The organism is Streptomyces sp. SID8352, assembly GCF_009862265.1.
In the GTDB taxonomy this organism is placed as follows: domain Bacteria; phylum Actinomycetota; class Actinomycetes; order Streptomycetales; family Streptomycetaceae; genus Streptomyces.
The window spans coordinates 57,672-108,994 of the sequence record NZ_WWGX01000055.1; the positions used below are offsets into that span (position 1 = coordinate 57,672).

Annotated in this window: 48 protein-coding genes and 1 riboswitch (2 of these 49 cut by a window edge); of the genes, 40 read left to right on the plus strand and 8 right to left on the minus strand. The window is 72.9% G+C overall.

Features of this window, described 5'->3' with window-relative positions; genetic code table 11:
* A protein-coding gene (locus GTY84_RS18490; protein WP_202551337.1) for a helix-turn-helix transcriptional regulator crosses the window boundary here: on the plus strand, positions 1-52 show its final stretch. 908 nt of this gene lie to the left of the window's left edge; the window shows 52 of its 960 coding nt (coding positions 909-960); its start codon lies off the left edge, out of view; it ends in the stop codon at positions 50-52.
* Positions 1-113, plus strand: partial view of a DUF397 domain-containing protein gene (locus GTY84_RS33970; RefSeq protein WP_345943480.1) — the 3' portion only. The gene continues 1 nt to the left of window position 1, outside the view; the window shows 113 of its 114 coding nt (coding positions 2-114); its start codon straddles the left edge of the window (only 2 of its three bases are visible, at positions 1-2); its stop codon occupies positions 111-113. Before GTY84_RS18490 ends, GTY84_RS33970 begins: the two co-directional genes overlap by 53 nt.
* Positions 114-118: 5 nt before the next feature.
* Positions 119-313, plus strand: a complete 195-nt coding sequence (locus tag GTY84_RS18500) for a DUF397 domain-containing protein (RefSeq protein ID WP_161227399.1) — start codon at positions 119-121, stop codon at positions 311-313.
* Between the two features lie 189 nt (positions 314-502).
* Positions 503-1,927 (plus strand): AAA family ATPase, encoded by a 1,425-nt coding sequence (locus GTY84_RS18505; RefSeq protein ID WP_161227400.1) that lies wholly within the window; start codon positions 503-505, stop codon positions 1,925-1,927.
* Positions 1,924-2,559, plus strand: coding sequence for a DUF4276 family protein (locus GTY84_RS18510; RefSeq protein ID WP_161227401.1), 636 nt, complete (start codon positions 1,924-1,926; stop codon positions 2,557-2,559). Before GTY84_RS18505 ends, GTY84_RS18510 begins: the two co-directional genes overlap by 4 nt.
* Before the next feature lie 80 nt (positions 2,560-2,639).
* On the opposite strand, the gene GTY84_RS18515 is transcribed toward GTY84_RS18510, so the two are convergent.
* Positions 2,640-2,954 carry a PLD nuclease N-terminal domain-containing protein gene (locus GTY84_RS18515; protein ID WP_161227402.1) on the minus strand — a complete coding sequence of 105 codons (315 nt, stop codon included), beginning with the start codon at positions 2,952-2,954 and terminating at the stop codon, positions 2,640-2,642.
* Between the two features lie 88 nt (positions 2,955-3,042).
* Between GTY84_RS18515 and GTY84_RS18520 the strand changes: the two genes are divergently transcribed.
* The 9 genes from GTY84_RS18520 (at position 3,043) to GTY84_RS18555 (ending at position 11,112) form a co-directional block, all read left to right on the plus strand.
* Positions 3,043-4,494 (plus strand): menaquinone biosynthesis decarboxylase, encoded by a 1,452-nt coding sequence (locus tag GTY84_RS18520; RefSeq protein WP_161227403.1) that lies wholly within the window; start codon positions 3,043-3,045, stop codon positions 4,492-4,494.
* A complete protein-coding gene (gene mqnP / locus GTY84_RS18525; protein ID WP_161227404.1) occupies positions 4,491-5,396 on the plus strand; it encodes a menaquinone biosynthesis prenyltransferase MqnP in 906 nt (301 codons plus the stop codon). The genes GTY84_RS18520 and mqnP overlap by 4 nt, the downstream gene beginning before the upstream one ends.
* Before the next feature lie 142 nt (positions 5,397-5,538).
* Positions 5,539-6,228 (plus strand): UbiX family flavin prenyltransferase, encoded by a 690-nt coding sequence (locus GTY84_RS18530; protein WP_161227405.1) that lies wholly within the window; start codon positions 5,539-5,541, stop codon positions 6,226-6,228.
* Between the two features lie 256 nt (positions 6,229-6,484).
* Positions 6,485-6,940: an Lrp/AsnC family transcriptional regulator gene (locus GTY84_RS18535; protein WP_161227443.1), complete on the plus strand. Its 456-nt coding sequence runs from the start codon at positions 6,485-6,487 to the stop codon at positions 6,938-6,940.
* 99 nt (positions 6,941-7,039) lie between these two features.
* On the plus strand, positions 7,040-8,203 hold the full coding sequence (gene mqnE, locus GTY84_RS18540; RefSeq protein ID WP_161227406.1) for an aminofutalosine synthase MqnE: 1,164 nt from the start codon (positions 7,040-7,042) through the stop codon (positions 8,201-8,203).
* A gap of 342 nt (positions 8,204-8,545) precedes the next feature.
* On the plus strand, positions 8,546-9,088 hold the full coding sequence (locus tag GTY84_RS18545; RefSeq protein WP_161227407.1) for a GNAT family N-acetyltransferase: 543 nt from the start codon (positions 8,546-8,548) through the stop codon (positions 9,086-9,088).
* A gap of 72 nt (positions 9,089-9,160) precedes the next feature.
* Entirely contained in the window at positions 9,161-9,460 is a 300-nt protein-coding gene (locus tag GTY84_RS18550) for a DUF4229 domain-containing protein (protein WP_161227408.1), read from the plus strand.
* Between the two features lie 177 nt (positions 9,461-9,637).
* Positions 9,638-9,739, plus strand: coding sequence for a putative leader peptide (locus tag GTY84_RS34985; RefSeq protein WP_321162681.1), 102 nt, complete (start codon positions 9,638-9,640; stop codon positions 9,737-9,739).
* Positions 9,740-9,804: 65 nt separating this feature from the next.
* Positions 9,805-11,112, plus strand: coding sequence for a dicarboxylate/amino acid:cation symporter (locus GTY84_RS18555; RefSeq protein WP_161227409.1), 1,308 nt, complete (start codon positions 9,805-9,807; stop codon positions 11,110-11,112).
* A gap of 210 nt (positions 11,113-11,322) precedes the next feature.
* On the opposite strand, the gene GTY84_RS18560 is transcribed toward GTY84_RS18555, so the two are convergent.
* Both GTY84_RS18560 and GTY84_RS18565 read right to left on the minus strand, forming a co-directional pair.
* A complete protein-coding gene (locus GTY84_RS18560; RefSeq protein ID WP_161227410.1) occupies positions 11,323-11,991 on the minus strand; it encodes a class I SAM-dependent methyltransferase in 669 nt (222 codons plus the stop codon).
* An 82-nt stretch (positions 11,992-12,073) separates the two neighbouring features.
* Entirely contained in the window at positions 12,074-12,277 is a 204-nt protein-coding gene (locus GTY84_RS18565) for a cold-shock protein (RefSeq protein WP_004984723.1), read from the minus strand.
* 288 nt (positions 12,278-12,565) lie between these two features.
* Between GTY84_RS18565 and GTY84_RS18570 the strand changes: the two genes are divergently transcribed.
* From GTY84_RS18570 to GTY84_RS18590, 5 genes are all read left to right on the plus strand, one after another.
* Positions 12,566-13,414, plus strand: a complete 849-nt coding sequence (locus GTY84_RS18570) for a menaquinone biosynthesis protein (protein WP_161227411.1) — start codon at positions 12,566-12,568, stop codon at positions 13,412-13,414.
* Between the two features lie 150 nt (positions 13,415-13,564).
* Complete coding sequence (locus tag GTY84_RS18575) at positions 13,565-14,308, plus strand: A24 family peptidase (RefSeq protein ID WP_161227412.1); 744 nt, start codon at positions 13,565-13,567, stop codon at positions 14,306-14,308.
* 197 nt (positions 14,309-14,505) lie between these two features.
* On the plus strand, positions 14,506-15,705 hold the full coding sequence (gene mqnC, locus GTY84_RS18580) for a cyclic dehypoxanthinyl futalosine synthase (RefSeq protein ID WP_161227413.1): 1,200 nt from the start codon (positions 14,506-14,508) through the stop codon (positions 15,703-15,705).
* A 7-nt stretch (positions 15,706-15,712) separates the two neighbouring features.
* Positions 15,713-16,318: a hypothetical protein gene (locus tag GTY84_RS18585; protein WP_161227414.1), complete on the plus strand. Its 606-nt coding sequence runs from the start codon at positions 15,713-15,715 to the stop codon at positions 16,316-16,318.
* A 116-nt stretch (positions 16,319-16,434) separates the two neighbouring features.
* Positions 16,435-17,130 (plus strand): demethylmenaquinone methyltransferase, encoded by a 696-nt coding sequence (locus GTY84_RS18590; RefSeq protein ID WP_161227415.1) that lies wholly within the window; start codon positions 16,435-16,437, stop codon positions 17,128-17,130.
* Between the two features lie 46 nt (positions 17,131-17,176).
* Here GTY84_RS18590 and GTY84_RS18595 read toward each other — a convergent pair whose 3' ends face one another.
* Positions 17,177-17,683: a GNAT family N-acetyltransferase gene (locus GTY84_RS18595; RefSeq protein ID WP_161227416.1), complete on the minus strand. Its 507-nt coding sequence runs from the start codon at positions 17,681-17,683 to the stop codon at positions 17,177-17,179.
* Between the two features lie 97 nt (positions 17,684-17,780).
* On the opposite strand from GTY84_RS18595, the gene GTY84_RS18600 reads away from it, so the two are divergent.
* Entirely contained in the window at positions 17,781-19,073 is a 1,293-nt protein-coding gene (locus GTY84_RS18600) for a geranylgeranyl reductase family protein (protein ID WP_161227417.1), read from the plus strand.
* Between the two features lie 246 nt (positions 19,074-19,319).
* Here the strand turns inward: GTY84_RS18600 and GTY84_RS18605 are convergent, their stop codons facing one another.
* A complete protein-coding gene (locus GTY84_RS18605) occupies positions 19,320-20,204 on the minus strand; it encodes a C40 family peptidase (RefSeq protein ID WP_161227418.1) in 885 nt (294 codons plus the stop codon).
* A gap of 805 nt (positions 20,205-21,009) precedes the next feature.
* On the opposite strand from GTY84_RS18605, the gene GTY84_RS18610 reads away from it, so the two are divergent.
* From GTY84_RS18610 to recQ, 15 genes are all read left to right on the plus strand, one after another.
* On the plus strand, positions 21,010-21,369 hold the full coding sequence (locus tag GTY84_RS18610; RefSeq protein ID WP_161227419.1) for an NADH-quinone oxidoreductase subunit A: 360 nt from the start codon (positions 21,010-21,012) through the stop codon (positions 21,367-21,369).
* Between the two features lie 13 nt (positions 21,370-21,382).
* Positions 21,383-21,937 carry an NADH-quinone oxidoreductase subunit B gene (locus GTY84_RS18615; RefSeq protein WP_161227420.1) on the plus strand — a complete coding sequence of 185 codons (555 nt, stop codon included), beginning with the start codon at positions 21,383-21,385 and terminating at the stop codon, positions 21,935-21,937.
* Positions 21,934-22,674: an NADH-quinone oxidoreductase subunit C gene (locus GTY84_RS18620; RefSeq protein ID WP_161227421.1), complete on the plus strand. Its 741-nt coding sequence runs from the start codon at positions 21,934-21,936 to the stop codon at positions 22,672-22,674. Before GTY84_RS18615 ends, GTY84_RS18620 begins: the two co-directional genes overlap by 4 nt.
* Positions 22,671-24,005 (plus strand): NADH-quinone oxidoreductase subunit D, encoded by a 1,335-nt coding sequence (locus GTY84_RS18625; RefSeq protein WP_161227422.1) that lies wholly within the window; start codon positions 22,671-22,673, stop codon positions 24,003-24,005. Before GTY84_RS18620 ends, GTY84_RS18625 begins: the two co-directional genes overlap by 4 nt.
* A complete protein-coding gene (nuoE, locus tag GTY84_RS18630; RefSeq protein ID WP_161227423.1) occupies positions 24,002-24,886 on the plus strand; it encodes an NADH-quinone oxidoreductase subunit NuoE in 885 nt (294 codons plus the stop codon). The genes GTY84_RS18625 and nuoE overlap by 4 nt, the downstream gene beginning before the upstream one ends.
* Entirely contained in the window at positions 24,883-26,232 is a 1,350-nt protein-coding gene (gene nuoF / locus GTY84_RS18635; RefSeq protein WP_265295054.1) for an NADH-quinone oxidoreductase subunit NuoF, read from the plus strand. The genes nuoE and nuoF overlap by 4 nt, the downstream gene beginning before the upstream one ends.
* Positions 26,229-28,742, plus strand: a complete 2,514-nt coding sequence (locus GTY84_RS18640) for an NADH-quinone oxidoreductase subunit G (protein WP_161227425.1) — start codon at positions 26,229-26,231, stop codon at positions 28,740-28,742. The genes nuoF and GTY84_RS18640 overlap by 4 nt, the downstream gene beginning before the upstream one ends.
* Positions 28,739-30,115: an NADH-quinone oxidoreductase subunit NuoH gene (gene nuoH / locus GTY84_RS18645; RefSeq protein ID WP_161227426.1), complete on the plus strand. Its 1,377-nt coding sequence runs from the start codon at positions 28,739-28,741 to the stop codon at positions 30,113-30,115. The genes GTY84_RS18640 and nuoH overlap by 4 nt, the downstream gene beginning before the upstream one ends.
* A complete protein-coding gene (gene nuoI, locus GTY84_RS18650; RefSeq protein WP_161227427.1) occupies positions 30,108-30,755 on the plus strand; it encodes an NADH-quinone oxidoreductase subunit NuoI in 648 nt (215 codons plus the stop codon). Before nuoH ends, nuoI begins: the two co-directional genes overlap by 8 nt.
* Positions 30,752-31,594, plus strand: a complete 843-nt coding sequence (locus GTY84_RS18655; RefSeq protein ID WP_161227428.1) for an NADH-quinone oxidoreductase subunit J — start codon at positions 30,752-30,754, stop codon at positions 31,592-31,594. Before nuoI ends, GTY84_RS18655 begins: the two co-directional genes overlap by 4 nt.
* Positions 31,591-31,890 (plus strand): NADH-quinone oxidoreductase subunit NuoK, encoded by a 300-nt coding sequence (nuoK, locus tag GTY84_RS18660; RefSeq protein ID WP_161227429.1) that lies wholly within the window; start codon positions 31,591-31,593, stop codon positions 31,888-31,890. The genes GTY84_RS18655 and nuoK overlap by 4 nt, the downstream gene beginning before the upstream one ends.
* Positions 31,891-31,905: 15 nt before the next feature.
* Complete coding sequence (gene nuoL, locus GTY84_RS18665) at positions 31,906-33,918, plus strand: NADH-quinone oxidoreductase subunit L (RefSeq protein ID WP_161227430.1); 2,013 nt, start codon at positions 31,906-31,908, stop codon at positions 33,916-33,918.
* Between the two features lie 5 nt (positions 33,919-33,923).
* The gene (locus GTY84_RS18670) at positions 33,924-35,522 is read left to right on the plus strand and encodes an NADH-quinone oxidoreductase subunit M (RefSeq protein ID WP_161227431.1); all 1,599 of its coding nucleotides are present in this window, start codon (positions 33,924-33,926) and stop codon (positions 35,520-35,522) included.
* Positions 35,519-37,168, plus strand: a complete 1,650-nt coding sequence (gene nuoN / locus GTY84_RS18675; protein ID WP_161227432.1) for an NADH-quinone oxidoreductase subunit NuoN — start codon at positions 35,519-35,521, stop codon at positions 37,166-37,168. Before GTY84_RS18670 ends, nuoN begins: the two co-directional genes overlap by 4 nt.
* Positions 37,169-37,390: 222 nt before the next feature.
* Positions 37,391-39,502 (plus strand): DNA helicase RecQ, encoded by a 2,112-nt coding sequence (recQ, locus tag GTY84_RS18680; RefSeq protein WP_161227433.1) that lies wholly within the window; start codon positions 37,391-37,393, stop codon positions 39,500-39,502.
* Positions 39,503-39,857: 355 nt separating this feature from the next.
* Here recQ and GTY84_RS18685 read toward each other — a convergent pair whose 3' ends face one another.
* Together GTY84_RS18685 and fahA are read right to left on the minus strand one after the other, a co-directional pair.
* Positions 39,858-40,796 carry a M56 family metallopeptidase gene (locus tag GTY84_RS18685; protein ID WP_161227434.1) on the minus strand — a complete coding sequence of 313 codons (939 nt, stop codon included), beginning with the start codon at positions 40,794-40,796 and terminating at the stop codon, positions 39,858-39,860.
* A 738-nt stretch (positions 40,797-41,534) separates the two neighbouring features.
* Complete coding sequence (gene fahA, locus GTY84_RS18690) at positions 41,535-42,752, minus strand: fumarylacetoacetase (protein ID WP_161227435.1); 1,218 nt, start codon at positions 42,750-42,752, stop codon at positions 41,535-41,537.
* 247 nt (positions 42,753-42,999) lie between these two features.
* Here fahA and GTY84_RS18695 point away from each other — a divergent pair, with 247 nt between their 5' ends.
* Positions 43,000-43,851 carry a Cof-type HAD-IIB family hydrolase gene (locus GTY84_RS18695; protein WP_161227436.1) on the plus strand — a complete coding sequence of 284 codons (852 nt, stop codon included), beginning with the start codon at positions 43,000-43,002 and terminating at the stop codon, positions 43,849-43,851.
* Here GTY84_RS18695 and GTY84_RS18700 read toward each other — a convergent pair.
* The gene (locus GTY84_RS18700) at positions 43,838-44,338 is read right to left on the minus strand and encodes a transglycosylase SLT domain-containing protein (protein WP_161227437.1); all 501 of its coding nucleotides are present in this window, start codon (positions 44,336-44,338) and stop codon (positions 43,838-43,840) included. The two genes, GTY84_RS18695 and GTY84_RS18700, sit on opposite strands and share 14 nt — an antisense overlap.
* A 3-nt stretch (positions 44,339-44,341) precedes the next feature.
* Positions 44,342-44,508: riboswitch (cyclic di-AMP (ydaO/yuaA leader) on the minus strand.
* 637 nt (positions 44,509-45,145) lie between these two features.
* On the opposite strand from GTY84_RS18700, the gene GTY84_RS18705 reads away from it, so the two are divergent.
* The 4 genes from GTY84_RS18705 to GTY84_RS18720 all read left to right on the plus strand — a co-directional run bounded on the left by GTY84_RS18705 (position 45,146) and on the right by GTY84_RS18720 (position 50,199).
* Positions 45,146-46,156, plus strand: a complete 1,011-nt coding sequence (locus tag GTY84_RS18705) for a polyprenyl synthetase family protein (RefSeq protein WP_161227438.1) — start codon at positions 45,146-45,148, stop codon at positions 46,154-46,156.
* A 477-nt stretch (positions 46,157-46,633) separates the two neighbouring features.
* The gene (locus tag GTY84_RS18710; RefSeq protein WP_161227439.1) at positions 46,634-47,920 is read left to right on the plus strand and encodes a DUF2092 domain-containing protein; all 1,287 of its coding nucleotides are present in this window, start codon (positions 46,634-46,636) and stop codon (positions 47,918-47,920) included.
* A gap of 310 nt (positions 47,921-48,230) precedes the next feature.
* Complete coding sequence (locus GTY84_RS33980) at positions 48,231-49,322, plus strand: ABC transporter ATP-binding protein (protein WP_345943481.1); 1,092 nt, start codon at positions 48,231-48,233, stop codon at positions 49,320-49,322.
* A complete protein-coding gene (locus tag GTY84_RS18720; protein ID WP_161227440.1) occupies positions 49,309-50,199 on the plus strand; it encodes an ABC transporter permease in 891 nt (296 codons plus the stop codon). The genes GTY84_RS33980 and GTY84_RS18720 overlap by 14 nt, the downstream gene beginning before the upstream one ends.
* Positions 50,200-51,323: the final 1,124 nt, after the last annotated feature.

The following is a 51,323-nucleotide window of genomic DNA, read 5'->3' on the forward strand; positions in this document are numbered from 1 at the left end:
TGGCCCCCGGATTCCCATGCGTCGTTCCGGTCCGCGACAGCAAGAACCCTGACGGTCCGGTGCTGGTCGTCGGTGCGGTGGCGTGGTCCGCGTTCACGTCGGCGCTGGACTGACCCCGGTGAACGGCCGGGAGCCCGACCGGACCCGCTGGATCAGGAGCAGCCGCAGCGGAGACAACGGCGGCAACTGCGTGGAGGCCATTCTCGGATTCCCGGGCGTCGTCCCGGTCCGCGACAGCAAGAACCCCGACGGCCCGGTGCTGGTCATCGGCCGGACCGCCTGGGCCGCGTTCACCGCGCCCCTCTCCCGCTGACGCCGGGGTCGGCCCCGCCCGAAGCCCGCTCGCCCCGCGCCCCGGCGGGACCGCGCCCCGGCGGGACCGCGCCCCGGCGGGACCGCGCCCCGGCGGACCGGAACGCGGGGTCTTCCGGTGTCAGGGGCCTATCCTGCCCCTGAGAGTTGGTCGCACCGGGGGCCAGCACGCCGGGAGCCAGGAGGACAGGTGCTGACACGGCTCGAAGTGGACGGGTTCAAGAACCTGCTGGGCCTGGACGTGGAACTGGGGCCCTTCACCTGTATCGCCGGGGAGAACGGAACGGGCAAGTCGAACGTCTTCGACGCGATCCAACTGCTCAGTCTGCTGGCCGACAGGCCCCTGATGGAAGCCGCCCAGGAGGTCCGGGGAACGAGCGGCGAACGCCATGGCGACGCCCGCGACCTGTTCTGGAACGGGTACGAGCCGGGCGAGCACCGCATGCGGTTCGCCGCGGAGATGCTCGTGGCCCCGGAATCCGTCGAGGACGACTTCGGCAGGATCTCCCCACCGCCGACATCCTCCTTCCTCCGCTATGAGCTGGAGCTGGGGTACCAGCCCCCCGCCGGAGCGGAGAAGATCGGCAGGCTGACCCTTCTCCACGAGAGCCTGGGGTACATCCGCAAGGGAGACGCCCTGGCCAGGCTGCGCTTCCCGCACAGCAAGCAGCGCTTCCGGGACACGATGATCACCAGCAAGCGCTACGGCACCTCCTTCGTCTCGACCTCCATGGAGGAGGGGGGCCCGGTCATCCGCGTCCACCAGGACGGCGGCAGCCGGGGCCAGCCGCGCCCCGCCGCCGCCGCGCGTGCCCGCGCGACGGTGGTCTCCACGGTGACGTCGAGTGACGATCCCACGATCCTCGCGGCTCGCCGGGAGATGCAGTCCTGGCGCCGTCTCGCCCTGGAGCCCTCCGCGCTCCGCAGCTCCGACGAGTACGTGGATCCCCGTTCCATGGGGCCCAACGGCCGCCACATGCCGGGAGCCCTCTTCCGGATCGCCCTCCAGGACGCCGAGCCCGACGACGATCCGTCCCGTGTCTACGCGCGGGTGGCCGGCCGCCTCTCGGACCTCTCGGGTCTCCAGGTGCGCACCCTCGACATCCAGGAGGACGACGTTCGTCAACTGCTGACCATCCGCCTGCACGAGATCAGCGGGATGGTCCTGCCCGCGCGGAGCCTCTCGGAGGGGACCCTCCGGTTCCTGGCCCTCTGCGTGCTGCTGGAGGATCCCGAAGTGCGCGGGCTGATCTGCATGGAGGAGCCGGAGAACGGAATCCACCCCGCCAACCTCTCAGCCATGGTCGGCCTGGTCAGGGACCTGGCGGTGGATCCGTTCGAGGTACCGGGTGACGAGAACCCGTTCCGGCAGGTGCTCATCAACACCCATTCCCCGGGGATCGTCCACCTGGTCGACGCGGGCGATCTGCTGTTCGCCGACACCGAGGCGTACCGGATGGCGTCGGGTGAAGTGACGCGCCGCCTGCGGCTGCGCCCGGTCGGCGGCACCTGGCGGGCGACCGGTGCGCGCAGCCATGTCACCAAGGCGGACATCCTCCCGTACCTTGAAGTCCCTCCGGAGGCACGGCTCACCTTCGCCGAGGGCGTCGCGTGACGCTCCGGATCCTCTTTCTCAGCGAGGGAAGCAGCGACGCGGGACTGGTGCCGCACATCGAACAGATCGCCGTACGGCTCGACGTGCCCGTGGTCGTCAGCGCCCCGGACCTGTCCTGGCTCCGCAGACCAGTCGGGCGGGAGGTCTCCGACAAACTGAGGGTCGTGCGGGAGGAGCTGAGCGACGACTTCGACCTCGCCCTCCTCCACCGCGACGCGGACCGTTCCCCGGCCGGGTCCAGGCGGGACGAGATCCACAGGTCGGTGGAGTCCGTCTGGCCCGGCCTGCGCTGGGTGCCGGTGATCCCGGTGCGGATGCTGGAGGCATGGCTGCTCCTGGACGAGGCCGCCATCCGGCAGGTGGCCGGCAATCCCAAGGGACGGGTCGGACTCGCGCTGCCCCACGCCTCGGCCGTCGAGAAGGTACCGGACCCGAAGAAGACCCTGAAGGAGGCGATCGCCAAGGCCAGCGAGCTGAAGGGACGCCGACTGGAGGCCCTGAACAAGCGGTTCCCCCACAACCGGCACCGGCTTCTCGAACTGCTCGGCCAGGAGGGCCCGGTGAGCGACGTGCCCTCATGGAGGGCCTTCGTGTCGGAGCTGAGCGCCGCGCTGGAATCCCTCCGGGGCTGAAGGCGACGGTCCGTGCCCGGAGGCGGCGCCAGGTGGCCGCCGCTCCTCCGCGCCCCCGGGGAGAGTCCCCCCCGGGAGGCTCAGTCCCCCTTCGGGTCCTCGTCGCGGTCCTTCTTGCGCTCCTCGTCCAGGGACTTCAGGAACTCCGGGTTGTCGTCCGGGGCCACCCACCGCCGGCGGGAGCCGCCGGGCTGCCAGGGCGAGCCGGCGCCCGGGTGCCGCTTCTTGCCGGCGATCAGCCACGACAGGGAGCCGACGAGCGGGAAGAGCAGCACGAGGATCGCCCAGAGCGGCTTGGGCATGTGGCGGATGTCCTCGTCCTTCGTGCTGATGCAGTCGATGAACGCGTACACGCTCATCGCCAGGGGCACGAGGAACATCAGCACCCGGAGCATGGTGCCCTCCAAGGGACGGGGTGGGGCGATACGGGCCGATACGGGGTCGGTACCAGGCCAGGGTAGCCGCTCGGGGATACTGGACCGCATGGCTTACGACGATCTCCGCTCCCTGCTCAGGGCCCTGGAACGCGAGGGCGACCTCAAGCGCGTCAAGGCGGAGGTGGACCCGCACCTGGAGGTCGGGGAGATCGTCGACCGGGTGAACAAGGCCGGCGGCCCCGCCCTGCTCTTCGAGAACGTCAAGGGCTCCGACATGCCCCTGGCGATGAACGTCTTCGGCACGGACCGCCGACTGCTCAAGTCCCTCGGCCTGAAGTCCTACGACGAGATCTCGGAGCGGATCGGCGGGCTGCTCCGCCCCGAGCTGCCGCAGGGCTTCGGCGGGATGCGCGAGGCGTTCGGCAAGCTCGGCACGATGACGCACGTCCCGCCGAAGAAGGTCAAGGACGCGCCCGTCCAGGAGGTCGTCCTCACGGGTGACGACGTGGACCTCGACCGGCTCCCCGCCCTCTTCACCTGGCCGCAGGACGGCGGCTCCTTCTTCAACCTCGGCCTCACCCACACCAAGGACCCGGAGACGGGCATCCGCAACCTGGGCCTCTACCGGCTCCAGCGCCACGACAGGCGCACCATCGGCATGCACTGGCAGATCCACAAGGACAGCCGCAACCACTACCAGGTGGCCGCCCGGCGCGGCGAGCGGCTGCCCGTCGCCATCGCCTTCGGCTGCCCGCCCGCCGTGACCTACGCCTCCACCGCCCCGCTGCCCGGCGACATCGACGAGTACCTGTTCGCCGGGTTCGTGCAGGGCAAGCGGATCGAGATGGTGGACTGCAAGACCGTCCCGCTCCAGGTGCCGGCCAACGCCGAGGTGGTGCTGGAGGGCTGGCTGGAGCCCGGCGAGATGCTGCCCGAGGGCCCGTTCGGCGACCACACCGGCTTCTACACGCCCCAGGAGCCCTTCCCGGCGCTCACCATCGACTGCGTGACCATGCGCAAGCGCCCGCTGCTCCAGTCCATCGTGGTCGGCCGTCCGCCGACCGAGGACGGGCCGCTGGGCCGCGCCACGGAGCGGTTCTTCCTGCCGCTGCTCAAGATCATCATCCCGGACATCGTGGACTACCACCTGCCCGAGGCGGGCGGCTTCCACAACTGCGCGATCGTCTCGATCGACAAGAAGTACCCGAAGCACGCCCAGAAGGTGATGCACGCAGTCTGGGGCGCCCACATGATGTCCCTGACCAAGCTGATCGTGGTGGTCGACGCCGACTGCGACGTCCACGACCTGCACGAGGTCGCCTGGCGGGCCCTCGGCAACACCGACTACGCCCGCGACCTGACCGTCGTCGAGGGCCCCGTGGACCATCTGGACCACGCCTCCTACCAGCAGTTCTGGGGGGGCAAGGCCGGCATCGACGCCACCCGCAAGCTGCCCGGGGAGGGGTACACCCGGGACGGGGGCTGGCCGGACATGGTGCTGTCCGACCCGGAGACGGCGGCGAAGGTCGACCGCCGCTGGAAGGAGTACGGACTGTGACGTCGGCCTCCGCCGCCCTGCCGCGGCAACCGGGGCGCACCAGGGCGTTCCTGCGCCTGGTGATGATCGAGCACTCGGTGTTCGCGCTGCCCTTCGCCTACATCGCCGCGCTGACCGCGATGTACGAGTGGGACCGGAACATCCACTGGGCCCGGCTGCTCCTGGTCACCGTCGCCATGGTGGGCCTGCGGACCTTCGCGATGGCCGTCAACCGGATCATCGACCGCGAGATCGACGCCCGCAATCCGCGCACCGCCCACCGGGAGCTGGTCACCGGCGCGATGTCGGTCCGGCACGCCTGGACGGGCGCGGCGGTCGCCCTCGTCGTCTTCCTCGGCGCGGCGGCCCTGCTGAACCCGCTCTGCCTGCTCCTCGCGCCGGTCGCGGTGGTCCCGATGGTGGTCTATCCGTACGGCAAGCGGTTCACCGACTTCCCGCAGGCCATCCTGGGGCTCGCGCAGGCGATGGGCCCGGTGGGCGGCTGGCTGGCGGTGACCGGGAGCTGGTCGTGGGACGCGGTGGTCCTCGGTCTGGCGGTCGGCGTCTGGATCGGCGGCTTCGACCTGATCTACGCCTGCCAGGACGTGGAGACCGACCGCGAGGTCGGCGTCCGCTCGGTCCCGGCCAGGTTCGGCGTCCCGGCGGCCATCTGGGGCGCCCGCGGCTGCCACGCCGTCACCACGGCCCTGTTCGCCTGGTACGCGGTGGCCACGGACGCGGGCGCGTTCTTCTGGCTGGGCCTGCTGATCGTCGCCGGGGCCTTCGTCTACGAGCACCGCATCGTGCGTCCGGGCGACCTGTCCCGGCTGAACCGGGCGTTCTTCTCCGTCAACGGCTTCATCGGCATCGCGCTGTTCGTCTGCGCGCTGCTGGACCTGCTGGTGCGCGGCCTGACGGTCTGACGCCGCGGGCCGGCCGCCGGGCCCGGCGAGGGGTCCGCGGGACCCGCGGAGCGGGGGCGGCGCCCGGACCGCGGGCGGCCGGGACCGGTCCACGCGCCGGACCGGTCCTCTGTACTGGCGCGTCGAACGGTAGGCTCAAGATGTGAACCCAGGAGAAACGCAGCCCGCGCCTTGGATCGTGGGGGTGTCCGGTGCCTCCGGCACTCCGTACGCCGCCGCCGTGCTGCGCGCGCTGCTCGCCGCCGGTGAGCGGGTCGACCTGGTGGTCAGCCGGGCCTCGCGGCTCACCCTGCTCGACGAGACCGGCATCTCCTTCCGGGACGCCCACTGGCAGCACGACCTGCGGGAGTGGCTGTCCCGGGGGGCCGACGGCAAGCCCGGCACCTTCGACGTGGACGTGACCGGCGTGCGGCACTGGAGCGCGGGCGACCTCGCGGCCGGGCCGTCGTCCGGGTCGTACCCGGCCCGGGGCATGCTGATCGTGCCCGCGTCGACGGCGTGCGTGGCCGGTGTCGCGCTGGGGCTGTCGAAGGACCTGCTCCAGCGGGCGGCCGGGGTGACCCTGAAGGAGGGGCGCAAGCTGGTGGTGGCCGTCCGGGAGACCCCGCTGGACGGCCGGACCCTGCGCCATCTGGTGGCGCTCGACGACGCGGGCGCGACCGTCCTGCCCGCCTCGCCGGCCTTCTACGCGGGGGCGACGCACATCCAGGACCTGGTCGACTTCGTGGCCGGACGGGTCCTCGACGCCGCCGGTGTCGGGCACGGCCTGTACCGGCGCTGGCGCGGCGAGCTGGGCGGAGGGTCGGACAGGGCGCCGCACACCCCCGGCTGAGCCCCCCTCGGGCCGGGCACCCGATCCGAGTACCGGAGCACGGGCCCGGACCGCCCCGGCGGGACGCGTCCCGCCCGCCGCAACCCGTCCCCGCACCCCGGCGGACCGCACGGCCCCGGCCGGCGCGGCGCCCGCGCCACGGAGCACGACCACCGACCCGCCGAGCACGGAACGACCCGGACACCCCGCCCCCCACCCGTTTCGGTCACCGCAATCGTCAGACTGTTCAGTCTCTTCAGTGGAAGGCTTCGATCGCATGGACGCCGTGGACAGGCAGCTCATCCAGGCCCTCAGGGAGAACGGCCGGGCCTCCTACGCGGAGCTGGGGCGCCTCGTCGGCCTCTCCGGCCCCAGTGTCACCGACCGCATCAACCGGCTGGAGGCGGCCGGCGTCATCACCGGCTACCGGGCCACCGTGGACTCCGCCTCCCTCGGGCTCGGGGTCACCGCGCTCATCGGCATCTCGCTCTCCGACGCCGCCGACCACGAGGACGTGGCGCAGCGGCTCAAGGACCTGGGGGAGATCGAGGACTGCTGGTTCATCGCCGGTGACGACTCCTTCATGCTGAAGGTCCGCGCGAGCGACGTGGACGGGCTGGAGAGCATCATCCGGCGGCTGTCCGGGACCAAGGGCGTCTCCCGGACCCGCACCACCATCGTGCTCTCCACCAAGTGGGAGAACCGGGTGGGCGAGCTGCCCGAGGCCGTCTGAGCCGCCCCGCGGAGCGCCCGGGTCCGGGCCGGTCCCCGGGGGCGGTCCGGACCGCGCGGCGTACGGTGGTCGGAGTCTGAATTCGGAAAGAGGTATCGCATGGACGCCGGGCTCAAGCGCGAGCTGGAGGAGAAGGTGCGGGCGGGCGTCCGCCTGACCCGCGAGGACGGCATCGCGCTGTACGAGTCGGACGACCTGGCGTGGCTGGGGGGCCTCGCGCACGAGGTGCGGACGCGCCGGAACGGCGACGTCGTGCACTTCAACGTCAACCGGCACCTCAACATGACCAACGTGTGCACCGCGTCCTGCGCGTACTGCTCCTTCCAGCGCAAGCCGGGGGAGAAGGACGCGTACACGATGCGCATCGAGGAGGCCGTGCGGCTCGCCAAGGAGATGGAGGGCGAGAACCTCACCGAGCTGCACATCGTCAACGGGCTGCACCCGAACCTGCCGTGGCGCTACTACCCGCGCTCGCTGCGGGAGCTGAAGGCGGCCCTGCCGGGCGTCTCGCTGAAGGCGTTCACCGCCACCGAGATCCACCACTTCGAGACCATCTCCGGGATGTCCGCCTCCGAGATCCTCGACGAGCTGATCGACGCCGGTCTGGAGTCGCTGACCGGCGGCGGCGCGGAGATCTTCGACTGGGAGGTGCGGCAGCACATCGTGGACCACCGCACCCACTGGGAGGACTGGTCCCGCATCCACCGGCTGGCGCACGAGAAGGGGCTGAAGACCCCGTGCACCATGCTCTACGGTCACATCGAGGAGCCCCGCCACCGGGTGGACCACGTGCTGCGGCTGCGCGAGCTGCAGGACGAGACCGGCGGCTTCCAGGTCTTCATCCCGTTGCGCTACCAGCACGACTTCGTGGACATGAAGGACGGCAAGGTCCGCAACCGGCTCCAGGAGCGGACGCGGATGGCGACCGGCGCCGAGGCCCTGAAGACCTTCGCCGTCTCCCGGCTGCTGTTCGACAACGTGCCGCACGTCAAGGTCTTCTGGGTCATGCACGGGGTGCGCACCGCCCAACTGGCCCTCCAGCACGGCGCGGACGACATGGACGGCTCGGTCGTCGAGTACAAGATCACGCACGACGCCGACGACTACGGCACGCCGGACAAGCTGACCCGCGACGACCTGCTGGACCTGATCCGCGACGCGGGCTTCCGCCCGGTGGAGCGGAACACGCGCTACGAGATCATCCGGGAGTTCGACGGCCCCGACGCGTCCCGCCGGGACGCGCCGCAGCCGATGCGGGTGTGACGCCCGGCGGTCGCCGGGGCGCGGGGGCACGGGGGTGTCGTGCCCGGATGCTCCGGCGACCGCTGCCCCCGCCCCGGCGACCGCTGCCCCGTGCCCCGGCGACCGCTGCCCGGGTGTCCGTCCGCCTGGGTGTCCGCCCGCCCGGGTGCCCGCGCGGCCGGGGGAGCGGGTGTTCGGTGCCGGGCGGTCGCGACCGCGTCCCGACGGCGGAAGCGGCCGAGCGGCCGGAGCGGCCGGAGCGCTGCCGGGCCGGAACGACCGGGAGGCCAGGGGCGTGTTCGGGCCGTCCGGCGGCACCGCGCGACCCGGGGAGGCGCATCAGGTAAGGGCTAGACTTCCTTCGTGCCTCTTACCTTCACCCTCGATCCCCCCGTCGACCGCGCCCTGCGGGACGGCGTCCTCGACCTGTGGGCCGACGTCACGAACGTCGGCGGTTCCGTCGGGTTCGTGCCGCCGGTGACGCGCGAGGACGTGCGGCCCGACCTCGTCGGGCACCTGGCCGGCATGGCCGAGGGGCGGACCCGGCTGCTCGTCGGGCACGACGAGGAGGGCGCGGTGGCCGCCACCGCGTTCCTCGCCCTGAACGGCCACCGGCTGATGCGCCACTGGCTGTGGCTGTACACGGTGATGGTCCACCCCCGCCACCAGGGCCGCGGATACGGCCGGGACCTGATGGCCGCCGCCGCGGGCGCCGCCCGGGGCATCGACGGCATCGAGGCGGTCCGGCTCACCTGCCGGGGCGGCCTCGGCCTGGAGCGGTTCTACGCCTCCTGCGGCTACCGGGAGGTCGGGCGGGTGCCCGGCGCGATCCGGGTGGCGCCCGGCGACGACCGCGACGACGTCGTCATGCTGCTGCCGCTCGACCGGGTGCCGCACCCCGCCTGACGCGACCGCCGCCCGGCGTGCTTCACTGGGGAGTGCCCTTTGGCCCTGTTCGGAACGGAAGAGTGGGTTCGGATGCTCCGCTACACGCTGATGCGCCTCGGGATCTTCGCGGGCTGCCTCGTGGTCGTCTGGGGCCTGGTCTACTCGGGTCTCTTCCCGCGCGGGCTCGGTGACTCCAACGGCATGTGGATCGTCCTGCTCTCCCTGCTGCTGTCCGCCCCGCTGAGCTTCGTGCTGCTGCGCGGCGAGCGCGAGCGCGCCTCCGTCCGGGTCGTGGAGCGGGTGGACCGGATGAAGGCCAACCTGGACGCCAACCGCAACCAGGAGGACCAGGCCGACGACGCCGCCCGCGCGCAGGGCCAGGGCGCCTGACCCCCCGGCAGCCCGCGGTGCGTGCCTCCTGCACGTAATCCGTGTCACACACGGTCCGCCCCGGTTTCCCAACTCATGGGAAACCGGGGCGATTTGCTTCTACCGGGCAGTAGTTGACTCGTGCCTCTCAAAGCAAACCTTTGAGAGTCCCAAAGCCCCGGTGTTAAAGTCATGCGCATGGAATCAGCAGCCGCGCCGCACACACCGCAGGGCCCCGCCCTCGTGGTGCGCCTGCATGTGGACCTCTGCCGGTGCGCGTCCGCGACCTGTCGCCCCTGACGTCTCCCCCCACCAACCGCCGTTCCACGTCAGCCCATTCCGCGCGTCCCGTCCCCTTACGGAGCATGTCCGTGTCCTCTGTGACCAAGTCCTTCAAGGTGCCCTTCTGGGCCCAGATACTCGCCGGCCTCGTCCTCGGCGTCCTGCTCGGCTGGCTCGCCCGCAGCCAGGACCTCGCCTGGCTCGTCACCACGCTGGACAAGATCGGCGGCATCTTCATCGGCCTGCTGAAGCTGGCCGTCGCCCCCCTCGTCTTCTTCGCGATCCTGGTGTCGATCACCAACCTGCGGAAGGTCAACAACGCGGCGCGCCTGGCGTCCCGCACCCTCCTCTGGTTCATGATCACCTCGCTGATCGCGGTGGCCATCGGCCTCGTCATCGGCCTCGTCACCGACCCCGGCTCCGGCACCGGCCTCTCCCCGGCCGACGGCTCCAAGCCCGAGCACACGGGCTCCTGGATCGACTTCCTCACCGGCATCGTGCCGACGGACGTGATCACCCCGTTCACCGAGCTGAACGTGCTCCAGATCGTCTTCATGGCCGCCGTCGCCGGCATCGCCGCGCTCCAGCTCGGTGACCGGGCCAAGCCGATCCTGACGCTGAGCGAGTCCGTCCTCGAACTCCTGCAGAAGGCCCTCTGGTGGGTCATCCTGCTCGCCCCGCTCGGCACCGTCGGCCTCATCGGCCGTGCCATCGCCACCTACGGCTGGGACCTGCTCGGCCAGTACGCCACCTTCACCATCGACATCTACGTCGGCTGCGCGATCGTGCTGTTCGGCGTCTACCCGGCGCTGCTCGCCACGGTGGCCAGGCTCAGCCCGCTCCAGTTCTTCAAGGGCGCCTGGCCCGCGATCCAGCTCGCCTTCGTCTCCCGCTCCTCGGTGGGCACGATGCCGCTGACGCAGAAGGTCACCGAGCGCCTCGGGGTGCCGAAGGAGTACGCCTCCTTCGCCGTGCCGTTCGGCGCGACCACCAAGATGGACGGCTGCGCCGCGATCTACCCGGCCATCGCCGCGATCTTCGTGGCCCAGATCTTCGGCATCCAGCTCGGCTTCGGCGACTACCTGCTGATCGCCTTCGTGTCGGTGGTCGGCTCCGCGGCCACGGCGGGCCTGACCGGCGCCACGGTGATGCTGACGCTCACCCTGTCGACGCTGGGCCTGCCCATGGAGGGCGTCGGCCTGCTGCTGGCCATCGACCCGATCCTGGACATGATGCGCACCGCGACCAACGTCGCGGGCCAGGCCCTGGTGCCGGTCATCGTCTCGGCCCGCGAGGGACTGCTCGACCGGGAAGCCTACGACCACGCGCACAGCTCCCCGCTGGACGAGGTCCCGTCCCGCGCCCCGGAGCAGGTGCCCGTCCCGGCCTGACCCCCGGCCCGGCGGTCCGTCCGCCCGGCCCCGCGCCCGCCGCCCCGGCCGCCCCGCCGTGCACCGCCACGGGGGCGCCCGGGGCGGCGGCGTGCCCGGGGGCGCCGCGGAGGCACCGACGGCGGGCCGCGCCCGGGGCCCATGTCCGGGCGGCCGCGCAAGGGCTCGTTTCGGGGGCCCGGCGGCGTGTCGGCCCCTGGCACGGGGCCGTCAGCGGCGGGCCATCAGACAGGCCTGGGGCACGCGGGAGGCCGTGTCGGTCTCCGAGAGGCGGACCGTGCGGGAGAGGACGGTGAAGCCCGCCCGCTCCAGCAGCTCCGCCATCGGTCCGGGGCGGCGGCGCTCGAAGTCCAGGGCGACCGGGTGGCCGAAGGGGCGGTCCAGGCGCAGGGGTTCGTCCCCCACCTGGAAGGCGAGCAGCAGATGGCCGCCGGGGGCCAGCACCCGCCGCACCTCCCCGAACAGGTCCGGCAGCCGCTCCCAGGGCGTGTGGACGGAGGAGTACCAGGAGACCGCGCCCGCGAGCGACCCGTCGGGCAGGTCCAGCTCCAGCATCGAGCCCCGGTCGAACCGCAGCTCAGGATGCTCCCGGCGGGCCACCGCCAGCATGGACTCCGAGAGGTCCAGGCCGAAGACCCGCAGGCCGAGGGAGGCGAGGTGGGCGGTGACCCGCCCCGGACCGCACCCCAGGTCGGCCACCTGCCCGGCGGGGCCCACCAGCTCCGCGAAGGCGCCCAACAGCGCCCGGTCCAGCGGGCTCTCGTCCAGCGCGGCGCGGAACCGGTCGGCGTACTCCTCGGCGACGGCGTCGTAGAAGGCGCGGGTGGCGGCCGTGGAGCCGTCCTCGGGGGCGGCGCGGCCGGTGGGGGTCTCGGTCATGGGCGCACCCTACGCACCGCCCGGAAAGGGCAGGAGCCCCGCCGCCGGAATCGGCGCGGGGCTCCTTGGGTACTGCTGTCGGTCAGACAGGAGTGACGTTCTCCGCCTGCGGGCCCTTGGGGCCCTGCGTGACGTCGAAGGACACCTGCTGGTTCTCCTCGAGGGACCGGAAGCCGGTCGCGTTGATCGCGGAGTAGTGGACGAAGACGTCGGGGCCGCCGCCTTCCTGGGCGATGAATCCAAAGCCCTTTTCGGCGTTGAACCACTTCACGGTTCCGGTAGCCATAAGCCCTCCTTGGGCTCAAAGGGTTGCCCTGCTCCAGAACCAGCAATGTGAAGACCAATTCCGCACAACTGCATATGTCTGAGAATGACGAGAGCCCGCGGTCACATGCTCCGCAGGCTCTGTACTGCAAGGGAAACCAAACTGCAACTTGCTGTGAGCCTAGCACGCGGTCCGCCGGGCGCAACAGAGGCCAAGATCACTTCACCCGGATGTTTGAACGGGTGTGCCGTTCGGCTGACGCCGGGGGTCGGCTCGGCCCGCCGGCCGGGCGAGGGCTAGCCTCGCGATGTGGACAATTCTCGCACCCGGCCGCGTGTCGGCCACATTCAGTTCCTGAACTGCCTGCCCCTGTACTGGGGGCTCGCGAGAACGGGCACCCTCTTGGACGTCGAACTCACGAAGGACACCCCGGAGAAGCTCAGCGAGCGGCTGGTGCGCGGCGACCTCGACGTCGGCCCGGTCACCCTGGTCGAGTTCCTGCGCAACGCCGACCGGCTGGTCGCGTTCCCCGACATCGCCGTCGGCTGCGACGGCCCGGTGATGAGCTGTGTGATCGTCTCCCAGGTCCCGCTGGACCGGCTGGACGGCGCCCGGGTCGCCCTCGGGTCCACCTCGCGCACCTCCGTCCGCCTCGCCCAGTTGCTGCTGGCCGAACGCTACGGGGTGCGGCCCGACTACTACACCTGCCCGCCCGACCTCAGCGTCATGATGCAGGAGGCCGAGGCCGCCGTGCTGATCGGGGACGCCGCCCTGCGCGCCAACCTGATCGACGGCCCGCGCTACGGCCTCGCCGTGCACGACCTGGGCTCGCTGTGGAAGGAGTGGACGGGGCTGCCGTTCGTCTTCGCGGTGTGGGCGGCCCGGCGCGAGTACGCCGAGCGCGAGCCGGCCCTCGTCCGCCAGGTGCACGAGGCGTTCCTCGCCTCCCGCAACCTCTCCCTGGAGGAGGTCGCCAAGGTTGCCGAGCAGGCCGCCCGCTGGGAGAGCTTCGACGAGAAGACCCTGGAGCAGTACTTCACCACCCTCGACTTCCGCTTCGGCGCTCCCCAGTTGGCGGCGGTCGCCGAGTTCGCCCGCCGCGTCGGCCCCACCACCGGCTTCCCCGCCGATGTGACGGTGGACCTGCTGCGCCCCTGAGCGGGCCGTCCCCCCTCCCTTCCCCTCCCCTCCCCTTCCCGCACGCGCGCTCCCTCCCGCCCCGCCGCGCGCCACCGCACCGGGGACACGGGGGAGGGGCCGCCGCCATACTGGGGCCATGAGGGAGGCCGTGGTCACCGTGGTCGCCGGATGAGCGCCGGGGGCGGAGCGGCGGCCGTCGTCGCCGCCGCGCTCTGGGGCGGCGGGGCCGGGGCGCTGCTGCCGCGCGCCGCGTACCGCTTCGCCGCGCCCTGGGGCGAGCCCTGGCACGGGAGCTGCCCCGCCGGGCACCCGCTGCGGGGCTGGCTCGGCGGCGCGCGGTGCGGGCGGTGCGGGGCGGGCGCGGCCCCGCTGGGTCCCGGCGCGGCCCTGCCCGCCGCCGTCACCGCCCTGGTCTGCGCCGTCCTCGCCGCCGCCACCGGCGCCCGGCCCGAGCTGGCCGTCTGGCTGCTGCTGGCGCCCGCCGGGGTGCTGCTCGCCGTCGTCGACGTCCGGGTGCGGCGGCTGCCCGACCCGCTGACCCTGCCCGCCGCCGCCCTCGCGCTCGCCCTGCTCGGGGCCGCCGCGCTGCTGCCCGGACACGCCGGGCGGTGGACGACCGCGCTGCTGGGCGCCCTGGTGCTGGCCGCCGGGTACGGGGCGCTCTGGTGGCTCAACCCGGCCGGGATGGCCTTCGGCGACGTCAAGCTCGCCCTGGCCGCGGGCGCCGCCCTCGGCTGGTACGGCTGGCCGGTGCTGCTGCTCGGCACCTTCGCCGGGTTCCTGCTCGGCGCGCTGTACGGGGCCGCGCTCGTCGTCGCCGGGCGGGCCGGGCGCCGGACGGCCATCGCCTTCGGGCCGTTCCTGCTGACCGGAGCGCTGCTCGGCGTCCTCGCCGGCGGGTACGGGGCCTGACCGGTTGGCGCGGCCCCGCGCGACGCGGTCGGCGGGCGGTCTCACCCGACGCGGCCGGCGCGCGCGGCCGCACGCCGCCCGGCCCGTTGGCCCGGCCCCGCGCGGCCGGCCGCCGGGCGCGGCCTGACCGACGGCGGGGGAGGGCCCTGACGTAGGCTGGTCGCCGTCCGTCCACACCCCCGCAGAAAGGGACGCCGGTGACCGAGAAGGCCGACCTTCAGCCCCTCCTCGACCGCGCCGCCGCCGGTGGGCGGATCACCCCCGAGGAGGCGCTGGCCCTCTACCGGGACGCCCCGCTGCACGCGCTGGGCGCCGCCGCCGACGCCGTGCGCCGCCGCCGGTACGCGGGTACCGAGCACATCGCGACGTACATCATCGAGCGGAACATCAACTACACGAACGTCTGTGTCACGGCCTGCCGCTTCTGCGCCTTCTACGCCGCGCCCAAGGACACCGCCAAGGGCTGGACCCGCGACCTCGACGACATCCTGCGCCGCTGCGCGGAGACCGTCGAACTGGGCGGCACCCAGATCATGTTCCAGGGCGGCCACCACCCGGACTACGGCGTCGAGTACTACGAGGAGCACTTCTCCGCCATCAAGAGGGAGTTCCCGCAGCTCGTCATCCACAGCCTGGGGGCGAGCGAGGTCGAGCACATGGCGCGGATCTCCAAGGTGTCCGTGGAGGAGGCGGTCACCCGCATCCACGCGGCCGGGCTCGACTCCTTCGCCGGGGCCGGCGCCGAACTGCTGCCGGAGCGCCCGCGCAAGGCCATCGCGCCGCTGAAGGAGTCCGGCGAGCGCTGGCTGGAGATCATGGAGATCGCCCACGGGCTGGGCGTCGAGTCCACCTCCACCATGCTCATGGGCACCGGCGAGACCAACGCCGAGCGGATCGAGCACCTGCGGATGATCCGCGACGTGCAGGACCGCACCGGCGGCTTCCGCGCCTTCATCCCGTACACCTACCAGCCCGAGAACAACCATCTGAAGGGCCGCACCCAGGCCACCCTCTTCGAGTACCTGCGGATGATCGCCATCGCCCGGGTCTTCCTCGACAACGTGGCGCACATCCAGGGCTCCTGGCTGACCACCGGCAAGGAGGTCGGCCAGCTCTCCCTGCACTACGGCGCCGACGACCTCGGCTCGATCATGCTGGAGGAGAACGTGGTGTCCTCCGCCGGCGCCCGGCACCGCTCCAACCGGCTGGAGATCATCGACCTGATCCGCCGCGCGGACCGCGTCCCCGCGCAGCGCTCCACGACGTACGAGCACCTCGTCGTGCACGACGACCCGGCCGACGACCCCGTCGACGAGCGGGTCGCCTCGCACATCTCGTCCGTGGCCATCGAGGGCGGCACCGCCCACCCGGAACTGAAGCTGCTCGCCTCCAACTGACCGCGCCGTGCTGACGATCCACGCCGACTCCCGGGACCGCGCCCTCGCCGTCGAGGGCGACCTGATCGCGGCCGTCGGCCCGCCGGCCGCGCTGATCGCCGCCCATCCCGGGGCCCGGGTGCGCCGCTGGCCCGGCATCCTCACCCCCGGCCTCGTCAACCAGTACGGCGACGAACTGCTGGAGGCGGCCTACCACCCCGACCCGCGCGAGGCCGGTGAGCTGGGCACCGCTCCGCTCACCGGTGAGGCGTTCGCCGCGCTGGCCCCGGACGAGGCCCGCCAGGGTGCCAGCGCCCGGCGCGGGTTGCAGCGGATGCTGGCCCACGGCACCGTCGCCGTCGCCTGCGGGGAACTGCGGGTGCGCGCGGTGCGGGACGCCCTGCGCCGTTCCGGACTGGACGTGCTGGGGCGGGCCGGGCGCCCGGACGGGATGCCCTCGCTCGACCCGTACGCCTCCGGGGCCCCGGTGGTCTTCGCGCCGCCGAGGGAGCCGGGCTCCGCCGCCCGGTTCGCCGTGTTCGACGTGCCCGACGAGGCGGCGCTCGCCGCCGCCGGGGCCGGGAGCTGCGTGGCGACGGTCGTCGCGGGGCGGCTGGTGCACCGGCGCCGCTGACGTCCCCGCCCGGCGCCGCCGACGTCCCGCCCGGCGCCGCGCCGGAGCCGCCCGCCGCCCCGCGGACCGGGGCTCCCGGGCCCGGCCGGACGGAGGGGTGCTGCAACAATGGGTCCGTGACCCGCGCCTCCCTGAACAAGCAGCCGCACGAAGTCGCCACGATGTTCGACCACGTCGCGGAACGGTACGACCTGACCAACACCGTGCTCTCGCTCGGCCGGGACCGGGCGTGGCGCAAGGAGGTCGCGGCGGCCGTCGACGCCCGGCCCGCGCAGCGCATCCTCGACCTGGCGGCCGGCACGGCCACCTCGTCCCTGCCGTTCGCCCGCACCGGCGCCCACGTGGTGCCCTGCGACTTCTCCCTCGGCATGCTCCAGGTCGGCAAGGAACGCCACCCCTGGCTGCCGTTCACCGCGGGCGACGCGACCCGGCTGCCGTTCCGGGACGACGTGTTCGACGCCGTCACCATCTCCTTCGGGCTGCGCAACGTGCAGGACACCGACGCGGCGCTGCGCGAGCTGTACCGGGTGACGCGCCCCGGCGGCCGGGTGGTCATCTGCGAGTTCTCGCACCCCACCTGGGCGCCCTTCCGCACGGTGTACACCGAGTACCTGATGCGGGCCCTGCCGCCGGCGGCCCGCGCGGTCTCCTCCAACCCGGAGGCCTACGTATACCTCGCCGAGTCCATCCGCGCCTGGCCCGACCAGCCCGCCCTGGCCCGTCGGCTCACCGGCGCCGGCTGGTCCCGGGTGGCGTACCGGAACCTGTCGGGCGGCATCGTGGCGCTGCACCGGGGCTTCAAGGAGGACTGAGCGGCCGACCCCGGCCCGGAGCGCGAGCCGGGGGCCGGGTCCCGGCTCAGAGGGCGAGCCGGTAGCAGTGCCCCCGCCGCCGCGTGCCGGGCGTGGCGAACACCTCGGCGAGCCGCATCCCCAGCCGCTCGGTCACCGCGATCGAGCGGGTGTTGCGGGAGTCGACCATCGCGACCACCTCGGCCACGCCCGCCGCGCGCACCCGCTCCAGGGTCTGCCGGGCCGCCGCGGTGACGTACCCCCGGCCCCAGAACTCCCGGCCGAGCCGCCAGCCGATCTCGATGTCGCCCCGGGGGCCCCAGTCGCGGGGCCAGGGCTGGGCGCCGGTGAAGCCGATGACCCGGTCCGCGTCGTCCACCAGGGACCAGAGGCAGAAGCCGCGCTCCGCGTCGTGGCGGCGCTGTCGGGCGGTCAGCTCCTCGTAGACGGACACCTCGGCGGGGCTCCCGCCGTGGAACTCCATGACGTCGGGGTCGGCGAAGAGGCGGTGCCAGACGAGGGCGTCCTCGTCGGTGGGGACGCGGAGCCGGACGGCGGGGAGTGCTCGGTTCACGGGGCAGCCCTTCAGCCGGGTGATCGGTGACGCTGAATAGACTGCCCATGACCAGTGCCGGTCGGCACGCAGATTTCGAACTTGGGGAGATCCCGCCGTGACCGTCGAGACCGAGCCGCTCTCCGAGAACTCCGCGGACGTGATCGTCGTGGGCGCCGGCCCGTCCGGCTCCGCGACCGCCTACCACCTGGCCCGGTCGGGGCTCGACGTCCTCCTGCTGGAGAAGACGGCCTTCCCCCGTGAGAAGGTCTGCGGCGACGGGCTCACCCCGCGCGCGGTCAAGCAGCTCGTCGCCATGGGCGTCGACGTCTCGGAGGAGGCCGGCTGGCTGCGCAACAAGGGGCTGCGCATCATCGGCGGCGGCTCCCGTCTCCAGCTCGACTGGCCGGATCTCGCCTCCTTCCCCGACTACGGACTCGTCCGCAAGCGCGACGACTTCGACGAGCAGCTCGCCCGGCAGGCCCAGAAGGCCGGGGCCCGCCTCCACGAGCGCTGCAACGTGGGCGCCCCCCTCGTGGACGACCGCACCGGCCGGATCACCGGGGTGCGCGCCAAGCTGGGCGAGGAGAAGCGGGAAGTCACCTTCCACGCCCCGCTGGTGGTGGCCGCCGACGGCAACTCCACCCGGCTGTCCCTCGCGATGGGCCTGCACCGCCGCGAGGACCGCCCGATGGGCGTCGCGGTGCGCACCTACTTCACCTCCCCCCGGCACGACGACGACTACCTGGAGTCCTGGCTGGAGCTGTGGGACCGCCGGGGCGCCCAGGACCGGCTGCTGCCGGGCTACGGCTGGATCTTCGGCATGGGCGACGGCACCTCCAACGTGGGGCTCGGGGTGCTCAACACCTCCGCTTCCTTCAAGGAGCTGGACTGGCGCGAGATCCTCAAGGCCTGGTGCGCCTCCATGCCGGAGGACTGGGGCTACACCCCCGAGAACATGACCGGCCCGATCCGCGGCGCCGCCCTGCCGATGGCCTTCAACCGTCAGCCGCACTACACCCGGGGGCTGCTCCTCGTCGGCGACGCGGGCGGCCTGGTGAACCCGTTCAACGGCGAGGGCATCGCCTACGCGATGGAGTCGGGCCAGATCGCCGCCGACGTCATCGTGCAGGCGCAGGCACGGGCGACGCCGGCCCAGCGCGAGACGGCGCTCCAGCGCTACCCGAGGGTCCTCAAGGACACCTACGGCGGCTACTACACGCTGGGCCGCGCCTTCGTGAAGCTGATCGGCAACCCGAAGGTCATGCAGATCGCCGCCCAGCGCGGGCTGACCCACCCGGTGCTGATGAGGTTCACGCTCAAGATGCTGGCCAACCTCACCGACCCGACGGGCGGCGACGCGATGGACCGCATCATCAACGGCCTGACCAAGGTGGCCCCGAGGGCCTGACCGCCCGCCCCGCGCGCGGTCCCTCCCGGCCGTCGCCCTCCCGTTCCCGTCCCCGTCCCCGTCCCCGGCGTCCGGGGCGGGCCGGGCGGCGGCCGCGGCACGGGCGGGCGCCGGGCAGCGGGCACGGGAACGCCCGAAGGACCGCGGCCCCTGAGCGGCTGCGGTCCTTCGGGCGTACGGGTGCGGACCGGTCCGGCCGGGGGCACCGGGGACGGAAGTGCCCGGCCGGACGCGTCCGGTGGGGTGTCAGAGCACCCGGACCGCGCCGGTCGGCGGGTCGTAGGAGAGCGGCTTCATGACGACGCCGCTGGCCGGGTTCTGCGCGCCGACGAACATGCCGTCGCCCACGTAGACGGCCACGTGGTAGGCGCTGCCCGCGCCGCCCCAGTAGAGGATGTCGCCCGGCTGGAGGTTGCTCAGCGAGACCTGGGTGCCGGCGGTGGACTGGGCCTGGGAGACGCGCGGCAGGTCCACGTTGATCTGGCGGAAGGCGGCCTGGGTGAGGCCGGAGCAGTCCCAGGAGTTGGGGCCGGTGCCGCCGGGCACGTAGGCGTCGCCGACCTGGGCCTTCACGAAGGCGATGACGGCCGCGGCCGAACCCGTCGCCGTGGACGAGCCGGTGGGGGCGCTGACGGTGGTGGCGGTGGCCGCGGCCCCGCCGGAGGAACCGGTCGCGCCGGAGGCGGAGGAGGCGGAGGAGCCGGTGCCGGCCGACGGCGTGGCCAGGGCGGCGCGCTCGGCGGTGCGGGAGGCGCGCTCGGCGGCCTCCTTGCGGGCGGCCTCGGCGGCCTTCTTCCTGGCCTCGGCGGCCTTCTTCTTGGCCGTGACCAGATCGGCCCTGGCCTGCTTGGCCGCCCGGACGGAGGCGGCGTCGCGCTCGGCCCGCAGCTCGTAGTGGGCGGCGGCCTGCTGGGTGGCGTCCGCGGACTGGGCGGCCTGGGCGGCCAGGTCGGCCGTCAGGATGGGCAGTTCGAGGGTCTGCGGGGCGGGTGCGGCGGCGTTCGCCGAGCCCGAGGACCCGGCCACTGCCAGGGTGCTGAGGACGCCACCGGCAACTCCGGCCCGCATCGCGATGGTCGACGCGCTGCGGCGGGGCTTCCGGTGGCTGCGTATGTGAGCGGTGTGGGACATAGGGACAAGCGGTATCAGGACACCCTCCGATCCTTCAAGGAACGTGTCCTGCGCCACAGTTGCCCGATCGCACCGCTGAATCCCGGGCGTGTCGGCCCTTATTGACGCCGTAACGGACAAAGCGGGCGGGCCGTGATCGGCCTGTGATCACGGTGTTTGATCGTTACGCCCGAATTGCCCGGCACTTACCACTGGTGGAGACGGTTGGCCAAGCCCGGTTTCCGGGTGCGGAATCCGGTGTGGCGGAGGTCACGGAACGGTCACTCCGTCACCCGCGTCCGTCGCGCGGGCGGAAAGGCGGAGGGGGTGCCGCGGGGGACCGGCGCCCGGGGGGCGCGCGGTGAAGGGCGCGCGCCGCCGCTCGTGAACGCGCGCACGCGTCCACATCACGCTCCGTGCTCCCCCCGGGGTGTGAACGCGGCCCACTATCAAGCCTTTCGGTCCAGGGCCAATTTGCATGCACGGGAAGCATCTTGATATGGAGACGCCCTTCGTAAGGGGCCTCCGGCCAGCGGTGACGGGCGAAATTGTCACCTCTGGTGATCAAGTGAACGCTTCACGTACGAAGATCACCGCTCATCCGACTTCATGATCCTTCGTCAGGTGGTGGAGATCACAAAGGTTGTGCAATACCCCGTGTCGCAGATCACAGAGCGACGGGCATAGGATGCGGAGCTGTTGGGCTTGTGACCTGCTTCACATGTTCGCGATCTTCGTCGGGACGGTGGTCGCGCGACGGGTGGTGCGGACGCGGGCCCAGTGCACACCGCCAGCAGTCAGCGCCGACTGAGAGGAGCGAGGAGCGGTGAACGCGTATGCGCCCATCCTCGTACTGGGAGCCCTCGGGGCAGGCTTTGCGATCTTCTCCGTGGTCATGGCCACGCTGATCGGTCCGAAGCGGTACAACCGGGCCAGGCTCGACGCCTACGAGTGCGGCATCGAGCCGACCCCGACGCCGGCCGGCGGCGGGCGGTTCCCCATCAAGTACTACCTGACGGCGATGCTCTTCATCGTCTTCGACATCGAGATCGTCTTCCTCTACCCCTGGGCCGTCACCTTCGACGCCCTGGGGATCTTCGGGCTCGTGGAGATGCTGCTCTTCGTGCTCACCGTCTTCGTCGCGTACGCGTACGTATGGCGGCGCGGCGGCCTGGAATGGGACTGAGGGGCCTTTTGTCATGGGACTCGAAGAAAAGCTGCCGAGCGGCTTCCTGCTGACCACCGTCGAGCAGGCCGCGGGCTGGGTGCGCAAGGCGTCGGTCTTCCCCGCCACCTTCGGACTCGCCTGCTGCGCCATCGAGATGATGACCACCGGCGCCGGCCGCTACGACCTGGCGCGCTTCGGCATGGAGGTCTTCCGCGGCTCGCCGCGGCAGGCCGACCTGATGATCGTCGCGGGCCGGGTGAGCCAGAAGATGGCCCCCGTGCTGCGGCAGGTCTACGACCAGATGCCGAACCCCAAGTGGGTCATCTCCATGGGCGTCTGCGCCTCGTCGGGCGGGATGTTCAACAACTACGCGATCGTCCAGGGCGTCGACCACGTCGTCCCGGTCGACATCTACCTGCCCGGCTGCCCGCCGCGGCCCGAGATGCTGCTCGACGCCATCCTCAAGCTCCACGAGAAGATCCAGGGCTCCAAGCTCGGGGTGAACGCCGAGGAGGCGGCCCGCGAGGCGGAGGAGGCGGCGCTCAAGGCCCTGCCGACCATCGAGATGAAGGGGCTGCTGCGGTGAGCGACGCGCACGGCGAGGGGGCCAACCCCGAGAAGGAGCTGTCCGCCGAGAACCTCCCCGGACAGCGCGGCCAGGGCGGCGAGGAGATCCGCGTCCAGCGCGGCATGTTCGGCGCCAACAACGGCGGCGACACCTCCGGTTACGGCGGACTGGTCCGCTCGATCCGGCTGCCCGGACCGGCCTCCCGCCCCTACGGCGGCTGGTTCGACGAGGTCGCCGACGAGCTGGAGGGCGCGCTGGAGGAGCAGGACCTGCTGCCCGACCACGCCATCGGCAGGACCGTCGTCGACCGGGGTGAGATCACCTTCCACATCGAGCGCGAGCACCTGGTCCGCGTCGCCCGCACCCTGCGCGACGACCCGGCGCTGCGCTTCGAGCTCTGCACCGGCGTCAGCGGCGTCCACTACCCGCACGACACGGGCCGCGAGCTGCACGCCGTCTACCACCTGCGCTCGATCACCCACAACCGGCTGATCCGGCTGGAGGTCAGCGTCCCCGACAGCGACCCGCACATCCCGTCGCTGTGCTCGGTCTACCCGACCAACAACTGGCACGAGCGCGAGGCCTACGACTTCTTCGGCATCGTCTTCGACGATCACCCGGCCCTGACGCGGATCATGATGCCGGACGACTGGCAGGGCCACCCGCAGCGCAAGGACTACCCCCTCGGCGGCATCCCCGTCGAGTACAAGGGCGCCCAGATCCCGGCTCCGGACCAGCGGAGGTCGTACTCGTGAGCACTCCCCACCCGTCGTCCGCCGCATCGGCGCGCGAGACCACCGAAGGCACCGTCTACACGGTGACCGGCGGCGACTGGGACGAGGTCGTCCAGTCCGCGGCCCGCAGCGACGACGAGCGCATCGTCGTCAACATGGGCCCCCAGCACCCCTCCACCCACGGCGTGCTCCGGCTGATCCTGGAGATCGACGGCGAGACCGTCACCGAGGCCCGCTGCGGCATCGGCTACCTGCACACCGGCATCGAGAAGAACCTCGAGTTCCGGAACTGGACGCAGGGCACCACCTTCGTGACCCGCATGGACTACCTGATGCCGTTCTTCAACGAGACGGCGTACTGCCTCGGGGTCGAGCGGCTCCTCGGCATCGAGGACCAGATCCCCGACCGGGCCTCGGTCATCCGGGTGCTCCTGATGGAGCTGAACCGGATCTCCTCCCACCTGGTCTGCATCGCCACCGGCGGCATGGAGCTGGGCGCCACCACCGTCATGGTCTACGGCTTCCGCGACCGCGAGATGATCCTCGACATCTTCGAGCTGATCACCGGCCTGCGGATGAACCACGCGTACGTCCGCCCCGGCGGCCTCGCGCAGGACCTGCCGCCCGGCACCGTGGACCGCGTCCGCGAGTTCGTGAAGACCATGCGCAAGAACCTCACCGAGTACGACGCCCTCGCCACCGGCAACCCGATCTTCAAGGCCCGGCTCCAGGACGTCGGCTACCTCGACCTGGCCGGCTGCATGGCGATCGGCGCCACCGGCCCCGTCCTGCGCTCCGCCGGCCTCCCGCACGACCTGCGCAAGACCCAGCCCTACTGCGGCTACGAGACGTACGACTTCGACATCCCGACCGCCGACACCTGCGACTCCTACGGCCGCTTCCTGATCCGGGTGGAGGAGATGCGCCAGTCCCTGCGCATCGTCGAGCAGTGCCTGGACCGGCTCCAGCCCGGCCCGGTGATGGTCGGAGACAAGAAGATCGCGTGGCCCGCCCAGCTCGCGCTCGGCCCCGACGGACTGGGCAACTCCCTGGACCACATCAAGAAGATCATGGGCACCTCCATGGAGGCCCTGATCCACCACTTCAAGCTGGTCACCGAGGGCTTCCGGGTGCCTCCCGGCCAGACCTACGCGGCCATCGAATCGTCCAAGGGCGAGCTGGGGGCGCACGTCGTCTCCGACGGCGGCACCCGCCCCTTCCGGGTCCACTTCCGCGACCCGTCCTTCACCAACCTTCAGGCCATGGCGGCGATGTGCGAGGGCGGCCAGGTGGCCGACGTCATCGTCGCGGTGGCGTCCATCGACCCCGTGATGGGAGGCGTCGACCGGTGACCACCTCATCCCCGGAGCACGGCGTCAGCCTGGGAATGCCCGAGCTGCCCGCGCCCGACTACCCGGCCGACGTCCGGGCCCGGCTGGAGGCCGACGCGCGCGAGGTCATCGCCCGCTACCCGGACTCCCGGTCCGCCCTGCTGCCGCTGCTGCACCTCGTGCAGTCGGAGGAGGGCCACGTCACCCGCACCGGCATGCGGTTCTGCGCCGAGGTGCTCGGCCTCACCACGGCCGAGGTCACCGCCGTCGCCACCTTCTACACCATGTACCGGCGGCGGCCGAGCGGCGACTACCAGGTCGGCGTCTGCACCAACACGCTGTGCGCGGTCATGGGCGGCGACGCGATCCTGGAGACCCTCCAGGAGCACCTCGGCGTCGGCAACGGGGAGACCACCGACGACGGCAAGGTCACCCTGGAGCACATCGAGTGCAACGCGGCCTGCGACTTCGCCCCGGTCGTGATGGTCAACTGGGAGTTCTTCGACAACCAGAACCCCGAGAGCGCCAAGCGCCTCGTCGACGACCTGCGCGCCGGACGCACCGTGTCGCCCACCCGCGGCGCCCCGCTGTGCACCTTCAAGGAGACCGCCCGCATCCTGGCCGGCTTCCCCGACGAGCGCGAGGGCGCCGTCCAGGCCGGCGGCAGCGCCGGACCGGCCTCGCTGACCGGGCTGCGGCTCGCCAAGGGCGAGACCCCCGCCGCCCGCGTGGTCCACCCCCGGGACGCCGGACCGCAGGACGCCCCGCCGCAGGACGCCCCGCCGCGGGACGCGCACGACCCGTCGCCCGCCGAACACCTCAGCTCGCACGACGCCCCGCAGGACACGTCGGCGTCCGACCCCGCCCACCCGTCCGGTCCCGTCGCCGAGGAGGGGGAGTGATGACCTTGGCCGCCGAGCTCAAGGACACCGGCCCGGAGAAGCTGCTCGCACCCGTGCTGTCGGCCTTCTGGGACCAGGACGACTCCTGGACCCTGGACGTCTACCGGAGGCACGAGGGGTACGAGGGCCTCCGCAAGGCGCTCGCCATGGCGCCCGACGACCTGATCGCCTACGTCAAGGACTCCGGGCTGCGCGGCCGCGGCGGCGCCGGCTTCCCCACCGGGATGAAGTGGCAGTTCATCCCGCAGGGCGACGGCAAGCCCCACTACCTCGTGGTCAACGCCGACGAGTCGGAGCCGGGGACCTGCAAGGACATCCCGCTCCTCTTCGCCAACCCGCACGCCCTCATCGAGGGCATCATCATCGCCTGCTACGCCATCCGCTCCTCGCACGCCTTCGTCTACCTGCGGGGCGAGGTCGTCCCCGTCCTGCGGCGGCTGCACGAGGCCGTGCGCGAGGCCCGCGAGGCCGGCTACCTGGGCGAGAACATCCTGGGCAGCGGACTCGACCTCGAACTCACCGTGCACGCCGGCGCCGGCGCGTACATCTGCGGCGAGGAGACCGCGCTCCTCGACTCCCTCGAAGGCCGCCGCGGCCAGCCGCGGCTCCGCCCCCCCTTCCCCGCCGTCGCCGGTCTCTACGCCTGCCCCACAGTGGTGAACAACGTCGAATCCATCGCGTCGGTTCCCTCGATCCTCAACAAGGGCAAGGACTGGTTCCGTTCGATGGGCAGCGAGAAGTCCCCGGGCTTCACGCTGTACTCGCTCAGCGGCCACGTCACCAACCCCGGCCAGTACGAGGCCCCGATGGGCATCACCCTGCGCCAGCTCCTCGACATGAGCGGCGGCATGCGCCCCGGCCACCGGCTCAAGTTCTGGACCCCGGGCGGCTCCTCGACCCCGATGCTCACCGACGAGCACCTCGACGTGCCCCTCGACTACGAGGCGGTGGGCGCCGCCGGCTCCCTGCTCGGCACCAAGGCGCTCCAGTGCTTCGACGAGACCACCTGCGTGGTGCGCGCCGTCACCCGCTGGACCGAGTTCTACGCCCACGAGTCCTGCGGCAAGTGCACCCCCTGCCGCGAGGGCACCTACTGGCTGGTCCAGCTCATGCGCGACATCGAGGCCGGCAAGGGCGAGATGGGCGACCTCGACAAGCTCAACGACATCGCGGACAACATCAACGGCAAGGCCTTCTGCGCCCTCGGAGACGGTGCCGCCGCGCCGATCTTCTCCTCGCTCCAGTACTTCCGCGAGGAGTACGAGCAGCACATCACGGGCCGTGGCTGCCCCTTCGACCCGGCCAAGTCGACGGCCTGGGCCGACCGTACGGAGGTGAAGGCATGACCGTCCAGCAGTCCGCGGGCGGCCCCGCCGCGGGCGGGGCACGGCCGGCGGTCCCGCCGGAGGACCTCGTCGCCCTGACCATCGACGGCATCGAGGTCAGCGTGCCCAAGGGCACCCTGGTCATCCGGGCCGCCGAACAGCTCGGCATCGAGATCCCCCGCTTCTGCGACCACCCGCTCCTCGACCCGGCCGGCGCCTGCCGCCAGTGCATCGTCGAGGTCGAGGGCCAGCGCAAGCCCATGGCGTCCTGCACCATCACCTGCACCCCGGGCATGGTGGTCAGGACCCAGCTCACCTCACCGGTCGCGGAGAAGGCCCAGCACGGGGTGATGGAGCTGCTGCTCATCAACCACCCGCTGGACTGCCCGGTCTGCGACAAGGGCGGCGAGTGCCCGCTGCAGAACCAGGCGATGTCGCACGGCAACGCCGAGTCCCGCTTCGACGGAATGAAGCGGACCTTCCAGAAGCCCGTGCCGATCTCCGCCCAGGTCCTCCTCGACCGCGAGCGGTGCGTCCTGTGCGCCCGCTGCACCCGCTTCTCCAACCAGGTCGCGGGCGACCCGATGATCGAACTCCTGGAACGCGGCGCCCTCCAGCAGGTCGGCACCGGCGAGGGCGCCCCCTTCGAGTCGTACTTCTCCGGCAACACCATCCAGATCTGCCCGGTCGGCGCGCTCACCTCGGCGGCCTACCGGTTCCGCTCCCGCCCCTTCGACCTGATCTCCTCGCCCTCCGTCTGCGAGCACTGCTCCGGCGGCTGCGCCACCCGCACCGACCACCGGCGCGGCAAGGTCATGCGGCGGCTCGCGGCCGACGACCCCGAGGTCAACGAGGAGTGGATCTGCGACAAGGGCCGCTTCGCGTTCCGCTACGCCCAGCAGCGCGACCGGCTCACCACCCCGCTGGTCCGCAACGCCGACGGCGAGCTGGAGCCCGCCTCCTGGCCGGAGGCGCTGCGGATCGCCGCCGAAGGGCTGCTGGCCGCCCGCGGCCGCACCGGCGTCCTCGCCGGCGGGCGGCTCACCGTCGAGGACGCCTACGCGTACGGCAAGTTCGCGCGGGTCGCGCTCGACACCAACGACGTCGACTTCCGCGCCCGTGCGCACAGCACCGAGGAGGCCGACTTCCTGGCGGCCCGGGTCGCCGGACGCGGCGTCGACCTCGACGGCACCGGCGTCACCTACGGCGCGCTGGAGAAGGCGCCCGCCGTACTGCTGGTCGGCTTCGAGTCCGAGGAGGAGGCGCCCGGCGTCTTCCTGCGGCTGCGCAAGGCCTGGCGCAGGACCGGGCTGAAGGTCTTCGCCCTGGCCACCCACGCCACCCGCGGCCTGGAGAAGGCAGGCGGCACCCTGCTGCCCGCCGCCCCCGGCACCGAGACCGAGTGGCTGGACGCCCTCGCCGGCGGAGTCGGCCTGGAGGACTCCGGGGTCGGCGCCGCCGAGGCGCTGCGCACCGAGGGCGCCGTCATCGTCGTCGGGGAGCGGCTGGCCGCGGTGGCCGGCGGGCTCACCGCGGCCGTGCGGACCGCGGCGGCCACCGGCGCCCGGCTGGTGCCGACGCCGCAGGTCGACTGGGAGCGCGGCGCCGTCGAGGCGGGCGCGCTGCCCTCGCTGCTGCCGGGCGGCCGTCCGGCCACCGACCCGCGCGCCCGCGAGGAGGTCGCCGCCGTCTGGGGCGTCGCCCACCTCCCGCACCGCTACGGCCGCGACACCGCCCAGATCGTGGAAGCCGCCGCCGACGGCTCGCTCCAGGCGCTGCTGGTGGCGGGCGTGGAGGTGGCGGACCTGCCCGATCCGGCCCGCGCCCGGCAGGCGCTCGACTCGGCCGGTTTCGTGGTCTCGCTGGATCTGCGGCCCAGCGAGGTCACCGGGCACGCCGACGTCGTCCTGCCGGTCGCGGCGGTCGTCGAGAAGGCCGGCACCTTCCTCAACTGGGAGGGCCGGGCGCGTTTCTTCGAGGCCGCGCTCAAGCCGGACCAGATGACCCGCCCGCTGCCCCCGACCGACACCCGGGTGCTCCAGATGCTCGCCGACGCCATGGACGTGCACCTGGGCCTGCCGGATCTGCGCACCACCCGCGCGGAGATCGACCGGCTCGGCGCCTGGGACGGCCCCCGGGCCGACGACCCGCTGGCCACCGCGGTCGCGCTGCCCCGCCCGGCCGCCGGGGAGGCGGTGCTCGCGGGCCACCGGATGCTGCTCGACCAGGGCCTCCTCCAGCGCGGCGACGACGCGCTGGCGGGCACCCGGCACGCGGCCCGCGCCCGGGTCTCGGCGGCCACGGCCGGTGAGGCGGGCGTCAAGGACGGCGACGTCCTCGCCGTCACCGGGCCCGCCGGATCGGTCGAACTCCCGCTGGAGGTCACCGCGATGCCCGACCGGGTGGTCTGGCTCCCGCTGAACTCGGCCGGTGCCGGTGTCGCCTCCGACACCGGGGTGCCGCCCGGGTCCCTCGTCCGCATCGGTCCGGCCACGCCGACCGGTGGAACCCCCAAGGAGGTGGAGGCATGAGCGGGTACCTCGCCGCCGAGAACCTGTCGATGTTCGGCCGCGATCCCTGGTGGCTGATCGTCGTCAAGGCGGTGTTCTGCTTCGCCTTCCTGATGGTGACCGTGCTGCTGTCCATCGTGTGGGAGCGCAAGGTCGTCGGCTGGATGCAGCTGCGCATCGGCCCCAACCGGAACGGCCCCTGGGGGCTGCTCCAGTCGCTGGCCGACGGCGTGAAGCTGATGCTCAAGGAAGACGTCGTCGTCAAGCGCGCCGACAAGGCGGTCTACATCCTGGCGCCGATCGTGGCGGCCGTGCCGGCCTTCATGGCCATCGCGGTCATCCCGTTCGGCCCGGCCGGCAACGAGGTCTCGATCTTCGGCCACCGCACCACGATGCAGCTCACCGACCTGCCGATCGCGATGCTGTACGTGCTGGCGGTCGCCTCGATCGGCATCTACGGCATCGTGCTCGCCGGATGGAGCTCGGGATCGACGTACCCGCTCCTGGGCGGACTGCGCTCCTGCGCGCAGATGATCTCCTACGAGATCGCCATGGGCGCCGCGTTCGCCTCGGTGTTCCTCTACTCCGGCTCCATGTCGACCTCGCAGATCGTGGAGGCGCAGGCCGACCGCTGGTACATCGTCCTGCTGCCGGTCTCCTTCATCATCTACGTCGTCACCATGGTCGGGGAGACCAACCGCGCCCCGTTCGACATGCCGGAGTCCGAGGGCGACCTCGTCGGCGGCTTCAACACCGAGTACTCGTCGATCAAGTTCGCGATGTTCATGCTCGCCGAGTACGTCAACATGGTGACCGTCTCGGCCGTCGCCACCACCCTCTTCCTGGGCGGCTGGCGCGCCCCGTGGCCGGTCAGCACCTTCTGGGAGGGCGCGAACCACGGCTGGTGGCCGATGCTCTGGTTCGTCCTCAAGGTGCAGGTGCTGCTGTTCTTCTTCATCTGGCTGCGCGCGACGCTCCCGCGGGTGCGCTACGACCAGCTGATGAAGCTGGGCTGGAAGGTCCTGATCCCGGTCGCCCTGGTGTGGCTGATGCTGGTCGCGACCGTGCGCGCGCTGCGCAACGAGAACTACGGCTTCGCCGACATCGCCCTCTACGTCGGTGCCGCCGTCCTGGCCGTGCTGCTCCTCTCCTTCCTCGCGGACTTCTACCGCGACCGGAACAGGCGGGCCGAGGCCCCGGCCGCCGCGCCGGCCGCCTTCGACCCGATGGCCGGCGGCTTCCCCGTACCGCCGCTGCCCGGCCAGAAGCTGCCGCCGGTGCCCCGGCGCGCCCCCCGCCGGGAGCGCGAGCTGGTCGCCAGCGGCGGACCCGATACCCACAGCGACGAGACTCCGGGTGGATCGACGGAGGGAAAGGAGGCGTCCGATGGCTGAGGAGCCCAAGGGAACCGACACCGAGCCCGGTTTCCTGAACCCCGTGGCCGGCTTCGGCGTGACCTTCAAGGCCATGTTCAAGAAGCGGCTGACCGAGCAGTACCCGGAGCAGCAGAAGACCACGGCTCCGCGCTTCCACGGGCGGCACCAGCTCAACCGCCACCCGGACGGCCTGGAGAAGTGCATCGGCTGCGAGCTGTGCGCCTGGGCCTGCCCCGCCGACGCCATCTACGTGGAGGGCGCCGACAACACCGACGAGGAGCGCTACTCGCCGGGCGAGCGCTACGGCCGCGTCTACCAGATCAACTACGCCCGCTGCATCCTGTGCGGGCTGTGCATCGAGGCATGCCCGACGCGGGCGCTGACGATGACCAACGAGTTCGAACTGGCCGACTCCAGCCGCGCCGACCTCATCTACACCAAGGAGCAGCTCCTCGCCGGTCTGGAGGAGGGCATGGTGGACTCCCCCCACGCCATCTTCCCGGGCACGGACGAGCAGGACTACTACCGGGGCCTGGTCACCGAGGCCGCGCCGGGCACGGAGCGGCAGACGGCCCGGTCCAAGGGCGAGGACGACCCGGAGGCCGGACCGGCCGCCGGCGCGGACGGGTCCGCCGGGGAGAGGGTGACCGGACGATGACCGCGCAGCTCGCGGCCTACTCCACCTCCACCGGAGAGGCCGTCCAGTTCTGGATCCTCGGCACGGTCGCCGTGATCGGCGCGCTGTGCACCGTGCTCATGCGCAAGGCGGTGCACAGCGCCCTCTGCCTGGCGGGCACGATGATCGTCCTGGCGGTGTTCTACCTCGCCAACGGGGCCTACTTCCTGGGCATCGTGCAGATCGTCGTCTACACCGGCGCGATCATGATGCTGTTCCTGTTCGTGGTGATGCTCGTGGGCGTCACCGCGGCGGACTCCCTGAAGGAGACCATCAGGGGCCAGCGCTGGCTGGCCCTGCTGTGCGGGCTCGGCTTCGGCATCCTGCTGTTCGCCGGGATCGGCAACGCCTCCCTCACCTCCTTCACCGGTGTGGGCGGGGCCAACGCGGCCGGGAACGTGGAGGGTCTCGCCTCCCTGATCTTCACCCGGTACGTGTTCGCCTTCGAGATCACCGGCGCCCTGCTCATCACGGCCGCGGTCGGCGCCATGGTGCTCACCCACCGCGAGCGCACCGAACGGGCCCGCACCCAGCGCGAGATGTCCGAGCACCGCGTCCGCGTCGGCAACCACCTGCCGCCGCTGCCCGCCCCCGGCGTCTACGCCCGGCACAACGCGGTGGACATCGCGGGGCTGCTGCCCGACGGCACCCCGTCCGAGCTGACCGTCAGCGGGACGCTGCGCGACCGGGGCCAGATCCGGGACGTCTCCACCGAGGCCCTGAACGACCTCAAGGCGCTGGAACAGCGCTCCGAGGAGCGTCTGGAGCGTCGCGGCGCCGGCCCGTCGACCGTCGGACGGACCGAGGAGGCGTCGAAGTGAACCCGGTCAACTACCTGTATCTCGCTGCCCTGCTGTTCACGATCGGCGCCACCGGGGTGCTGATCCGGCGCAACGCCATCGTGGTGTTCATGTGCGTGGAGCTGATGCTCAACGCCTGCAACCTCGCGTTCGTCGCCTTCTCCCGGCTGCACGGCAACCTCGACGGCCAGATCATCGCCTTCTTCACGATGGTGGTCGCCGCCGCGGAGGTCGTGGTGGGGCTCGCGATCATCGTGTCCCTGTTCCGCGCCCGCCACTCGGCCTCGGTCGACGACGCCAGCCTGATGAAGCTGTAAGGGGTCGGAAGAATCGTGGAGAACCTGATTGCGCTGCTGGTGGCGGCGCCCCTGCTCGGAGCGGTGGTCCTGCTGTGCGGCGGGCGCCTGCTGGACGCGGTCGGTCACTGGATCGGCACGCTGCTGGCCGCCGCCTCCTTCGTGATCGGCGTCGTCCTCTTCGCCGACATGCTCGGCAGCGGCGCCGCCGACCGCACCCTGACGCAGCACCTGTTCAGCTGGATCCCGGTGGAGGGCTTCCAGGCCGACGTCGCCTTCCGGCTCGACCAGCTGTCGATGACGTTCGTCCTGCTGATCACCGGTGTCGGCTCGCTGATCCATCTGTACTCGGTCGGGTACATGGAGCACGACGAGCGTCGCCGCCGCTTCTTCGGCTATCTCAACCTGTTCCTCGCGGCGATGCTGATCCTGGTCCTCGCCGACAACTACCTGCTGCTGTACCTCGGCTGGGAGGGCGTCGGCCTCGCCTCCTACCTCCTGATCGGCTTCTGGCAGCACAAGCCCAGCGCGGCCACCGCCGCCAAGAAGGCGTTCCTGGTCAACCGCGTGGGCGACATGGGCCTGTCCATCGCCATCATGCTGATGTTCCTGTGGTTCGGGACCTTCGCCTTCGGGCCGGTGCTCGGCGGCGGCGACCAGGCCGGCCTCACGGCCTCCGCGAGCGAGGGCAAGCTCACCGTCATCGCGCTGATGCTGCTGCTCGCCGCCTGCGGCAAGTCCGCCCAGGTGCCGCTGCAGTCCTGGCTCGGGGACGCGATGGAGGGTCCGACCCCCGTCTCGGCCCTGATCCACGCGGCGACCATGGTGACGGCGGGCGTCTATCTGATCGTCCGCTCCGGGGCCGTCTTCAACGGCGCCCCGGACGCGCAGCTCGTCGTCACCGTCGTCGGCGCTGTCACGCTGCTGTTCGGTGCGATCGTCGGTTGCGCCAAGGACGACATCAAGAAGGCGCTGGCCGGGTCGACCATGTCGCAGATCGGCTACATGGTGCTGGCCGCGGGCCTCGGCCCGATCGGCTACGTCTTCGCGATCATGCACCTGGTGACGCACGGCTTCTTCAAGGCCGGGCTGTTCCTCGGCGCCGGCTCGGTCATGCACGGCATGAACGACGAGGTCGACATGCGCCGCTACGGCGGACTGCGCAAGTACATGCCGGTCACCTTCGTCACCTTCGGCCTCGGCTACCTGGCCATCATCGGCTTCCCGGGGCTGTCCGGCTTCTTCTCCAAGGACAAGATCATCGAGGCGGCGTTCGCCAAGGGCGGCACCGAGGGCTGGATCCTCGGCGCCTGCGCGCTGCTGGGCGCGGCCATCACGGCGTACTACATGACGCGCGTGATGCTGATGACGTTCTTCGGCGAGGAGCGCTGGCGGAACCTGCCCACGGCGTCCGCGTCCGCGGCGGCGACGGCGTCCACGGCGTCCGCGTCCACTGCGGCTGCGGCGGACTCCGCCCCGGCCGCGGGCGGGGGCACGGCCGGCGGGTCCGCGGTGCCGCACCCGCACGAGTCCCCGGGGACCATGACGGTCCCGATGATCGTGCTGGCCGTCGGATCGGTCGCGGGCGGTGCCTTCTTCAGCATCGGCGACCGCTTCCTCAAGTGGCTGGAGCCCGTCACCGGCTTCGACCACGGCCACGCGCCCCTCAGCGCGGGGGTCATCACCGGGGCCACCGTCGCCTGCATGGTGATCGGCGTCGCCGTCGCCTGGGCGCAGTACGGGCGCCGTCCGGTCCCGGCGGTCGCCCCGCGCGGCTCGCTGCTCACCCGGGCCGCCCGCCGCGACCTGCTCCAGGACGACTTCAACCACGTCGTCCTGGTGCGCGGCGGCGAGCACCTCACCCGGTCCCTGGTCTACGTCGACCACACCCTGGTCGACGGGGTCGTCAACGGCACGGCCGCTTCGTTCGGCGGCCTGTCCGGGCGGATGCGCAAGCTGCAGAACGGCTTCGCCCGCTCGTACGCGGTCTCGATGTTCGGCGGTGCGGCACTCCTCGTCGCCGCGACCCTGCTGATGAGGGCGGTCTGATACCGATGTCCTTTCCCCTGTTGACAGCGACGGCGGTGCTCCCGGCGGCCGGGGCCATCGCCACGGCCGCCGTGCCCGCCGCGCGACGCACCGCCGCGAAATGGGTGGCGCTGCTGGTCTCGCTGGGCACGCTGGCCCTGGCCGTGGCGGTGCTGATCCGCTTCGATCCGGGCGGCGACCGCTACCAGCTCACCGAATCGCACGCCTGGATCGCCGAGTTCGGCGTCCGCTACGAACTGGGCGTGGACGGCATCGCGGTGGCGCTGCTGGCGCTGACCGCCCTGCTGGTCCCGTTCGTCATCCTGGCGGGCTGGCACGACGCCGACCCGCTGGAGAGCGGCAGCCGGCGGTGGCGGCCCACCCAGGGCTACTTCGCCCTGATCCTGGCGCTGGAAGCGATGGTGATCCTCTCCTTCGAGGCCACCGACGTCTTCCTCTTCTACATTCTGTTCGAAGCCATGCTGATCCCGCTGTACTTCCTGATCGGCGGCTTCGGGGACCGGGCGCACGGCGCCTTCCGCACCGCCGCGTCCGAGGACGAGGGCGAGCGGGCCGCCGCCGCCCAGCGGTCGTACGCTGCGGTCAAGTTCCTGCTCTACAACCTGGCCGGCGGTCTGATCATGCTGGCCGCGGTGATCGGGCTGTACGTGGTCGCGGGGAACTTCTCGCTCGGCGAGATCGCGGAGGCGCGGGCCAACGGCTCGCTGTCCATCGCGACCAGCACCGAGCGCTGGCTGTTCCTGGGCTTCTTCTTCGCCTTCGCGGTGAAGGCGCCGCTCTGGCCGCTGCACACCTGGCTGCCCAACGCCATGGGGGAGTCCACCGCCCCGGTCGCGGTGCTCATCACCGCGGTCGTCGACAAGGTGGGCACCTTCGCGATGCTGCGCTACTGCCTCCAGCTCTTCCCGGAGGCCAGCAAGTGGGCGACGCCGGTGATCCTGGTCCTCGCGGTCATCGGCATCATCTACGGCGCGCTGCTGGCGGTCGGCCAGCGCGACATCAAGCGGCTGATCGCCTACGCGTCGATCTCGCACTTCGGCTTCATCATCATGGGCATCTTCGCGATGACCAGCCAGGGCCAGTCCGGGGCGACGCTGTACATGGTCAACCACGGTCTCTCGACGGCCGTGCTGATGCTGATCGCCGGCTTCCTGATCTCCCGGCGCGGCTCGCGCCTCATCGCGGACTACGGCGGGGTGCAGAAGGTGGCGCCGGTCCTGGCCGGCACCTTCCTGATCGGCGGTCTGGCGACGCTGTCCCTGCCCGGGCTCGCCCCGTTCGTCAGCGAGTTCCTGGTCCTGGTGGGCACCTTCACCCGCTACCCGGCCATCGGCGTCGTCGCCACCTTCGGCATCGTGCTGGCCGCGCTCTACACCCTCGTCCTCTACCAGCGGACGATGACCGGGCCGGTGAAGCCCGAGGTGGCCGCGCTGCCCGATCTGCGGGCGCGTGAACTGCTGGTGGTGGCACCGCTGGTGGCGCTGCTGATCTTCCTCGGCGTCTATCCGAAGCCGGTCGCGGACATCGTCGCCCCGGCGGTCCGGCAGACCATGTCCGACGTACACAAGCAGGACCCCCGGCCCGAGGTGGAGGCGGCCAAGTGAGTGCAACAGCCGTCCACAGCCTGTGGACAACGGCGGTCGAGCCGATCGCGAAGATCGACGCACCGAAGATCGAGTACGGGCAGCTCGCGCCCGTCCTCATCGTGATCGGCGCGGCGCTCGTCGGCATCCTGATCGAGGCCTTCGTACCGCGCAAATCCCGATACCACGCCCAGCTCTTCGTCTCCGTCGTCGCCCTGGTGGCCTCGTTCGCCGCGATCGTGGCGCTGGCGGCGGACGGGTACGGCACGACCAAGGCCCGCATCGCGGCGATGGGCGCCATCGCCGTCGACGGACCGGCCCTGTTCCTCCAGGGCACGATCCTGCTGGCCGCCCTGGTCAGCCTGTTCACCTTCGCCGAGCGGCGGCTCGACCCGGCCGCCCACGGCAGCCGGGTGGACTCCTTCGCCGCGCAGGCGGCGGCCGTACCGGGCAGCGAGAGCGAGCAGAAGGCCGTGAAGGCCGGGTTCGCCACCACCGAGGTGTTCCCGCTGCTGCTGTTCGCCGTCGCGGGCATGCTGGTCTTCCCGGCCGCCAACGACCTGCTGACGCTCTTCGTGGCGCTGGAGGTCTTCTCCCTTCCGCTCTACCTGCTGTGCGCCCTGGCCCGCCGCAAGCGGCTCCTGTCGCAGGAGGCGGCGGTCAAGTACTTCCTGCTCGGCGCGTTCGCCTCGGCGTTCACCCTGTTCGGCATCGCCCTGGTGTACGGCTACGCGGGCTCGATGTCGTACGCCACCATCGCCCGGGTCGTCGACGGCACCCTGCCGAACGTCACCCCGGCCCTGGCCGACACCACGGGCAACGACGCGCTGCTGCTCATCGGGGCCGCGCTGATCGTCATGGGGCTGCTGTTCAAGGTGGGCGCGGTGCCGTTCCACATGTGGACGCCGGACACCTACCAGGGCGCTCCGACGCCGGTCACCGGTTTCATGGCGGCGGCCACCAAGACGGCCGCGTTCGGCGCGCTGCTGCGCATCCTGTACGTGGTCCTGCCGGGGCTGCGCTGGGACTGGCGGCCGGTGATGTGGGGCGTGGCGATCGTCACCATGCTGGTGGGCGCGATCGTCGCGATCACCCAGACCGACATCAAGCGGCTGCTGGCGTACTCGGCGGTCTCCCACGCGGGCTTCATCCTCGCGGGTGTGATCGCGACCACCCCGTCCGCGATCTCGTCGGTCCTCTTCTACCTGGTCACCTACTCCTTCGTGACCATCGGCGCCTTCGCCGTGGTGACGCTGGTGCGGGACGCGGGCGGCGAGGCGACGCACCTGTCCAAGTGGGCGGGGCTGGGCCGGCGGTCCCCGCTGGTGGCGGCCGTGTTCGCGGTGTTCCTGCTGGCCTTCGCGGGCATCCCGCTGACCTCCGGGTTCGCGGGCAAGTTCGCGGTGTTCAAGGCCGCCGCGGAGGGCGGCGCGGTGCCGCTGGTCGTGGTCGGTGTGATCTCGTCCGCGATCGCCGCGTTCTTCTACATCCGGGTGATCGTGCTGATGTTCTTCAGCGAGCCCCGGCCGGACGGCCCGACGGTCGCCGTGCCGTCGGCGCTGACCATGATGACGATCGCCTTCGGCGTGGCGGTCACGGTGGTGCTCGGCGTGGCGCCGCAGTACTTCCTGGATCTGGCGGGTCAGGCGGGGGTGTTCGCGCGCTGACCCCGCGCCGCGGCGGCCGACGGCCCCGGCTCCCCTCCGGTACCGCACCGGGGAGCCGGGGCCGTCGGGCGTGCGGGGCCGGGGTGGCCGGAAGCGTGCGGGCCGGTACGACAAGTGGACCCGGCTTGTGGACAACCTTCGGAGGCTGTCGGCGCGGGCGCCTATCGTGGACGCAGTGGTCGAGGGACGGCGCACGGGGGACAGGAGTCGGGGGAGCGGACGATGAGCGGGACGGGCGTGATCGGCGAGATGACAGGCACGGGTGGCGCGGGCGGCGGCGCGCTGGACACGCTGCACCGGGTCTTCGGGTTCGACTCCTTCCGCGGTGAGCAGGAGGCGGTCGTCGAGCACGTGATCGCGGGCGGCGACGCCGTGGTGCTCATGCCGACCGGCGGCGGCAAGTCGCTGTGCTACCAGATCCCGGCCCTGGTCCGCCCCGGCACCGGCATCGTGGTCTCCCCGCTCATCGCGCTCATGCAGGACCAGGTGGACGCGCTGCGGGCGCTCGGCGTGCGGGCCGGGTTCATGAACTCCACGCAGGACTTCGACGAGCGGCGCATGGTGGAGGCCGAGTACCTGGCCGGGGAGCTGGACCTGCTCTACCTGGCCCCGGAGCGGTTGCGACTGGAGGGCACCCGGGACTTCCTCTCCCGGGGGCGGATCTCCCTCTTCGCCATTGACGAGGCGCACTGCGTCTCCCAGTGGGGCCACGACTTCCGGCCGGACTACCTCGCCCTGTCCCTGCTCGGCGAGCGCTGGCCGGACGTCCCCCGCATCGCGCTCACGGCGACGGCCACCCGCGCGACCCACAGCGAGATCACCGAGCGGCTGGGCATGCCCGCCGCCCGCCATTTCGAGGCGAGCTTCGACCGGCCCAACATCCAGTACCGGATCGTGCCCAAGACGGAGGCGAAGAAGCAGCTCCTCTCCTTCCTGCGGGAGGAGCACGCCGGGGACGCGGGCATCGTCTACTGCCTCTCGCGCAACTCGGTGGAGAAGACCGCCGAGTTCCTCTCGCGCAACGGGATCGAGGCGGTGCCCTACCACGCGGGGCTGGACGCGGGCACCAGAGCGGCGCACCAGTCCCGGTTCCTCCGCGAGGAGGGGCTGGTGGTGGTCGCGACCATCGCCTTCGGCATGGGCATCGACAAGCCCGACGTGCGGTTCGTCGCCCACCTCGACCTGCCGAAGTCCGTCGAGGGCTACTACCAGGAGACCGGCCGCGCCGGGCGCGACGGGCTGCCGTCGACGGCCTGGATGGCGTACGGGCTCAACGACGTGGTCCAGCAGCGCAAGCTGATCCAGTCCGGCGAGGGGGACGAGACCTTCCGCCGCCGGGCCCAGTCCCATCTGGACGCGATGCTGGCGCTCTGCGAGACCTCGCAGTGCCGCCGGGGCCAGCTCCTCGCCTACTTCGGCCAGGAACCCGCCCCGGCGGGCTGCGGCAACTGCGACACCTGTCTGACCCCGCCGGAGACCTGGGACGGCACGGTCGCGGCGCAGAAGGTGCTGTCGACGGTGGTGCGGCTGAAGCGGGAGCGCGGGCAGAAGTTCGGCGCCGGTCAGATCGTCGACATCCTGATGGGCAAGCGCACCGCCAAGGTCATCCAGTTCGACCACGACCGGCTCTCCGTCTTCGGCATCGGCGAGGAGCTGACCGAGGGCGAGTGGAGGGGCGTCACCCGGCAGCTGCTGGCGCAGGGCCTGCTCGCCGTCGAGGGGGAGTACGGCACGCTGGTGCTGACCGACGCCAGCGGCTCGGTGCTCCGCCGGGAGCGGGAGGTGCCGCTGCGCAAGGAGCCCAAGAAGCCGACGACGGCCCGGGGCACCGGTGCCCGTGGCGAGCGCAAGCCCAGGGCGGCGGCGGTCGAGCTGCCCGAGGCGCTGCTGCCCGCGTTCGAGGCGCTGCGCGCCTGGCGGGCGGAGCAGGCCCGTGAACAGGGCGTTCCGGCCTATGTGATCTTCCATGACGCGACGCTGCGGGAGATCGCCACCGTCTGGCCGACCTCGGTCGGGCAGCTCGCCGGCATCACCGGTGTCGGTGAGAAGAAGCTGGCCACCTATGGGGAAGGGGTGGTGGCGGTGCTCGCCGGCCTGGCCGACGGCGCGCCGGACGCCCCGGCACCGGCGTCGCCCTCCTCTCCGGCTCAGGTCTCCTCCCCGGTCTCCTCTCCGGCTCAGGTCATGTCTTCCACTCGGGTTCCGGACCCGGCTCCGGACCCGGCTCGGGGTAGCGGTTCCGCTCCGGCCGGGCCGCGGACGGCCGCCGCCGTGGACGCTCCGGACGACTACTGGCCCGAGGAGGAGCCGGAGCCGTATCCCGACTGGGAGTGACCGACGGGGAGTGGCCGACCGGCTGAGGTCCGGGGCGGGGCGCCGAGGGACCGGGTGAGCCGGGAGGGGACGGCGGGCGAGTCGGGGGCGCCCGGGTGGGCGAGGTGCGCGGGGGCCAGGCGGCCGGGCGGGCGAGGTGCGTGGGTCGGCCGGGCGGGTCGGGGCGCGGAGGAGCCGCTGCCCCCCGGGGTGCCGCTGTCTTCCGGAGTGCCGCTGTGCTCCGGGGTGCTGCGCCCTCCGGGTGCGGTCCCCTCGGGCCGTCGCTCCTGGGAAGCCGTTGGCCCGCCATCCGCCGCGGAGTCCTCCGCCGGGGCGCTGCCGGGGACCGGTGTCCCGGACGGCCGGGGGGCCGGGGTCATGCCAGGGCGGTGAGTCCCGGAGCGAAGGTGATGAGGAGGGGGACGAGGGGGACCAGGGCGGCCGTGGTGGTGGCCAGGGCGCGGCGGCGGCGGCCGAGGCGGGGCCGGGGCTCCAGCAGGCGGTCGACCCGCTCGCCCAGCAGGCGGCGGCTGGAGGAGCAGGACAGGACGCCGCGGTGCTGGTTCAGCTCGATCAGGGCCAGCGCGGTGGTGAGATGGCCGCAGCGGCGGGAGGCGGTGTCGTCGGCGGCGAGTTCCACCAGACGGTGGGTCTGGTCGCAGAAGTGGGCGAAGACCGGGATCCGGGGGAAGCCGGTCGCCAGCGCGGTGGACAGGTGCAGCAGCCAGTCGTGGTGGGCGCGGGCGTGGCCCCGCTCATGGGTGAGGACGGCGTCGAGCTGGTGGTGGGTGAGCCGCCGCAGGGCACCGGTGGTGACGATGAGCTGGGGCGGGCTGCCGGGCATCCACCAGGCGTCCGGGTACTCGTCCTCCAGCACCAGCAGGGGCCCGCGGGCGGCGGGCAGGCCGGCCGGGAGGTCGGGGGCGCGTTCGCGCAGATGGGCCCGGGAGCTGAGGCGCCGGCGGCGGGCCTCGGCCAGTTCCCGGGCGAGCATGGCGGTCGTCCAGGCCGCGCCCGTGGCCAGCAGCAGGGTGATCAGCGCCGCCCAGACCGGACCGGCGGAGAGGTTGTAGGCGGCGGTCACGGCGGGCGGCGCGGGCGCGAAGAGCTGGGTGCGGACGGTGCCGAAGACGGCGGCGGCACCGAGGGCGAGGGAGGTCAGACAGCACAGCAGCACGGTGGCGACCAGGCACTGCCACACCCACAGACCGACCACGGGGTCCCGCTCGGGCCACCGGGACCGGGTCAGCGCACGCGGCACCGGCACGGCGGCGGTGACGCCGACGGTGAAGAGCAGGAGCAGGCAGACGGTCATGCCACGGGCTCCGAATCCTGGTCGGAAGGGGCGGCTCGGGGAGGTGCGCCCGACGGTGCGGCCGGGGTGGTGCGGGGCGGCTCGGGTGCGGGCGCCGGGGGTGCGGCGTACCGGGTGCGGGACGCGGGTGCCGGGACGGATGTGCGGGGTGGAGCGGGGTGCGGACGTACGGGATGGAGCGGGGTGCGGATGTACGGGGTGCCGGGATGTGGGCGTGCTGGGCGTCGGCGGGGCCGGGGGTGGTCCGGGTCTCGGGGCCCCGGGGTGTGGTGTTCCGGCGGCCGGGCGGGGCGCGCCGTGCGCACCGCTCGGCGCCAGTATGCCGGTGACGGGGGTGCGGCGGCAGGGGAGAACGCCTGTCGATCCGGCCACGCCCGCCGACCTCATCGGAACGGAGCCGCGTGTCCGGCGCCGGGCACGGAAGCCGCCGGGGGTGCGAGGGGTCTGTCGGAAAGCGTGAACACTTTGGCTGCGGGTGTTCACGGTTGCGCGGTCGAGGGTCCCGTGGGGCCTGTCCGGCGGGCCGGATGCCGGACAGGCCCCGGCCCGCCCAGGTCGCTTCGGGTGCCGTCCGTGTCCGTGTCCGTGTCCGGCGTCCGGCGGCCGGCGGCCGGGTGGACCCGCGTCCGCCCGGCCGGCCCGGCCACCCGGCTCCGGGCGTGTGCGCTGCCCTGCCGGGGGTGCTTGGCGCCCGCCCGGGGGTTCCGCCGGTGCCGCCGCCCGCCCCCCCGGCGGGAGCTACGCCCCGACCACGCGGCCGGTGACCTCGCCCAGGCCGACGCGGGTGTCGTCGGGGCCCGGGGCCCAGGCGGTCAGGGTCACCACGTCGCCGTCCTCCAGGAAGGTCCGCTTGCCGTCGGGCAGTTCGAGCGGTTCGCTGCCGTTCCAGGTCAGCTCCAGCAGGGAGCCGCGCTCGCCCTCGGTGGGGCCGCTCACCGTGCCGGAGCCGTAGAGGTCGCCGGTGCGCAGGGAGGCGCCGTTGACGGTCATGTGGGCCAACTGCTGGGCGGCGGTCCAGTACATGCCGGAGAACGGCGGCTCGGAGATCACGTGCCCGTTGAGGGCGACGGAGATCCGCAGGTCGTAGCCGCCGGGCTCGATCCGCTCGGCGTCGGTGTCGTCCAGGTAGGGCAGCAGTTCGTGGGTGCGCGCGGGCGGCGCGACCCGGGCCTCCTCCAGGGCCTCCAGCGGGGTGATCCAGGCCGACACCGAGGTGGTGAACGACTTGCCGAGGAACGGGCCCAGGGGCACGTACTCCCAGGCCTGGATGTCGCGCGCGGACCAGTCGTTGAGCAGGCACAGCCCGAAGACGTGCTCGCGGAAGCCGGTGAGCGGCACCGGGTGCCCCATGTCGGAGGGCACGCCGACCACGAAGCCGACCTCGGCCTCGATGTCGAGGCGCACGGACGGGCCGAAGACCGGCGCGGCGTCGGCGGGCGCCTTGCGCTGGCCGGAGGGCCGCACGACGTCCGTGCCGGAGACCACGACGGTGCCGGAGCGGCCGTGGTAGCCGATCGGGAGGTGCTTCCAGTTCGGGGTGAGCGGTTCGGAGCCGGGGCGGAAGATCCGGCCGACGTTGTGGGCGTGGTTCTCGGAGGCGTAGAAGTCGACGTAGTCGGCCACCTCGAAGGGGAGGTGCAGGGTCACCGAGGACAGCGGGTGGAACAGCGGCTCCACGGTCTCGCGGTGGGAGGGCACCGTCAGCCAGGCGGTCACCGCGCGCCGCACGTCGGACCAGGCGGTGCGGCCCGCGGCCAGCAGCGGGTTCAGGGTCGGCCGGTTGAGCAGGGAGGCGTAGGGGGAACCGAGGGCCCGGGCGGCCGCACCGGCGTCGAGGACGTGGTCACCGAGCCGGACGCCCACCGTCCGGTCCCGCGTGCCGGGGATCGAGAACACGCCGTAGGGAAGGTTGTGAGGGCCGAAGGGGTCGCCCTCGGGGAGGTCGAAGGGGGGCATCGGGTTCGCCGCCTCGCTTTCGTGCTCGCCATGCGCGTCAGCCGCGCCGTGTGCGCCGGTCGGCCGCGTGATCCGCGGCCGGGCCACACGTTACGGCGGAGACACCGGTCTTGGGCAGGGGCACCGGGCCGCGGTGCCCCGCCCGGCGGTCCGGGCGGGCGGCGGGAACCGGCCCCGTGGCGGCGGTTTTCCCGCCCGTACGGCGGAGCGGGAGTCGGCGCGGGGCGCCGTCCGTATGCTCGGGCCCATGGGCCGTCCCGCGTACGCACTCGTCGCCACCGACCTCGACGGCACTCTGCTCCGCGGCGACGACACCCTCTCGGCGCGGACGCGGGCGGCGCTCGGCCGGGCGGAGCGGGCGGGCGCGCGGCACCTGGTGGTGACCGGGCGGCCGGTGCCCCGGGTGCGGCCGCTGCTGGCGGAGCTGGGCGCGACGGGGCTCGCGGTGTGCGGGCAGGGCGCGCAGGTCTACGACGCGGGGGCGCGCCGGATGCTCTGGTCCGTCGCCCTGGACCGGGAGACGGCGGAGGCCGCGCTCGGCAAGATCGAGGCGGAGACCGGGCCGGTGCACGCGGCCGTCGACCAGGACGGCACGGACGGGGCGACGCTCGTCGAGCCGGGCTTCGTGATGCCGCACCCCACGCTGCCGGCCCGGCGGGTGGGGCGGCGCGAGGAGCTGTGGCGGACGCCGGTCAGCAAGGTGCTGCTGCGCCACCCGGGGCTGTCCGACGACGCGCTGGCGGCGGCGGCCCGTGCGGCGGTGGACTCGCTGGTGACGGTGGTGGTGTCGGGGCCGGGCACGGTGGAGCTCCAGCCGCGCGGCGTGACCAAGGCGACCGGTCTGGCGCTGGCCGCCGGGCGGCTGGGGGTGGACGGGGAGCGGACCATCGCCTTCGGGGACATGCCCAACGACATCCCGATGTTCCGCTGGGCTGGCCACGGCGTCGCCATGGCGGGCGCGCACCCCGAACTGAGGGCGGTGGCCGACGAGGTCACCCTGACGAACGAGGACGACGGCGTCGCCGTCGTCCTCGACCGGATCTTCGGGGCCGTCCGCCGGGGCGGACGGGGCGCGGGGCGCCGGATCAGTACGCGCTGAAGACGTTGTCGATCGAGCCGTACCGGTCGGCCGCGTAGTTGCAGGCGGCCGTGATGTTGGCGACCGGGTCGTAGGGGTCCCAGGAGGTGCCGGCCACGTGGTAGGCGCGGAAGGTCGGGTCGATCACCTGGAGCAGGCCCTTGGACGGGGTGCCGTTGACGGCGTTGATGTCCCAGTTGTTGATGGCGTACGGGTTGCCGGACGATTCGCGCATCACGTTGCGGTGGATGCCGTCGTAGGAACCGGGGATGCCCTGCTGCGCCATGATCGCGAGGGACTGCCGGATCCAGCCGTCGAGGGTGTTCGGGTAGGCCGTCGAGGCGGCGGCGGCGGCGGCGGCGGTGGTGGTGGTCGTGGTCGTGGCGGCCGAGGCGCCGGTGGCGCCGAGGAGCGGCAGGGCGAGCACGGCGGCACCGGTGCCGGCGACGGCGATCCGGCGGGCCAGGCGGGCGGTGCGGGCAGGACGGTGCTGACCGATGGCAGGCATGGGTGATCCCTCTCCTGACGCCTGCGAGGTGAGCTGTCGGGTTCGGGCGGGGAGGTGCCCGGCCGTGCCCTGACGGGCACGGCTTCACCCCTAGCCGCTCCGGTGGGGTCCGGTGCGGCGACTTACCTTGGGTCCCCCGCTCCTGCCCGCGAGTGTGTCGAATGGATGACTGTCGGTCCGGCGGTGGCAGGATTCGGCGTCCGCCCGACAGGCCGGGAACGTATGCGAGAGCACATGCCGGGAACAAGTGCGGGAATCACCTGACGCACTTGTTGACCTTGATCGGGATGGTTTGGGGTGCTTGATCCTTTGCGGTCGCGACCGTCCAACTGGCCTATGGGGCAACGGGCTGCCGTCGGGCGGGGCGCCGGGGCCCGGCGGTGGCGGACGGCACGGCCGAGTGAGCCAACTCACGGACGCGAACAAGCCGACATATCGGGCATTTGGCCCAACTATGAGTTAATCGGCTCCGGTTGGGAGGTGCCCCCGGTGCCCCGCCGCTCCGGAGGGCCGGGGGTGTGCCGGGCGGGTGACGTTCTGGCGGTGCGCGCCGTTGGGTGGGGTGATGGGATCTTCGGTGGCGGCCCGGGGCGCGCCGCGCGCCGGGCCGCGCCCCGGACGTCCGGTCATGGCGGGCGACATTTGCCGATATCACTTGATCAAAAACATACCGCGCGCGATCCCCTGCGGACCGGTGTCTTGCGGTGGGCGCTAGCGGTGATCGAAACATGACCGGATACGCTGACTTGAGTGGTGGCAGCGACCTATCGACAAACCAGATAGACAGCAGCAGACAGGAGACCCCTCGTGACCGTCGTCGGGCCGTTCGGGCTGAGCGTGCGGGACCAGGCTCTGGAAGCCGATGTCCAGACCGGGCTGGCGGCCGTCGAGGAAGGGTTGCTCGAGGCAACCAAGAGTGAGGTCCCGTTCATCACGGAGGCCGCCCAGCACCTGGTGCGGGCCGGCGGAAAACGGTTCCGGCCGCTGCTCGTCATGCTCGCCGCCCAGTTCGGCGACCCCTACGCCCCCGGCGTCGTTCCCTCGGCCGTGGTCGTGGAGCTGACCCACCTCGCCACGCTCTACCACGACGACGTGATGGACGAGGCCGCCGTGCGGCGCGGGGTGGCCAGCGCCAACACCCGCTGGGACAACTCGGTCGCGGTCCTCACCGGCGACTTCCTGTTCGCCCGCGCCTCCCAGATCCTCGCCGACCTCGGGCCGGAGGCGGTCCGGGTGCAGGCCCTCGCCTTCGAGCGGCTGGTCACCGGCCAGATCCTGGAGACGGCGGGACCGCAGGACGGGCGCGACCCGGTCGACCACTACCTCGACGTGCTCGGCGGCAAGACGGGCTCGCTGGTGGCCGTCTCCTGCCGGTTCGGCGCGATGGTGTCCGGCGCCGACGAGACGGTCGTCGACGTGCTCACCCAGTACGGGGAGCGGCTCGGTGTCGCCTTCCAGCTCGCCGACGACGTCCTGGACATCGCCTCCGACTCCCGCGAATCGGGCAAGACCCCCGGCACCGACCTGCGCGAGGGCATCCCCACGCTGCCGGTGCTGCGGCTGCGCGAGCGGGCCGAGCGGCTGGGGCTGGCCGAGGACCGGGAGCTGTGCGAGCTGCTGGACTCCGACCTGACCGACGACGGCCGGCTCGCCGAGGCGCTGCGTCTGCTGCGCGCCCACCCCGCCCTCGAACAGGCCCGCCGGGACACCGTCCGCTACGCCGAGGAGGCCCGGGCGGCGCTCGCCCCGCTGGTGGAGTGCCAGGCCAAGGCCGCGCTGGTGGAGCTGTGCGACGCGGTGGTCCACCGCGCGGGCTGAACCCGGGAGGGTCGGGGTGCCGGACGGAGCCGGACGCGACGGCCGCCGTCGGACGGGACACGCTCGCCGTAGGGGCCGTAGGGGCCGTAGGGGCCGTAGGGGCCGTAGGGGCCGTAGGGGCCGTAGGGCCGGAGTGGTCGGCCGGGGCGGGGCAACCGCCGTACGGGGCACGGGGGATCGTCCGCCCGTGCCGGCGGCGCGCGGGGCGCGCCCCTCGGGACCGGGGCGGCTCCGGGGCCTCCTCGTACGGGCGCCGTACCCCACCCCTACGGGCCGGAGGGGCCCGGACCCCCGGGTGTCATCCCGCAGGAGTACGCGGAGTTGGGCCCGGGGGCTGACGATTCCGTGCCCCCGATTTGGTCGTATGGACACCACGGAAAACACCGGTCCTCACCGATTCGGGTGAGAATGGCGGCTCACGGGTGGAGACGTGCGACATCGCGGGACACCGCCGCCGACAACGGAGGTAGGGCACACATGGCACCGTACGAATCCGACGGCAGCACCACCACCGCCGGGGAGCGAGAGGAACCGCGGACGTCCCGGCGCAGGGCCGCGCGGTACGCCGTCCCGGTGGCGGTGACGGGACTGGCCGCCGCGACGATCGGCCTCGTCCCCGCCCTCGCCGACTCCGGGGACCCCGATCTGCCCGGGGTCACGGCCCAGCAGCTCGTCGAGCGCATCGCCCGGTCGGACGTCCAGCACCTGTCCGGCACGGTGAAGATCAACACGGATCTGGGACTGCCCGACCTCGGCGGCCTCGGCCAGGGCATGCTGTCCGGCCGGTCCGGCGTCCCGGGCGCGGGCGGCGGGGACGCGGAGGACGGCGGGGGCTCGGCCGCCGACCCCTCGGCCAAGCTGACCGCGCTGGTCTCCGGCAGCCACACGCTGCGCGTCGCGGCCGACGGCCCCGACCGGCAGCGGCTCTCCGTCCTGGAGGAAGCCGCCGAGTACAGCCTGATCCGCAACGGCGAGGACGTCTGGGGCTACGACAGCGCCTCCAACGAGGTCTACCACGCCACCGTCGGCCCGTCCGGCCGCGCCGGTGACGAGGGCGCCCGCCGGCCGGCGGAGCTTCCGGCCACGCCGAAGGAGCTCGCCGAGCAGGCCCTGGAGGCGGTCGACGCGACCACGTCGGTGACCGTCGACGGCACCGCGCGGGTGGCGGGGCGGGACGCCTACCGGCTCGTGGTCGAGCCCCGGCAGAAGGGCTCCACGGTGGGTGTCGTCAGCATCGCCGTGGACGCGGAGACGGGCGTGCCGCTGAAGTTCACGCTCACCCCGGCGAGCGGCGGCGCCGCCGTCGTCGACGCGGGCTTCACCCGGGTGAGCTTCGCCGAGCCGGACGCGTCGGCCTTCGACTTCACCCCGCCCAGGGGCGCGAAGGTCACCGAGGCGGACGGGTCCGGGAAGGACGGCGGGTCCGGGAAGGCCGACGGGTCGGGCAAGGAGGCCCCCGCCGGTGTGCCGGGCGGCGGACCCGCCGGCGGCGCGGAGGGCGTCGAGGTCGTCGGCGAGGGCTGGAACACGGTCGCCGTGCTGCGCACCGGCGGCCGGGGGCTGCCCACCGCGGCGAAGGAAGGTGACGCGGGCGCCCTCGGCGGCTTCCTCGGCTCCTTCGGGGACCCGGTCAAGGGCGCCTTCGGCTCCGGCACGGTCTTCAAGACCCGGCTGGTCAACGCCCTGATCACCGACGACGGCACGGTCTACGTCGGCGCGGTCACCAAGGACGCCCTGGTGAAGGCGGCCGACGCCGCGCGGTAGCGGCCGGTACCGCGAGAGCGAGCAGGGGCGCCGGTCGTCCCGCGAGGAGAGGAAGCCGATGCGCGGGACGACCGCCGGAGAGCCGGAGCACCGGGACCGGGAAGCGCCGGGCCGGGACGGACCGGGTCCGGACGAGCCGGGTCAGGGCTCCCCGCGCGGGGAGCCCCGGCCCGGGAGTCCCCGCGCGGGACGGTCCCGTGCCCCGGAGACCCGGGACCGCGACGACACCGGGGCCGGAGGCACCGCCCCGGGCGCCGCCGACGGCACGGCCACCCCGACCGGTGCCGCCACCGGGAGCACGGCAACGTCCATCGGCCCCGCCACGGCCGACGACACCGACGGCACAGACGCCCCGGGCGGCCGGGATGGCCAGGGCGCCCCCGGCGGCTCCGCCGCCCGCCGGACGCCCGCCGCCCCCGGCCGCGCGGGCGCCCCCGCCGGGAGGGCCGAGGACTGTCCCGGGGACGAGGACGGCGCCGTCATCGCCACCCGCGGGCTCACCAAGCGCTTCCGCGGCGGTCAAGTGGCCGTCGACGGCCTGGACCTGACCGTCCCGGCCGGGAGCGTCTTCGGCTTCCTCGGCCCCAACGGCTCCGGCAAGACCACCACCATCCGCATGCTGATGGGGCTGATCGAGCCGACCTCCGGCACCGCGCGGGTCCTCGGCCGCCCGATGCCGCGCTCCGCCCGCTCCGTACTGCCCCGGGTCGGCGCCCTCATCGAGGGCCCGGCCCTCTACGGCTTCCTGTCCGGCCGCGACAACCTGCTGCGCCAGGACGCCGCCGACCCCACCGCGGACCCCCGCACCCGGCGCGCCCGGGTCGCCGCGGCCCTGGACCGGGTAGGGCTCGGCGCCGCCGCGGGCAAGAAGGCGAGGGCGTACTCGCTCGGCATGAAGCAGCGCCTCGGGCTCGCCGCGGCCCTGCTCCGGCCGCGCAGCCTGCTGGTGCTGGACGAGCCCACCAACGGACTCGACCCGCAGGGCATGCGGGAGATCCGCACCCTGGTGCGGGAGCTGGCCGACGACGGCACGACCGTCTTCCTCTCCTCCCACCTGCTGGACGAGATCGAGCAGGTGTGCACGCACGCCGCCGTGATGGCCCACGGGCGGCTGATCGTCCAGGGCCCGGTGGCCGACCTGGCGGCCGGGGCGCGCGGACGGCTGGTGGTCACCACGCCGGACCCGGCCCGGGCCGCCCGGGTGCTGGAGGAACTGGGCGTCGCGGACGTGACGGCCGGGGCGGACCGGGTGACCGGGGCGCCCCCGGAGAGCGACCCCGCCGGGGTGAACGCCGCGCTGGTCGCGGCGGGCGTCCGGGTCCGGGGCTTCGCGGTGGAACGCGCGTCGCTGGAGGACGCCTTCGTGGCGCTGACGGGAGAGGGCTTCGATGTCGCGGGCTGAGGCATTGGACGCGGCGCGCGGGCCGCGGGTCCGCCTGTCCGGAGGGCTGCTGCGGAGCGAACTGCTGATGACCTTCCGGCGCTGGCGCACCGCCGCGCTGCTGGGCGTGCTGGCGGCGGTGCCGGTGCTGATCGGCATCGCGGTGCGGATCGAGACCGGCGGCGGCTCCGGGCCCGACGGCTCCGGCGGGGAGGGCGCGCACGGGGGACCGGCGTTCATCTCGCAGATCAGCAACAACGGCCTCTTCCTGGTCTTCACCGCGCTCGCCGCCACCCTGCCGTTCTTCCTGCCCCTGGCCGTCGGGGTGGTCGCCGGGGACTCGGTCGCGGGCGAGGCGAGCGGGGGCACGCTGCGCTACCTGCTGGTCGCCCCGGCCGGCCGCACCCGGCTGCTGCTCACCAAGTACGCCTCGGTCCTCGCCTTCTGCCTGGCCGCCACCCTGGTGGTCGCGGTGTCGGCGCTGGCGGCCGGGGCGCTGCTGTTCCCGCTCGGGGACCTCACCACCATCTCCGGCACCCGGATCGGCTACGGCGAGGGGCTGGGCCGGGCCCTGCTGATCGCCCTGGCGGTGGCCGCCTCGCTGGTCGGCCTCGCGACCCTCGGGCTGTTCGTCTCGACGCTCACGAGCAGCGGGATCGCCGCGATGGCGACCACCGTCGGGCTGCTGATCACGGTGCAGATCCTCGACCAGATCCCGCAGCTGGACGCCGTGCAGCCGTACATCTTCTCCCACTACTGGATGTCCTTCACGGACTTGATGCGGGAGCCGGTGTACTGGGACGACCTGGTGCGCAACCTCGGCCTCCAGGCCGTCTACGCGGCGGTGTTCGGCTCCGCGGCCTGGGCCCGGTTCACCACGAAGGACATCACCACCTGACCGCGTCCCGGGGGCCCGTGACGCCGGGCTCCCGGGCCCCGGGACGTCCGGCGGCGGCCGGGACCACCGCGGCGCTCCCGCCTGGAACGAGCCTGTGACACCGCGGTGACGAGAGGAGCGCCGCCGACCGGAGAGACTCGACGTCAGGTGGACAACAGTAGGACTTGGCTCTGGACGGCACGGGCACCGAGGCCGACGGAAGCCGTCGATGAGTGGGGGAACGATGTCTCGACTCGGCCGTGACGAAGCGCGGGACGCCGGGCACGCCGGGCGCCCGTCCGCACCGGTGGCGGAGGCGGCTTCGATCGCCGTCCGGGTGCCCGTGCCCGGCGCGGGGGCGCGCAGCGCCTCGGTGGACGGCGCGCTGCTGGTGGCTCCCCCGGGGGAGGAGATCCAGCACATCGTCCTGGACCGGCTGCACCGCCTGGCCATCGTCGCCGGGCGGCCGGTCCTGGCCACCATCCACGACGAGCGCCTCGGCTGCACCGTTCCCCTCCGGGTGGACCCGGACGGGTCAAGCCATCTGGCGGCCGATCCGACCCCGACGGCCCCGGAGGGCGGGCCGGTACGGCGCGACCAGCCCACGCACTTCCTGCGCCGGGCGACGGTCCTCCCGGCCGACACCACCGCCCCGCCGCTCCGGGCCCCCGCCCCGGTTCCGCCGCCGCCCGCCCCGGTGTCCGCCCCGGTCCAGGACCCGGCATCGGCCGCGGCGCCGGTGCCGGTGCCGACGTCCGCTCCGGTCCAGGATCCGGCGCCCGCGCCGGGCACCGTGGTGCCGCCTACGGGGGTGTTCGGGCCGCCGCCCGCGATGGACCCGGAGGCGGCGTCCGGGCGACGGGCGGAGGCGGGACCGATGGGCCCCCTGGGCGCGCTGCCCCCGAGGGGCGCGACCATCCCTACGGCCCCTACGGCCCCTACGGCCCCTACGGCCCCTACGGCCCCTACGGCCCCTACGGCCCCTACGGCCCCTACGGAGTCCGCGGGGGCGTCGGCTCCTACGGGTGCCCGGGCCGCGGACGCCGGGGAGCCCACCGCGCCCCCGGCCGTCGAAACGCCCGCGGACCCCGCAGGCCCCGCGGCGCCCGGAACGCCAGGGGCCGACGGCGGGTCCGGGACCACCG

Coding starts and splice junctions, on each gene's coding strand:
- GTY84_RS18615 (WP_161227420.1), top strand. CDS start 21,383: ATGGGACTCGAAGAAAAGCTGCCGAGCGGCTTCCTGCTGACCACCGTC.
- fahA (WP_161227435.1), bottom strand. CDS start 42,752: ATGCCCCCCTTCGACCTCCCCGAGGGCGACCCCTTCGGCCCTCACAAC.
- recQ (WP_161227433.1), top strand. CDS start 37,391: ATGAGCGGGACGGGCGTGATCGGCGAGATGACAGGCACGGGTGGCGCG.
- GTY84_RS34985 (WP_321162681.1), top strand. CDS start 9,638: ATGGAATCAGCAGCCGCGCCGCACACACCGCAGGGCCCCGCCCTCGTG.
- GTY84_RS18550 (WP_161227408.1), top strand. CDS start 9,161: ATGCTCCGCTACACGCTGATGCGCCTCGGGATCTTCGCGGGCTGCCTC.
- nuoH (WP_161227426.1), top strand. CDS start 28,739: ATGAGCGGGTACCTCGCCGCCGAGAACCTGTCGATGTTCGGCCGCGAT.
- GTY84_RS18670 (WP_161227431.1), top strand. CDS start 33,924: ATGTCCTTTCCCCTGTTGACAGCGACGGCGGTGCTCCCGGCGGCCGGG.
- GTY84_RS18515 (WP_161227402.1), bottom strand. CDS start 2,954: ATGCTCCGGGTGCTGATGTTCCTCGTGCCCCTGGCGATGAGCGTGTAC.
- GTY84_RS18685 (WP_161227434.1), bottom strand. CDS start 40,796: ATGACCGTCTGCCTGCTCCTGCTCTTCACCGTCGGCGTCACCGCCGCC.
- GTY84_RS18640 (WP_161227425.1), top strand. CDS start 26,229: ATGACCGTCCAGCAGTCCGCGGGCGGCCCCGCCGCGGGCGGGGCACGG.
- mqnE (WP_161227406.1), top strand. CDS start 7,040: ATGGACGCCGGGCTCAAGCGCGAGCTGGAGGAGAAGGTGCGGGCGGGC.
- nuoI (WP_161227427.1), top strand. CDS start 30,108: ATGGCTGAGGAGCCCAAGGGAACCGACACCGAGCCCGGTTTCCTGAAC.
- GTY84_RS18560 (WP_161227410.1), bottom strand. CDS start 11,991: ATGACCGAGACCCCCACCGGCCGCGCCGCCCCCGAGGACGGCTCCACG.
- GTY84_RS18535 (WP_161227443.1), top strand. CDS start 6,485: ATGGACGCCGTGGACAGGCAGCTCATCCAGGCCCTCAGGGAGAACGGC.
- GTY84_RS18710 (WP_161227439.1), top strand. CDS start 46,634: ATGGCACCGTACGAATCCGACGGCAGCACCACCACCGCCGGGGAGCGA.
- GTY84_RS18565 (WP_004984723.1), bottom strand. CDS start 12,277: ATGGCTACCGGAACCGTGAAGTGGTTCAACGCCGAAAAGGGCTTTGGA.
- GTY84_RS18555 (WP_161227409.1), top strand. CDS start 9,805: ATGTCCGTGTCCTCTGTGACCAAGTCCTTCAAGGTGCCCTTCTGGGCC.
- GTY84_RS18655 (WP_161227428.1), top strand. CDS start 30,752: ATGACCGCGCAGCTCGCGGCCTACTCCACCTCCACCGGAGAGGCCGTC.
- GTY84_RS18575 (WP_161227412.1), top strand. CDS start 13,565: ATGAGCGCCGGGGGCGGAGCGGCGGCCGTCGTCGCCGCCGCGCTCTGG.
- GTY84_RS18720 (WP_161227440.1), top strand. CDS start 49,309: ATGTCGCGGGCTGAGGCATTGGACGCGGCGCGCGGGCCGCGGGTCCGC.
- GTY84_RS18520 (WP_161227403.1), top strand. CDS start 3,043: ATGGCTTACGACGATCTCCGCTCCCTGCTCAGGGCCCTGGAACGCGAG.
- GTY84_RS18700 (WP_161227437.1), bottom strand. CDS start 44,338: ATGCCTGCCATCGGTCAGCACCGTCCTGCCCGCACCGCCCGCCTGGCC.
- GTY84_RS18695 (WP_161227436.1), top strand. CDS start 43,000: ATGGGCCGTCCCGCGTACGCACTCGTCGCCACCGACCTCGACGGCACT.
- GTY84_RS18605 (WP_161227418.1), bottom strand. CDS start 20,204: ATGTCCCACACCGCTCACATACGCAGCCACCGGAAGCCCCGCCGCAGC.